The sequence below is a fragment of the Formosa sejongensis genome (assembly GCF_033447105.1).
Taxonomy (GTDB): domain Bacteria; phylum Bacteroidota; class Bacteroidia; order Flavobacteriales; family Flavobacteriaceae; genus Formosa.
This window is the reverse complement of record NZ_JAWQUN010000017.1, coordinates 1-57,671: the sequence shown is the minus strand read 5'-3', so window position 1 is coordinate 57,671 and position 57,671 is coordinate 1. Positions and strand designations below refer to the sequence as shown.

General features: G+C 32.7%; 48 protein-coding genes and 1 pseudogene (1 of these 49 running past the window's edge). 24 read left to right on the top strand and 25 right to left on the bottom strand.

What is annotated here, in order from left to right:
• The 7 genes from R6X41_RS14645 to R6X41_RS14615 form a co-directional block, all read right to left on the bottom strand.
• A protein-coding gene (locus R6X41_RS14645; RefSeq protein WP_318501091.1) for a hypothetical protein crosses the window boundary here: on the bottom strand, positions 1–1,437 show its 5' portion. It extends 1,056 nt beyond the left edge of the window; only the first 1,437 of its 2,493 coding nucleotides appear in the window; its start codon is at positions 1,435–1,437; its stop codon lies beyond the left edge, outside the window.
• A gap of 128 nt (positions 1,438–1,565) precedes the next feature.
• Positions 1,566–4,922: a preprotein translocase subunit SecA gene (gene secA / locus R6X41_RS14640; protein ID WP_318501090.1), complete on the bottom strand. Its 3,357-nt coding sequence runs from the start codon at positions 4,920–4,922 to the stop codon at positions 1,566–1,568.
• Positions 4,923–5,094: 172 nt separating this feature from the next.
• Entirely contained in the window at positions 5,095–5,316 is a 222-nt protein-coding gene (locus R6X41_RS14635) for a DUF2795 domain-containing protein (RefSeq protein WP_318501089.1), read from the bottom strand.
• A 150-nt stretch (positions 5,317–5,466) separates the two neighbouring features.
• Positions 5,467–6,039 carry a cob(I)yrinic acid a,c-diamide adenosyltransferase gene (locus R6X41_RS14630; protein WP_318501088.1) on the bottom strand — a complete coding sequence of 191 codons (573 nt, stop codon included), beginning with the start codon at positions 6,037–6,039 and terminating at the stop codon, positions 5,467–5,469.
• Between the two features lie 95 nt (positions 6,040–6,134).
• Positions 6,135–6,848 (bottom strand): ABC transporter ATP-binding protein, encoded by a 714-nt coding sequence (locus tag R6X41_RS14625; RefSeq protein WP_318501087.1) that lies wholly within the window; start codon positions 6,846–6,848, stop codon positions 6,135–6,137.
• A 120-nt stretch (positions 6,849–6,968) separates the two neighbouring features.
• Positions 6,969–7,742: an O-methyltransferase gene (locus R6X41_RS14620; protein WP_318501086.1), complete on the bottom strand. Its 774-nt coding sequence runs from the start codon at positions 7,740–7,742 to the stop codon at positions 6,969–6,971.
• Positions 7,743–7,766: 24 nt separating this feature from the next.
• The gene (locus R6X41_RS14615) at positions 7,767–9,623 is read right to left on the bottom strand and encodes an ABC-F family ATP-binding cassette domain-containing protein (protein WP_318501085.1); all 1,857 of its coding nucleotides are present in this window, start codon (positions 9,621–9,623) and stop codon (positions 7,767–7,769) included.
• Between the two features lie 108 nt (positions 9,624–9,731).
• Between R6X41_RS14615 and R6X41_RS14610 the strand changes: the two genes are divergently transcribed.
• From R6X41_RS14610 to R6X41_RS14595, 4 genes are all read left to right on the top strand, one after another.
• A complete protein-coding gene (locus tag R6X41_RS14610; protein WP_318501084.1) occupies positions 9,732–10,526 on the top strand; it encodes a polysaccharide biosynthesis/export family protein in 795 nt (264 codons plus the stop codon).
• A gap of 3 nt (positions 10,527–10,529) precedes the next feature.
• Positions 10,530–13,013, top strand: a complete 2,484-nt coding sequence (locus tag R6X41_RS14605) for a polysaccharide biosynthesis tyrosine autokinase (RefSeq protein WP_318501083.1) — start codon at positions 10,530–10,532, stop codon at positions 13,011–13,013.
• Between the two features lie 102 nt (positions 13,014–13,115).
• The gene (locus R6X41_RS14600; protein ID WP_318501082.1) at positions 13,116–14,408 is read left to right on the top strand and encodes a nucleotide sugar dehydrogenase; all 1,293 of its coding nucleotides are present in this window, start codon (positions 13,116–13,118) and stop codon (positions 14,406–14,408) included.
• A 16-nt stretch (positions 14,409–14,424) separates the two neighbouring features.
• On the top strand, positions 14,425–15,402 hold the full coding sequence (locus R6X41_RS14595) for an SDR family oxidoreductase (RefSeq protein WP_318501081.1): 978 nt from the start codon (positions 14,425–14,427) through the stop codon (positions 15,400–15,402).
• A 4-nt stretch (positions 15,403–15,406) separates the two neighbouring features.
• Here the strand turns inward: R6X41_RS14595 and R6X41_RS14590 are convergent, their stop codons facing one another.
• From R6X41_RS14590 to R6X41_RS14550, 9 genes are all read right to left on the bottom strand, one after another.
• Complete coding sequence (locus R6X41_RS14590; protein WP_318501130.1) at positions 15,407–16,777, bottom strand: exonuclease domain-containing protein; 1,371 nt, start codon at positions 16,775–16,777, stop codon at positions 15,407–15,409.
• On the bottom strand, positions 16,774–17,541 hold the full coding sequence (locus tag R6X41_RS14585) for an XRE family transcriptional regulator (RefSeq protein WP_318501080.1): 768 nt from the start codon (positions 17,539–17,541) through the stop codon (positions 16,774–16,776). The genes R6X41_RS14590 and R6X41_RS14585 overlap by 4 nt, the downstream gene beginning before the upstream one ends.
• 260 nt (positions 17,542–17,801) lie before the next feature.
• Positions 17,802–18,236 (bottom strand): sensor of ECF-type sigma factor, encoded by a 435-nt coding sequence (locus R6X41_RS14580; protein ID WP_318501079.1) that lies wholly within the window; start codon positions 18,234–18,236, stop codon positions 17,802–17,804.
• Between the two features lie 10 nt (positions 18,237–18,246).
• On the bottom strand, positions 18,247–18,744 hold the full coding sequence (locus tag R6X41_RS14575) for a hypothetical protein (RefSeq protein ID WP_318501078.1): 498 nt from the start codon (positions 18,742–18,744) through the stop codon (positions 18,247–18,249).
• A 33-nt stretch (positions 18,745–18,777) separates the two neighbouring features.
• Complete coding sequence (locus R6X41_RS14570) at positions 18,778–19,320, bottom strand: RNA polymerase sigma factor (protein ID WP_318501077.1); 543 nt, start codon at positions 19,318–19,320, stop codon at positions 18,778–18,780.
• Positions 19,321–19,467: 147 nt separating this feature from the next.
• Entirely contained in the window at positions 19,468–21,291 is a 1,824-nt protein-coding gene (locus R6X41_RS14565; RefSeq protein WP_318501076.1) for an ABC transporter ATP-binding protein, read from the bottom strand.
• Complete coding sequence (locus tag R6X41_RS14560; RefSeq protein WP_318501075.1) at positions 21,291–23,018, bottom strand: phospho-sugar mutase; 1,728 nt, start codon at positions 23,016–23,018, stop codon at positions 21,291–21,293. Before R6X41_RS14560 ends, R6X41_RS14565 begins: the two co-directional genes overlap by 1 nt.
• Positions 23,019–23,065: 47 nt before the next feature.
• The gene (locus R6X41_RS14555; protein ID WP_318501074.1) at positions 23,066–24,025 is read right to left on the bottom strand and encodes a glycosyltransferase family 2 protein; all 960 of its coding nucleotides are present in this window, start codon (positions 24,023–24,025) and stop codon (positions 23,066–23,068) included.
• 41 nt (positions 24,026–24,066) lie between these two features.
• Entirely contained in the window at positions 24,067–24,597 is a 531-nt protein-coding gene (locus R6X41_RS14550) for a DUF4199 domain-containing protein (protein WP_318501073.1), read from the bottom strand.
• A 161-nt stretch (positions 24,598–24,758) separates the two neighbouring features.
• Here R6X41_RS14550 and R6X41_RS14545 point away from each other — a divergent pair, with 161 nt between their 5' ends.
• Both R6X41_RS14545 and R6X41_RS14540 read left to right on the top strand, forming a co-directional pair.
• Positions 24,759–25,010, top strand: a complete 252-nt coding sequence (locus tag R6X41_RS14545) for a type B 50S ribosomal protein L31 (RefSeq protein WP_318501072.1) — start codon at positions 24,759–24,761, stop codon at positions 25,008–25,010.
• Between the two features lie 74 nt (positions 25,011–25,084).
• Entirely contained in the window at positions 25,085–26,260 is a 1,176-nt protein-coding gene (locus R6X41_RS14540) for a GlmU family protein (RefSeq protein WP_318501071.1), read from the top strand.
• On the opposite strand, the gene R6X41_RS14535 is transcribed toward R6X41_RS14540, so the two are convergent.
• Positions 26,257–27,888: an ABC transporter substrate-binding protein gene (locus R6X41_RS14535; RefSeq protein ID WP_318501070.1), complete on the bottom strand. Its 1,632-nt coding sequence runs from the start codon at positions 27,886–27,888 to the stop codon at positions 26,257–26,259. The genes R6X41_RS14540 and R6X41_RS14535 overlap by 4 nt on opposite strands.
• Before the next feature lie 214 nt (positions 27,889–28,102).
• On the opposite strand from R6X41_RS14535, the gene mtaB reads away from it, so the two are divergent.
• Positions 28,103–29,434, top strand: a complete 1,332-nt coding sequence (gene mtaB / locus R6X41_RS14530) for a tRNA (N(6)-L-threonylcarbamoyladenosine(37)-C(2))-methylthiotransferase MtaB (protein WP_318501069.1) — start codon at positions 28,103–28,105, stop codon at positions 29,432–29,434.
• A 40-nt stretch (positions 29,435–29,474) separates the two neighbouring features.
• On the opposite strand, the gene R6X41_RS14525 is transcribed toward mtaB, so the two are convergent.
• Positions 29,475–29,771, bottom strand: a complete 297-nt coding sequence (locus tag R6X41_RS14525; protein WP_318501068.1) for a GNAT family N-acetyltransferase — start codon at positions 29,769–29,771, stop codon at positions 29,475–29,477.
• A 128-nt stretch (positions 29,772–29,899) separates the two neighbouring features.
• On the opposite strand from R6X41_RS14525, the gene R6X41_RS14520 reads away from it, so the two are divergent.
• Together R6X41_RS14520 and R6X41_RS14515 are read left to right on the top strand one after the other, a co-directional pair.
• Positions 29,900–30,574, top strand: coding sequence for an alpha/beta hydrolase family protein (locus R6X41_RS14520; protein ID WP_318501067.1), 675 nt, complete (start codon positions 29,900–29,902; stop codon positions 30,572–30,574).
• Positions 30,575–30,616: 42 nt separating this feature from the next.
• Positions 30,617–31,540, top strand: a complete 924-nt coding sequence (locus R6X41_RS14515) for a lytic transglycosylase domain-containing protein (protein ID WP_318501066.1) — start codon at positions 30,617–30,619, stop codon at positions 31,538–31,540.
• A gap of 73 nt (positions 31,541–31,613) precedes the next feature.
• On the opposite strand, the gene R6X41_RS14510 is transcribed toward R6X41_RS14515, so the two are convergent.
• Together R6X41_RS14510 and R6X41_RS14505 are read right to left on the bottom strand one after the other, a co-directional pair.
• A complete protein-coding gene (locus R6X41_RS14510; RefSeq protein ID WP_318501065.1) occupies positions 31,614–32,183 on the bottom strand; it encodes a DUF2892 domain-containing protein in 570 nt (189 codons plus the stop codon).
• Between the two features lie 5 nt (positions 32,184–32,188).
• A complete protein-coding gene (locus R6X41_RS14505) occupies positions 32,189–33,055 on the bottom strand; it encodes a DUF6263 family protein (RefSeq protein WP_318501064.1) in 867 nt (288 codons plus the stop codon).
• Positions 33,056–33,223: 168 nt separating this feature from the next.
• On the opposite strand from R6X41_RS14505, the gene rpmH reads away from it, so the two are divergent.
• Entirely contained in the window at positions 33,224–33,385 is a 162-nt protein-coding gene (gene rpmH, locus R6X41_RS14500) for a 50S ribosomal protein L34 (protein WP_038527912.1), read from the top strand.
• Positions 33,386–33,482: 97 nt separating this feature from the next.
• Complete coding sequence (carB, locus tag R6X41_RS14495) at positions 33,483–36,335, top strand: carbamoyl-phosphate synthase large subunit (RefSeq protein ID WP_318501063.1); 2,853 nt, start codon at positions 33,483–33,485, stop codon at positions 36,333–36,335.
• 72 nt (positions 36,336–36,407) lie between these two features.
• Here the strand turns inward: carB and R6X41_RS14490 are convergent, their stop codons facing one another.
• Entirely contained in the window at positions 36,408–37,043 is a 636-nt protein-coding gene (locus tag R6X41_RS14490; protein ID WP_318501062.1) for a hypothetical protein, read from the bottom strand.
• 351 nt (positions 37,044–37,394) lie between these two features.
• On the bottom strand, positions 37,395–38,630 hold the full coding sequence (gene pepT, locus R6X41_RS14485; RefSeq protein WP_318501061.1) for a peptidase T: 1,236 nt from the start codon (positions 38,628–38,630) through the stop codon (positions 37,395–37,397).
• A gap of 101 nt (positions 38,631–38,731) precedes the next feature.
• Here pepT and R6X41_RS14480 point away from each other — a divergent pair, with 101 nt between their 5' ends.
• The 7 genes from R6X41_RS14480 to R6X41_RS14450 all read left to right on the top strand — a co-directional run bounded on the left by R6X41_RS14480 (position 38,732) and on the right by R6X41_RS14450 (position 46,032).
• Positions 38,732–39,766 carry a quinone-dependent dihydroorotate dehydrogenase gene (locus R6X41_RS14480; RefSeq protein WP_318501060.1) on the top strand — a complete coding sequence of 345 codons (1,035 nt, stop codon included), beginning with the start codon at positions 38,732–38,734 and terminating at the stop codon, positions 39,764–39,766.
• 4 nt (positions 39,767–39,770) lie between these two features.
• Positions 39,771–40,397: a LysE family translocator gene (locus R6X41_RS14475; protein ID WP_318501059.1), complete on the top strand. Its 627-nt coding sequence runs from the start codon at positions 39,771–39,773 to the stop codon at positions 40,395–40,397.
• 32 nt (positions 40,398–40,429) lie between these two features.
• Entirely contained in the window at positions 40,430–41,293 is an 864-nt protein-coding gene (locus R6X41_RS14470) for a hydroxymethylglutaryl-CoA lyase (RefSeq protein WP_318501058.1), read from the top strand.
• Between the two features lie 210 nt (positions 41,294–41,503).
• Complete coding sequence (locus R6X41_RS14465; protein WP_318501057.1) at positions 41,504–42,874, top strand: HTTM domain-containing protein; 1,371 nt, start codon at positions 41,504–41,506, stop codon at positions 42,872–42,874.
• A 135-nt stretch (positions 42,875–43,009) separates the two neighbouring features.
• Positions 43,010–43,402, top strand: coding sequence for a hypothetical protein (locus R6X41_RS14460; protein WP_318501056.1), 393 nt, complete (start codon positions 43,010–43,012; stop codon positions 43,400–43,402).
• A gap of 355 nt (positions 43,403–43,757) precedes the next feature.
• On the top strand, positions 43,758–45,230 hold the full coding sequence (gene guaB, locus R6X41_RS14455) for an IMP dehydrogenase (RefSeq protein WP_318501129.1): 1,473 nt from the start codon (positions 43,758–43,760) through the stop codon (positions 45,228–45,230).
• Positions 45,231–45,396: 166 nt separating this feature from the next.
• Entirely contained in the window at positions 45,397–46,032 is a 636-nt protein-coding gene (locus tag R6X41_RS14450; protein ID WP_318501055.1) for a sterol desaturase family protein, read from the top strand.
• Here the strand turns inward: R6X41_RS14450 and R6X41_RS14445 are convergent.
• Both R6X41_RS14445 and R6X41_RS14440 read right to left on the bottom strand, forming a co-directional pair.
• Positions 46,029–47,063: an AI-2E family transporter gene (locus R6X41_RS14445; protein ID WP_318501054.1), complete on the bottom strand. Its 1,035-nt coding sequence runs from the start codon at positions 47,061–47,063 to the stop codon at positions 46,029–46,031. The two genes, R6X41_RS14450 and R6X41_RS14445, sit on opposite strands and share 4 nt — an antisense overlap.
• Before the next feature lie 91 nt (positions 47,064–47,154).
• Positions 47,155–47,397, bottom strand: coding sequence for a hypothetical protein (locus tag R6X41_RS14440; protein ID WP_318501053.1), 243 nt, complete (start codon positions 47,395–47,397; stop codon positions 47,155–47,157).
• 278 nt (positions 47,398–47,675) lie between these two features.
• Here R6X41_RS14440 and R6X41_RS14435 point away from each other — a divergent pair, with 278 nt between their 5' ends.
• From R6X41_RS14435 to R6X41_RS14420, 4 genes are read left to right on the top strand one after another with little or no spacing between them, the layout of a single operon-like run.
• Positions 47,676–49,631, top strand: a complete 1,956-nt coding sequence (locus R6X41_RS14435; RefSeq protein WP_318501052.1) for a peptidylprolyl isomerase — start codon at positions 47,676–47,678, stop codon at positions 49,629–49,631.
• Entirely contained in the window at positions 49,632–50,483 is an 852-nt protein-coding gene (locus R6X41_RS14430; RefSeq protein WP_318501051.1) for a peptidyl-prolyl cis-trans isomerase, read from the top strand. It abuts the gene before it with no gap.
• On the top strand, positions 50,467–51,912 hold the full coding sequence (locus tag R6X41_RS14425; RefSeq protein WP_318501050.1) for a peptidylprolyl isomerase: 1,446 nt from the start codon (positions 50,467–50,469) through the stop codon (positions 51,910–51,912). The genes R6X41_RS14430 and R6X41_RS14425 overlap by 17 nt, the downstream gene beginning before the upstream one ends.
• A 2-nt stretch (positions 51,913–51,914) precedes the next feature.
• Complete coding sequence (locus R6X41_RS14420; protein ID WP_318501049.1) at positions 51,915–52,868, top strand: AAA family ATPase; 954 nt, start codon at positions 51,915–51,917, stop codon at positions 52,866–52,868.
• Positions 52,869–52,899: 31 nt separating this feature from the next.
• Here R6X41_RS14420 and R6X41_RS14415 read toward each other — a convergent pair whose 3' ends face one another.
• Positions 52,900–53,802 carry a DUF8201 family protein gene (locus R6X41_RS14415; protein ID WP_412176271.1) on the bottom strand — a complete coding sequence of 301 codons (903 nt, stop codon included), beginning with the start codon at positions 53,800–53,802 and terminating at the stop codon, positions 52,900–52,902.
• Positions 53,803–53,858: 56 nt separating this feature from the next.
• Here R6X41_RS14415 and R6X41_RS14410 point away from each other — a divergent pair.
• Both R6X41_RS14410 and R6X41_RS14405 read left to right on the top strand, forming a co-directional pair.
• A pseudogene (locus R6X41_RS14410) lies at positions 53,859–53,966 on the top strand (AAA family ATPase); the annotation flags it as partial.
• A 695-nt stretch (positions 53,967–54,661) separates the two neighbouring features.
• A complete protein-coding gene (locus tag R6X41_RS14405; RefSeq protein WP_318501047.1) occupies positions 54,662–57,439 on the top strand; it encodes a bifunctional aconitate hydratase 2/2-methylisocitrate dehydratase in 2,778 nt (925 codons plus the stop codon).
• The last annotated feature ends 232 nt before the right edge of the window (positions 57,440–57,671 follow it).

Sequence of the window (57,671 nt, the reverse complement as noted above, 5' to 3'; positions counted from 1 at the left end):
AATTACAACTTTACACGACTCAGTTAATGGTGTATTAACCGCACCTTTTATGCTTATCCCATGCTCTTTTTTGAAAATAGGATTTATAAGTGTGTTCATTTTGGTTGGTTGCATTTGCGTTTGCAATAACAGATCTAATTCTGTTTTAGATAGCTCGGAAAGGGCAGGGGTTTTCGTTTTAATATAGGGAGTTATTAAAAAGTGGTCTGTAATGGTTTGGTGTTCTTCATTCAGTTTTGTGTCTGTAGGAAGTACAGAAATACTTAAATTGGTGAACTTAGAATTGTTTTCTATTCTAAAATCTATAAGCATAGAATCTTTAATTTCCATTGCAAGTCTTGTTTCTAGTTGTATGGGGGTTTTCGTTTCAACAAAAAAGTGGCGCTCTGCTATGGGTTTGTTTTTAGAGTTAAAAACAGTAAGTGAGTTTATACCATTAAATAGGTTTTGTTTTTCAATTTTTAAACTGTAATTCACAAAGTTTTGGTCTATTTTAAAAGGTTTTACAGTATGTATTTTTTGGTTCCGATGAATGGTTGCAAATAGGGTTTCACCATGATTGTTTTTTGCGAGTTCTTCACTTATTTTTATTACAAAATATTCGTAATTATCGGTTTCATCTTTTTCAGGTTTATGTACTATTACTCCTGTGTTTAAAGCTGTAGGTAGTTTAAAATCGTAAGTTTTGTTTTTATAGGTAAAAGTTAAGGCATACTCGCTATTTGGTTCGTAAAACAAATCGAATTTACCATGTCCATAACTATTTGTGTTTGTGTCTACGCGTTCTTTTTGATGCGTCATATTTACAATCTTCACATCCTGATTGGGTATAAATTCATTGTTATTTTTAATGGTGAAATATATGGCATTTTTAGTATTCTTTAGTAAAACGCCACTTTCTGGGAAAAATGAAACTTGAAGTTCACCTTGTGTAAAATTGTGAAGACTATCTTCTAGCGAAGATGTACTCGCTTCAGTATCCGTTAATACTGTATTACTTTCTGTTTCTATATTAACAACGTTGATTGCAACGCTATATTTGGAATCGAAATTTCTATTCCATTGTGTGTCTAATGAAATATAATAGGTTCCGGAGATTAATGTTTTAGGTAAATCGAGTTCGCCATGAGATGTGCCATCTTTACAATGAAATAATTGATGAGAAATAAGTTGTTTTTCTGAGTCGTAAAAATTGACATACAAATTGGCAGTGCTTATTAGGGGTTTATCATTTGCATCATTTACAATATATGCTTTCCACCAAATTTGCTCTCCAGTAAAGTAGGTTGTTTTATTGGTATGCAAAAAGAATTTTTCTTCTTGAAAGGAGTGAAAATAATCTGTGTTTTCTGATAATGCGGTTACGTCTGTATTGTTTTTTTGGGAGAAAACAACATTCGAGATTAACAGAAAAATTAGAAGTATAAGTCGCTGCATATTAAGGGCTTTTGTTAAATTTAATAAATAAAGCAAGAAAATCCCCGCTTTAAAATGAAAAACACAAAAAAAAAAGGTCTGCCAAATATTGGCAGACCTTTTATAACGTTATTTTAATTACGGTTTACTTATTCAGTAATTACCCAATCACCTTTCGCTAAAAGCGGTTCGGCTTGCTTATATTTTACAGTTTTACTTTCTCCGTTCATAACATTTTTTATTGTCACTTTATCGTTTCTACCAATTTTTGGGCTGTCGCGAACAATAGTTTCTACAACTTCTGGCTGACGTTGTGTTTGACCAGCAGCTCTGCTTTGAGAAGCACGTTCGTCTAAATTAGGAATTTCTTCTTTAGACGTTTCTATGTTTTGCTTTTTAGGAGCAACTTGTTTTGCTTCGCTAATCGCATTTTGGTCTTCGCTAGGTAATTCTCCTTTAAATAAGAATGAAATAACATCTTTATTTACTTGAGTAATCATTTCCTTAAACAATTCGAAAGCTTCAAACTTATAGATTAATAATGGATCTTTTTGTTCGTGAACAGCTAATTGTACAGATTGTTTTAATTCATCCATTTTACGTAAATGCGATTTCCATGCATCGTCGATAATAGCTAAAGTAATGTTCTTTTCGAAATCTGTAATTAATTGCTTTCCTTGAGTTTCGTAAGCTTGTTGTAAATCTGTAACAACTTGTAATGTTTTTACACCATCTGTAAATGGCACTACAATGCGTTTAAATTTATCGCTTTGTGTTTCGTATACATTCTTGATAATCGGAAATGCAAGTTCTGCATTTTTAGCCATTTTAGCTTTGTAATGTTCGAAAGCAGCTTTGTAAACTTTAGCAGCAATATCTTGAACAGATAATTTGTTGAATTCTTGCTCGTCTATAGGATTAGCCATTGAGAAATAACGAATCAATTCAAATCCGAAATTTTTATAATCGTTAGCATCTTTATTTATTTCAGCAATATTTTCAGCAGTATCGAAAATCATATTTGCTAAATCTACACGAAGACGTTCTCCAAATAAGGCATGGTGACGACGTTTGTAAACAACTTCACGTTGCGCATTCATAACATCATCATATTCTAATAAACGTTTACGAACACCGAAGTTATTTTCTTCAACTTTTTTCTGAGCACGCTCGATAGATTTTGAAATCATAGAATGCTGAATCACTTCACCTTCTTCTAATCCCATTTTATCCATCATCTTAGCAATACGCTCAGAACCGAATAATCGCATTAAGTTATCTTCTAATGACACATAGAATTGAGAACTTCCTGGATCTCCTTGACGACCAGCACGACCACGTAACTGACGGTCTACACGACGCGAATCGTGACGTTCTGTACCTACAATTGCTAAACCACCAACTTTTTTAACAGCTTCTATTAACTTAATATCGGTACCACGACCTGCCATGTTTGTCGCAATTGTTACTTGTCCTGGCTGCCCAGCTTCTGCAACAATATCGGCTTCTTTTTTATGCAATTTCGCGTTCAATACATTATGTGGTACTTTACGGATGCTAAGCATTTTTCCTAAAAGCTCACTAATCTCAACGTTAGTTGTACCAATTAATATCGGACGACCAGCTTGAGATAATTTGGTAACTTCTTCGATTACCGCATTGTATTTTTCACGCTTTGTTTTATAAACTAAATCTTCTCTATCGTGTCTAGCAATAGGTCGGTTTGTTGGAATTTCTACAACATCTAATTTGTATATTTCCCATAATTCTCCAGCTTCAGTAATCGCTGTACCCGTCATACCAGAAAGTTTGCGGTACATTCTAAAGAAATTTTGAAGTGTTACCGTAGCAAATGTTTGTGTGGCAGCTTCAATTTTTACATTTTCTTTAGCTTCAATAGCTTGATGTAATCCGTCGCTATAACGACGACCATCCATAATACGACCGGTTTGTTCGTCTACAATCATTACTTTGTTTTCCATCACCACATATTGATTGTCTTTTTCAAACAGGGCGTAGGCTTTAAGTAATTGATTTAAAGTATGGATACGTTCAGATTTTATTCCGAAGTCTCTAAATAAATCTTCTTTTTCTTTCGCTTCTTCTTCAGCAGATAATCCTTTTGCTTCAATTTTAGCCATATCAATACCAATTTCTGGCATTACGAAAAAGTCAGGATTGTCTTTACCAGAAAGGTATTCAACTCCTTTATCTGATAATTCAATCTGATTATTTTTTTCATCAATAACGTAATACAACTCTTCGTCTACCTTAGGCATCTCACGGTTGTTATCTTGCATATAATGATTTTCAGTTTTCTGAAGTAATTGTCTCACTCCATCTTCACTTAAAAATTTAATCAAGGCTTTGTTTTTAGGCATTCCACGGAATACTCGTAACAATTGGAAACCACCTTCTTTAGTGTCTCCTTCATTAATTAATTTCTTAGCTTCTGCAAAAACACCTGTTAAATATTTACGTTGAACCGAAACGATATCATCTACTTTAGGTTTTAAAGCATCAAATTCATGTATTTCTCCTTTCGGAATAGGTCCTGAGATTATTAATGGCGTACGTGCATCATCAACTAATACAGAATCAACTTCATCGACAATGGCATAGTGGTGCGGACGTTGAACCAAATCGTTTGGAGAATGCGCCATGTTATCACGTAAATAATCGAAACCAAATTCGTTATTTGTTCCGTAAGTAATATCTGCATTGTATGCTTTTTTACGAGCATCAGAATTAGGTTGGTGGTAATCGATACAATCGATAGTTAAACCGTGAAATTGGAAAATTGGTGCCATCCAAGCACTATCACGTTTTGCTAAGTAGTCGTTTACTGTTACAAGGTGAACACCTTTACCCGCCAATGCATTTAAGTACATAGGTAGAGTTGCTACTAACGTTTTACCTTCCCCAGTATGCATCTCTGCAATTTTACCTTGGTGCATAGCGATACCACCAATAAGTTGCACATCGTAATGTACCATATCCCAAGTAATGGCTTTACCAGCTGCATCCCAAGAGTTGGCCCAAATCGCTTTATCGTCTTCTAAAACCACGTAATCTTTAGTTCCAGAAATTTCTCTATCAAAAGTATTTGCTGTTACAGCGATACTAGTGTTGTTTTTAAAGCGTTTTGCAGTTTCTTTAACAACACCGAAAGCTTCAGGAAGGATGTCGTTTAAAACCTCTTCTGTAGCAGTATAAGAATCGTCTTTTAACTTATCAATTTCTTGATAAATATCTTCACGTCTGTCAATATCTTCGGTATTATTAGCTTCTTCTAAAAGCGCGGAAATCTGATCTTCGAAAGGCTTTCGTCCTTCAGCAATTTTAGCTTTAAAGAAAGCTGTTTTTGCTCTAAGCTCGTCATGTGATAAAGCTTCTAGAGCCTTCTCAAAAGTTTTAATTTTATTTACTAAAGGCATGATGGCTTTTACATCTTGTTTGGATTTATCTCCAACAAAAACCTTCAGTACAGAATTTAAAAAATTCATGCGTATATGTGTTTATGGTTGCATTAAGTCTTGCGACTTAATAGATACAGTTAAGTACTTTAAATGCTATTAAATAATAGCACTCAAATATACGTTTTGTTGTTATGGTACATAAAGATTAGCACAAAAAAAAGCCTCGACATGAGACTTTTTAACTTTTCTTTATATAATATTAATATTCATCCTCGTTCCAGAGATAATCTTCATCCGTAGGATAGTCAGACCAAATCTCGTCAATGGAGTCGTACGAATCGCCTTCATCTTCAATGGATTGTAAATTTTCAACAACTTCTAGAGGTGCTCCAGTTCTAATTGCATAATCAATCAGCTCATCTTTAGTAGCTGGCCAAGGTGCATCACTTAAATATGATGCTAATTCTAATGTCCAATACATTTGTAATTCGTTTTTATTTTTTGCAAAAATAATTTTTTAGTTTAAATAGTCAAGAAAAAAATGAATTATTTCATCATTAAATTAAAGAACGCTTTATTTTTTCAAACATTTTGATTTAAAGTGAGTTATAATTTTCTTGAAATTGATGCTTTAATGCTTTTCAGGAATCCACTTTACTTCATCTGCTTGTAGGTCATGAGACAACTTTCGTGCCAACACAAAAAGATAGTCAGAAAGGCGGTTTAAATAAGTTAATGTTTGCGGATCTAGAGGTTCAATATCGTTTAGTTCTGACGCTAAACGTTCGGCTCTACGGCATACACAGCGTGCTATGTGACAAAATGACACGGTTTGATGACCGCCTGGTAACACAAAATGTGTCATTGGTGGCAATTCTGTATTCATAGTATCCATTTCTGTTTCTAGAAGGGTGATATTACTATCGTCGATTTTAGGAATATTCAAGCGTTCTTTCCCATTTTTTAAAATAGCTTTATCTGGAGGAGTTGCTAACATAGCTCCAACCGTAAATAACCGGTCTTGAATACTAATTAAAATATTTTTATATGCTGGGTTTATGTCTTGGTCACGAATAAGCCCAATGTATGAGTTTAATTCGTCTACAGTTCCATAACTTTCAATACGGATGTGATGTTTGGGTACACGCGTACCACCAAATAAGGCCGTTGTGCCTTTGTCGCCTGTTTTAGTATAAATTTTCATGTATGAATGCTTAAATTAAAATTGAGCCAGTAGTTGGCATATTTCAAAGTTACATGGAAAATTTAGGCTTTAAAAATGAATTAAGATTTGATTAATTAAATTGATTCTACAGCAACTGTTTTTTTATCGGTTCTGGTATCACTTTCAATAATACCATCGCGTAAACGAATAATTCTATGCGCATGTTCGGCAATTTCTTCTTCGTGAGTTACCAAAATAACAGTATTTCCTTGCTGATGTATGGTATTGAAAAGTCCCATGATTTCTATAGAAGTTTTAGAATCTAAATTTCCTGTAGGCTCATCGGCTAAAATAATTGATGGTTTATTAACCAAAGCACGACCAACAGCCACACGTTGTCTTTGTCCACCTGAAAGCTGATTCGGTTTATGGTCCATTCTATCTGCTAAACCAACCTCGGTTAACACTTCTTGAGCTCGTTTAGTACGGTCTGCTTTAGAATATCCTGCATAAACCATTGGTAAAGCAACATTGTCTAGAGCTGTTGTTCTTGGTAGTAAGTTGAATGTTTGAAAAACGAAACCAATTTCGGTATTTCTAATGTCGGCTAAATCGTCATCTGTCATTTTACTAACATCTTTCCCATTTAAAATATAAGTTCCCGAAGTAGGAGTGTCTAAACATCCAAGAAGATTCATGAGCGTAGATTTCCCCGAACCTGATGGTCCCATTATGGCAATATAATCGCCACGTTTAATGGTTAAATCTATGCCTTTTAAAACGTGAACGGTTTCTTGTCCGAGTTTAAAATCGCGAATAATGTTGGTGATTTCTATAACGTTACTCATAAAATTGATGCTAATGTTGATTGCTGCAAGATACAGGAATTTTTATAAGAAGTAAGACGCAAGACTTTATGAAATGTTACAGATTTAATTAATAAAGGCATCCATAGACGTTGAAATAATTTATAATCGGATGGTAAAATGTTCTTTAATTTGCTCTGTTCTAAAAAACACAAATCCATATTGAAACGTATCTACGGTGACTTTTACTTTAGGGTGTTGTTTAATAAGTTCCCAAGCTTCTGTCATGTCTTTAGACCAATAAATATCGTCAAAAATAAAAAGCGTGTTGTTGTGAATTTTTGGAAGCAATAGTTCGAAATACTCTAAAGTTGCCTTTTTATTATGATTACCGTCGAACAAAATAAAATCGAAAGTGTTTTGATTTAATTCGGGAATCACTTTGCTAAAATCTCCGATCAAAATTTCGACATTTGTAATGTTTTGATCGGTTAGATTTTGTGTTGTAAATTTTGCTATTTCTGGACAGCCTTCAATAGACGTTACTTTGTTGTCTTTATGTCCTAAAGCGATTGCATGCGTAGATATTCCAAGAGAGGTTCCTAATTCTAAACTGGTTGTAAACTGAAAATAGTCCGCTAAGCGATATAATAATTTAGCGTGTTTTAAAGCTGCTCCAGAATGTTTTGCAATACTGTTTATATGGCGAATATTACTTTTAGTATAAACAGAGCCAGAACCTAAATCGGTTATTTTAATAGTCTCTTTATTGTTTAAAAGCGCATTTTTATAGCTTGATATTAACGCATAGTCAGCATGCTTTTTTTTATCGTAAAGGCATTTGGTTACTAAATTGTAAACAAAAGGGGAGTGCACCCCATGCTGATTAGTCGAGCGTTTTAAAAACTTTAAATATTCTTTAATTTGATGAAGCACTAGGTCTAAATTCGTAATTAAAATTTATTCTTCCAATTTTGCTGCAAGTTCAAACCAACGTTCTTCTTTGTCTGCCATATCTTGTATTAATTTTTCTAATTTCTCAGATAACGCATTTATTTTATCTTGCGAAAGGTCTGGATTAGTAAATTTTGCCTCTAATTCTGTTTTATCGAAAGCTAAAGACTTTAGTTTGCTTTCAATATTGTTATATTCTTTTTGCTCGTTATAAGACAATTTTGTGCTAGAATCTTGTTTCCAACTTTTCTTTTCTTTTTTGTCTTCTGTAGGAGATACTTCAGGACTGTCTTCGTAAGATCTAAAATCGCTATAGTTCCCTGGAAAATCTTCAATAACACCTTCGCCTCTAAATACGAATAAATGGTCTACAATTTTATCCATAAAATAACGGTCGTGGGTCACAACCAAAAGACATCCGGGGAAATCTAAAAGAAAATCCTCAAGGACATTTAAGGTTACAATATCTAGATCGTTTGTTGGTTCATCTAAAATTAAAAAGTTAGGATTTTGGATAAGCACTGTACATAAATATAGACGCTTACGTTCACCTCCACTTAGTTTTGCAACAAAATCGTATTGCTTTTTCCTGTCGAATAAAAAGCGTTCTAATAGTTGTTGTGCGCTAATTTGTTTTCCTTTTTTAAGCGGAATATAATCACCAAAATCACGAACTACATCAATCACTTTTTGGTCAGGCTTTACTTCAATCCCAGCTTGGGTGTAATACCCGAATTTCACAGTTTCACCTAAAGTGATTGTTCCGCTATCAGGCTCTCCCAATCCGGTTAAAATATTTAGAAAAGTCGATTTTCCTGTTCCGTTTTTACCAATAATTCCTATACGTTCGCCACGTTGGAAATTATAAGTAAATCCGTCTAAAATGGTTTTGTCATCGAACGCTTTTTTAACATTGTGTAATTCTACTATCTTGTTTCCTAAGCGTTCCATATTAAGTTCTAACTCAACTTTATGGTCTTTTCTGCGTTTACCAGCACGTTCTTTTATATCGTGAAAATCGTCTATTCTAGATTTCGATTTTGTAGTACGCGCTTTAGGTTGGCGTCGCATCCAATCTAATTCTTTCTTAAATACTTGTTTAGCTTTTCCAACTTCTACAGCTTCCTGTGCGATTCTAGCTTCCTTTTTTTCTAAGTAATACGAGTAGTTTCCTTTATAGCTAAACATCTCACCTTGATCTAATTCTATGATTTCATTACACACACGTTCTAAGAAGAAACGGTCGTGAGTTACCATAAATAAGGTCATGTTTTCTTTAGCAAAAAACAATTCTAACCACTCAATCATTTCTAAATCTAAATGGTTGGTAGGCTCATCTAATATTAATAAATCGGGTTTATTAATTAGGGCATTCGCTAAAGCCAAACGTTTTTTTTGTCCTCCGGATAAGGTGCTTACTTTCTGTGAAAAGTTGTCTAGTTTTAATTTCGATAGGATTTGTTTGTATTGCGTTTCAAAATCCCAAGCATTATAACGATCCATTTGTTCGAATGCTTTCTGATAAGCATCTGCATCTTCTGTATTATGTAATGCCGCTTCGTAATTACTAATTACTTTTAGAATATCATGATCACCATCAAAAATGGTAGCTTCTACCGTTAAATTAGGATCTAAAACAGGCTCTTGAGGTAAAAAAGAAACGGTAATATCTTTTCTGAAGATTATTTGTCCAGTATCTGGCTGATCAAGTCCTGAGAGAATGTTTAGAATCGATGTTTTTCCTGTTCCGTTTTTAGCTACAAAAGCTACCTTTTGGTCTTTATGTATACTAAATGACAGGTTTTCGAATAACGTAAGTTCTCCGTAAGATTTAGCTATATTTTCTACTGTTAAATAATTCAAGTGCGTCTTTGTTTTATAATTGTTGTGCAAATATCCAAAAAGTAAACGATTAGTTTTGATATTCAGGGCGAAAACTTATATTTGTCGATAAATCACTGTCCGCTATTCATGACCAAATTTTTATTTCTTACTTGTATTGTATTATGTCTTTCAATTTCTGGATGTATTTCTCATAAAGAATTAGTTTACTTGCAGCCACCAGAAACGGGAACCGATTCTATACCTAAAGTTCTGGCAGGACAGTCTCCATATCGCATTCAAATTTATGATATTTTAAATATTAGAGTAAAAGCTCTCGATCAAGATGCCGTTCAGATTTTTAATCCCATGGGAGAAGATTTGTTAAGTGCAAATAGTGTCGAGCGTGCTTATTTTGATGGGTTTACTGTTGATTTACATGGAGAAATTAGAATTCCTGCCTTAGGAAGAGTTAATGTTTTAGGATATACTACAGAAGAGATTGAAAAGATTTTAGAATTAAAATTACTAGAAAAACAATTTAAAGAAACCGCTAATATTTTTGTAACAGTAAAACTTACAGGATTACGTTATACGGTTAATGGAGAAGTTGGGTCTCCAGGAACAAATACTTTATTTCAAGATCGTGTAAATATTTTTGAAGCTATAGCCAATGCTGGCGAAATTCCTATTACTGGAGATAGAAAGGATATTATGATTATTAGGCAATATCCGCAAGGACAAAAAATTCATCATATCGATATTACTCGTGAAGATGCAATGGATTCTCCATATTATTATATTCAAACTAACGATGTGATTTATGTAAAACCACTCCGTCAGAAATCTTGGGGAACAGGGGAGACAGGGATGCAAACTTTAGCATCTATAGCTTCTCTACTTGCTATAGTTACAACAACAATATTATTAATAGATCGACTTTAAGGTATGGCACAATACGAATATGACGATCAGGACCAAATGGAATCCGGAGGGATGACCTTCGATTTTAGAGGGTATTTGTTTAAGGTTCTTAATCTATGGAAATTGGTTTTACTATGTGTTGGTGCTGCTTTATTAATAGCGTACTTAATAAATGTTAGAAAGCAAAATATTTATAAGTTAGACTCTTTAATTTCTATTGAAAACGACCAAAATCCTTTTTTTACTGCTAATACAAGTATTTCTTTTAACTGGGGAGGAGTTTCAGGAAAAGTTGGTAAAGTTATTACTTCACTAGAAACAAGAACACACAATGAAAAAGTTGTTGATTCGTTAGAGTTTTATATTGATTATTTGAAGGAAGGGAAATATAGAAAGGAAGATATCTATAAAGATGCTCCATTTTACATTGAAATTGATAAGCAGCAAGGGCAGCTTTTAAATCATCCTATAGGTATTCGATTTATTAACGAGAAGCAGTTTGAAATTTTTACAGAATTTGAAAATGATGGAGGCTTGGTTCAATTTTACGGTGATAAACATACAGATCGTGTTGGTTTGCCTACCGGTTTATTCAATAAGACTTTTTCTATAGGAGAACCAGTCAGTTTACCATTTGTTCATTTTACTTTATTAACGAAACCGGAACAAACGTTTTCTAATAATTCAGAGTATTTTATCAAATTTTTAAATTTTGATCAAGTTGTAAATAGTTATAAAAACACAATAAAGGCAGCTCCACTATCTCAGGCGTCTTCTTCTGTGTTACGCTTATCATTGTCAGGTCATAACAAAGCCAAAATTGTAGATTATTTAAATGCGACATCTGCTATTTTAAGTAGGACAGAGTTGCAACGTAAGAATCTTTATGCGACAAATACAATTAAATTTATTGATAGTAGTTTAGCAAGTGTGAACAACAGTTTGAAAGATTTTTCAGATGAAATGAACACGTTTAGAAAACAAAATAAAGTGTTTGATGTTGGTGCCGAAATGACAGAGGTTTCTTCCCGTTTACGAGAATACGAGATGGCAAAGGAGACTGGGGAAACAAAGTTGAATTATTTAAATGCTCTAGAAGACTACTTACGTACTAAAACGAGCTACATTAATATTGCTGCGCCTTCTTCTGTCGGGATTGAAGAGTCTAATATTCAGCAAAGTGTCGGAAAAATAACAGCTTTATCTATAGAGCGTCAGAATTTGGAATATAGTATGAAGGAAGGATCTGAGTTGTTTAAAGATCTTGACCGTAGGATAAATTCTGAAAAGCAAGTATTGTTAGAAACGATAAATGCAACTAAAAGTACTATAAGATCTCAGTTAAATAGTATTCAGCGTCAAGCAACAGCTTTAGAATCTAAATTAAGTAATTTACCAGAAGATCAACAGGAATATTTGAAAATTCAACGTAAGCTGGATATTAGTCAAGAAGCTTATAATGTATATATGGCTAAACGAAGTGAAGCAGCCATTGTAAAAGCTGCGAATATTTCAGATATCACGTCTATTGATGAAGCTAAAGATATTGGTGGTGGATTTATTGGTCCAAACAAATCGCTTAATTATATGATGGGTTTAATGATTGGTTTTTTTCTACCCATGTTATTCATCTTCATTATATACTTATTAGATAATACGATTCATGGATCTGATGAGGTTGAACGTCTGTCTCGTATTCCTATTTTAGGATTGATTGGGAAGTATAAATATCATAATAATTTAGTGGTTTTTGAGAAACCAAAATCGGCAGTAGCAGAGTCCTTTAGATCGATTAGATCTAGTTTACAGTTCATCTTTAAAAAGCAAGAAGGAGATCAGAAATTAGGAAAAACAATTATGGTAACTTCTTCTGTTAGTGGAGAAGGAAAGACCTTCACATCTATTAATATGGCTACTGTCTATGCTTTATCTGGTAAGAAAACAATATTATTAGGATTAGATTTACGTAAACCAAAAATATTTGGAGACTTCGGAATTACCAATGATTTGGGGATGGTAAATTATTTAATTGGAGAACATTCTTTAGCACAAGTAACCAGTCACACGACTGTTGAAAATTTAGATGTGATTCCTTCAGGTCCTGTACCTCCGAATCCTTCAGAATTGCTTATGAGTGATGTTATGACCGATTTAATTACTCAACTTCGTCAGGAATATGACATGATTATTTTGGACACTCCACCGTTAGGTTTAGTTACAGATGCGTTACAATTAACCCAGTTTGCAGATGCTACTATTTTTATGGTGCGTTTAGATTATACCAAGAAAGGTATGTTGTCACTAATTAATGCAAAACACCGTATGGGTGAAGTAAAGAATATAAGTTTTGTGCTTAACTTTTATAAGCATAAAACTAATCATAATTACGGTTATGGCTATGGTTACGGTTATGGCTATGGTTATGGCGTTTACGGAAATGCATATCATGAAAGTGATAAGAATAAAGGTATCGTAGGACAATTAAAACGTTTTATAAAACGAATTTAATTGGTGGTTATCTTTTAACTTGCTTTATTTAAACTAATTAATAGTTTTACTGTTTTAGTTGTAATTTAATATAAAAAATGAGTAGCCAACTTAGATAACACCATGCAGAAGAAAGATAAGATTACCATTATTGGTTTAGGGTACGTAGGTTTGCCTTTAGCTGTTGAATTTGCTAAAAAATATTCAGTTGTAGGATTTGATGTAAATCAAAATCGAGTGTCCGAATTACAGTCCGGAAAAGACAGAACTTTAGAAGTTACAACTCCAGAACTTCAGGCCGTTTTAACTACGGATACCGACGCAGAAACGGGGTTGTTAATTTCTTGTCAGCCGGAATCAATGGCGGACTCTAATATTTTTATTGTCACTGTTCCAACACCTACAGATGTTTTAAACAAACCTATTTTTACCCCTTTAGTTAAAGCAAGTGAAACTATAGGGAAAATTTTAAAAGAAGGAGATATTGTTATTTATGAATCTACTGTTTACCCTGGTGTTACAGAAGATATTTGTGTACCAATTTTAGAAAAGGTTTCAGGATTAAAATTCAATACAAATTTCTTTGCTGGTTATTCTCCAGAACGAATTAATCCAGGTGATAAAACACATACCGTCACTAAAATTTTAAAAGTAACTTCAGGTTCTACACCAGAAATAGCAATACGTGTAGATCAATTATATAAAACGGTTATAACTGCAGGAACACATATGGCGCCTTCAATTAAGGTTGCAGAGGCTGCAAAAGTTATAGAGAATTCACAGCGTGATATAAATATTGCTTTTGTTAACGAATTGTCTAAAATTTTTAGATTATTAGATATTGATACAAAAGCTGTTTTAGAAGCAGCAGGAACCAAATGGAATTTTATTAAATTTTCTCCAGGTTTAGTTGGAGGGCATTGTATTGGTGTCGATCCATATTATTTAGCACAAAAAGCAATCGAGTCTGGATATAATCCGGAAATAATTCTTGCTGGACGAAAAATGAACGATAGTATGGGCGCTTATGTAGCGACCGAAACTGTAAAGTTAATGATTAAAAAAGGGGCTAAGATTAAAGGCTCTAATGTTTTAGTTTTAGGGATTACATTTAAGGAAAATTGTCCAGATATAAGAAATTCTCGTGTTATTGATATTATTAAAGAATTAAAAACATACGATGTGAATGTTGATGTTTTAGATCCTTGGGCTTCAGCAGAAGAAGTAAAACATGAATATAATTTAGATTTATTGGGTAAAGCTTCCCAACTTCAAAAAGATTACGATGCTGTTATTTTGGCAGTATCTCATAATGAATTCTTAGAATTAGATATCACAGGATTAAAATCGGAAACAGGAGTATTATTCGACGTAAAGTCATTATTACCAAAAGACTCTGTAGACGCTAGATTATAATATCAAATACAAAACTATGTACAATACAAAATACCATTCAGCAGATTTATCAAACATTAGTATTTTAGTAACTGGAGGTGCTGGTTTTATCGGTTCTAATTTAGTTGAGTACCTTTTAAAATATGGAACTAAGAAAGTTCGTGTGCTTGATAATTTTTCAAACGGATATCGTGAAAATTTAGCTGCATTTAGTTCAAATCCAGCATTCGAACTTATTGAAGGTGATATTACAGATTTAGAAACTTGTAAACGAGCTGTTGCAGGTATGGATTATGTTAGTCATCAAGCAGCTTTAGGTTCTGTTCCGCGTTCTATAGAAGATCCTATAGCAACAAATAATGCTAATATTAATGGGTTTTTAAACATGTTAGTGGCGGTGAAAGATAGCGATTCTGTAAAGCGTATGGTATATGCGGCGTCAAGTTCTACATATGGAGATAGTCAAAATCTGCCAAAAGTAGAAGATATTATTGGGAATCCATTATCTCCGTATGCTGTTACAAAATATGTGAATGAATTGTATGTTAATGTGTTTGGTAAAACTTACGGAACCGATGTTATAGGGTTTAGATATTTTAATGTGTTTGGACCTAGACAAAGTCCAAATGGCGCCTATGCTGCGGTAATTCCTCTGTTTATGCAAGCTTTAAAAGATAACAATCCGGCAAAAATTAATGGTGATGGTGGACAAACGCGTGATTTTACTTTTGTAGATAATGCGGTTCAAGCTAATGTTCGTGGTTTTTTTGCACCAAAAGAGGCTGCAAACGAAGTTTTTAATGTGGCTTGTGGTGAACGAATTAGTGTAAACCAATTATGGAATGATTTAAAATTGGCAGCTGATTCTGATTTAAAACCTATTTATGGTCCAAATAGACAAGGTGATGTTAGAGATTCTCTAGCCGATATTTCTAAAGCTGAACGTTTATTAGGATACAAGCCTCAGTTTACTGTTGCCGAAGGTTTAAAAATCACATGGGATTGGTTTAATTAATTTTTTAAATAGCTACAGAATTAGTTTGAACTAGCGTATTTGTTTTCAGAATAACACTTTGTAATATCTTTTGTGTATGCATAGTGTCATTCTGTGGAATTAAAAAACGTTCTAAATCATCGGTATGCATAATTTGTTCTGTTGTATCCATAAATCCATAACCTTTATAATAGCCATCTTTAATCAAAATAAAAGCGGATTCTTCGTTATGTCTTCCCGTTTGTTTTAAAACCATCTCTTGGTTGCTACTTTTAATAGTTTCAATGGCTTCGTTTACTCTCAAATTATAATCATCAATAGATTCTAATTGCTTGCAAATACCGTTACAATTATTAATGAGATAATGCGAACACTCAGAAACGCCTTCTTGTAAATGACAATACTTCGGACATAAATTAAAAGCCTTGCAATATAACTCTAATTGCTGTCTGCAATCTGTAATAGAATAATATATTTGAAGTGGATTTGGTGCCGATTTTAAGGTGTTATATGCCAAATGCTTGATGCCATCACGATCTTCGTAACTAAAAATAGCGAAGGCTTTTGGATTGCGCTTTGCTGCTTGATTAAACTCTGGATAATGTTCTTTAATAGCTGCATCTTCCATAAGTAAAGCAATTAATTCGCTTCCCGATAAATCAAAAGAAATATCGGCTGTTTCTCTACAAAGATTCATTTCTTTCTCTGTTTTGTTATAGAAATGACTCAATACACGTTTTTTTAAATCTTTAGCTTTCCCGACATAAATAATTGTGCCTTTTTTATTTTTGAAATAATATATTCCAGGTGTATTTGGTATAGCATTAAAAACTGTACTTGGTAAGTTTGGAGGTAAAGTAGCTTCTTTTGAAGTTGGTTTTAAAAAGTTTTTAAAAACGATTTCTGCTTGGTCTTGAGCTAACAACATCTCAAATAAAATAACAGTAGCTTCAGCATCACCTTTGGCGCGATGTCTATCAAATACTTCAATGTTTAAGGTTGTACATAATTTTCCAAGACTATAGGATTGATGACCAGGAAGCAGTTTTCTGGATAATCGTATGGTACATAATTTTTTTCTTTTAAATTCGATACCAAGTTCTTTAAATGAATTACGAATAATATTATAATCGAAATTTACATTATGAGCTACAAAAATAGTGTCTGTTGTAATATCTATAACTTGCTGTGCAATTTCAGAAAATGTTGGAGCATCGGCAACCATACTGTTGTCAATTCCTGTTAAAGCTGTAATATAATCGGGAATATGAGCTTCAGGATTTACTAAAGATGTAAACTCCTCTATAATTTGTGTTCCATCATGTTTTAAAATAGCAATTTCAGTAATTTTATTTCCACTGCCAGTCGTTTCAATATCTATTATAGTATACATTATTGCATCATTTTTTCTAAAGCTTTTAATTCTATTCCAAGCTCGTTAAACATTCTTATTATGCTACTTAATTGTAGTTCGTGTTCTTCATATTCCTGAGTATTTATACAGCAAGCAAATTCCCATAATTCTAAGACATCGTGAATTGAAACAAAATAAGGATCGTAAGTTTTGTTATCAGAGACTAAAAGCAAACCATTATTGTCTTTAATCTGATTATAGACACGTTTGTAAACCATACCTTGAGTGTTTGTTAAAATCACATATGTACGTCCGTTTTGTATGTCGTTTTTATTTTCGATAAATCGACCAACAACGTAAGATCCGTTCTTTAATGGTAGCATAGAATCACCTTTTATAGGAAATGCTCTGTGCTTTCCCGTTGGTAAAAATGGTAACTTTATTTTTTGTAATTGATCGATATATTCTGGGTCGTCGTAACCATTTAAATATCCAGCGGAGGCTTTTACTGGCACGACTTCTATTAACTCGTCGTCATCAATATCTACAACCATTGGAAAAAGTATGCGCCCTTCACCAATTTCAAGAAACGAACCATCTTTGGTTTTAGTTAAATCTGTTCGTATTAGTATATCTGCTGGAAGCTTAAAATAATCTGAAAATACCATTAACATTTCTATCGAAGGTTCAGAACGACCCTCTTCGTACGATCCAATTCTAGATCTTGTAATATTAAGTGCTTTTGCAAGTGCTTCTTGCGAAAGTTTTTTAAGAGACCTTAAATGTCGAATATTTGAACCAATCATTTCAGAAAATATTAAGCGTAATAAATCAGTTGATTTATATGTAAGCAGTTGTTGATTGTAAATGTAGCGAAATATTTTTTACGAAAAAGAATAAACTGTAATCAAACCAAATAATTTTATACTCTAATGGTTTTTAAAATGAATGAATCTAATTTTAAATGATTTAACTGTCTTAAAGTTAGTGTTTATGGTGTGTCGAAATCGGTATTGTTCTCAGTTTGAAGCATAAAAAAAGAGCCTCTTGGGCTCTTTTAAAATTGCTATTTGTTATCACTTCTATGTCTTTTTTTATATTCATCGAATATTTTACGCTTAAATTCATCTTCGGTTTTCTTAAGAATGATTATTTTTTTAGCAGGTAAAGCATTTTGTAATTCTTTAATATATAAATTGAATAAGAGCTCTCTTTCATCATTTGATCTTATCATATTAGTCAAAAGTATTTTAGCCTCAGCTTCAGTTAACGTTTGAATATCTATATTTCTTCTTTGGGCTTTCATTTCTTCTCGAATGGCATCGTTTTGCTCATTGTAATCATTATAAATGGGCCAAAATTTTTGCGCTTCACTTTTAGAAAGATCTAACTTTTCAGTGAAATAGGCTATTTTTAAATTCTCTATTTTTTCGTCCTTAGTTTGTGAAAATACATTTACTGTACATAAGGTGAGTAGTAAAATGATATATTGTTTTTTCATAAAATAAATTTTAATTGTCTAAAAGATCTTCAAGTTCAATTTCACTTTCAATATAATTATTTATAGATGCATCACTAATTGCACTATCCAAAATGTCGCTTCCAAATACATCTGAATCTGTAACTAATGTTGCCATTTCCGAAGTGTTTAAATCTTCATTTAAAATAAAAGATTCAAGCGATTCATTGTTTATAGAGCTTATAGAATTAGATTGATTATTTGAAAACGTAAGTGTAAACATTAGCATTAAACAGGCAGCAATACTGGCGGCATATACCCAAGGTTGTATATGTAACCTTCTAACTTTAGACGTGTTTTTAGCCGTAGCTTTATTATAAATGGTGTCTTCTAAATTTTCGAAATAATGATCTGGTACTTTAAAACCATGACTAGGAATTTTAGCTTGCATTTTGGCTTCATTTAAAATTGTGTCCTCCAGATTATTAAAATAATCTTTCGGAATTTTAAATCCTGCGGTGTTATTGTTATGTAAGTCTTTGAGTTTCATCTTAGTATTTAGACTGTTTTTTTATGCAAAGGTTTAATCATGTGTTAAATAGTCTTCAATTTTTTTTACAGCTAGGTGATAAGAGGCTTTTAAAGCACCTTCACTAGTTTCTAATATCTCAGACATATCCTTATATTTTATGTCTTCAAAATAGCGCATATTAAATACCAGTTGCTGTTTTTGGGGCAGCCTAGCGATAGCTTGTTGTAATTTAAATTGAATCTCGTCGCCTTCAAAATACACATCAGATTTTAATTGATCTAATGCTAATTGTTGTGTGTCTTCATTTGTAATTTGTAATAATTTTGCTCTTTTATTTATAAATGAAATGGATTCGTTAGTTGCGATTCTATACATCCACGAGTATAATTTACTGTCTCCGTGAAATGAATTTATATTTCTAAATATTTTTATGAATGTATTTTGTAACACATCATCGGCGTCTTCGTGAGATTTTACAATGTTACGGATATGCCAATACAGACGTTCCTTATAAAGACGAATTAATTCTTTAAAAGCTAAATCTCTGGTTGCATCAGATTTTAGTTGCTCTAAAAGCTGTGACTCGTTAATCATTCATAGGTTTTGTACTTAGACTGTATAAGGTATTAAAAGTTTAATTTGAAACGGATATTAATTGAAATAAACTTTAAAATTACACGTAAAAAAAGGATAAACATTTTAAATCTGCTTATCCTTTTATTAATGAGTTTTATTAATCTTTTACTCGAAACTTTGCATGTTTACTAATTTCTTGTAAACGTTATTTTTCTGAAGTAATTCGTCATGAGTTCCTTGCTCTACAATTTCACCTTTTTGCATCACTACAATAGTATCTGCACTTTGAATGGTTGATAAACGGTGAGCGATTACAATAGAGGTTCTGTTTTTCATCATATTCTCTAAGGCATTCTGCACTAAACGTTCACTTTCTGTATCTAATGCAGAAGTCGCTTCATCCAGAATCATAATTGGAGGATTTTTTAAAACGGCACGTGCAATACTTAATCGCTGCTTTTGTCCGCCAGATAATTTGTTTCCAGAATCTCCAATATTAGTTTCTATACCAAGAGGTAAATCTTTTACAAATTCCCAAGCATTTGCAATTTTTAGTGCTTCGATAATTTCATCGTCTGTAGCATTTTCTTTTCCTAAAAGAATATTTTCTTTAATGGTGTCGTTAAACAATATGGAATCTTGAGTTACTAAGCCCATTAAACTACGTAGTGAATGTTTTGTTAAGTCTCGAATATCATCACCATCTATAGTAATACTACCTTCGTTAACGTCGTAAAAACGTGTCACAAGATTGGCAATCGTACTTTTTCCACTACCAGATTGTCCAACTAGCGCAACACTTTTTCCTTTAGGCACTTTTAGTGAAAACTGTTTCAAAACTAAATCATCTTCATATTTAAACGAAATGTTGTTTAGTGAAATGTCGTTATTAAAATCTGCTTTAACTTTAGCATTAGGTTTGTCTTCTAAAGGCGATTCTGTATTTAAAATTTCTAAAACACGTTCTGCTGCAGCATTTCCTTTTTTAACACCATAACTCGCTTTACTAATCGCTTTTGCAGGTGTTAAAATGTTATATGCAAGACCAATATAAACGATGAATAAACCAGCATCTAAGCTGTTTTCGTTTAAAACCATTCGTCCGCCATACCAAAGTAATACGGAAATAACCGTAATTCCTAAAACTTCACTTGTAGGTGATGCTAAGTTCTGACGATTTAATAAAGTGTTGGAAAAGTTGTAATATCTTAAAGTTGAATCTCTAAATCTATTACTAAAAATAGTTTCAGAAGTAAAGCCTTTTATCACTTTTAGTCCGCCTAGAGTTTCTTCTACAACAGATAAAAAAATACCTTGTTCTTTCTGAACCTTATCCGATTTCTTCTTTAAAGATTTTCCTATTAATGAGATTAGAAATCCACTAACGGGAATAAACACGAAGACAAAAATGGTTAGTTCAACACTAATCATAAACATGGCTATGATAGTAAAAATAATCATTAAGGGTTCGCGAACTATAAGTTCTAAAATAGATAAAAAAGAGGTTTGAATTTCTTGAACATCACTAGAAATTCTAGCAATACTATCTCCTTTTCGTTTTTCAGAGAAGAAGGATAGTGGTAAATTTAAGTATTTGTCGTACAGTGTATCTCGAAGATCTTTTAGTACGCCATTCCTTAAATAGGTGATAAAATACATGGCTAGATAGTTGAAGAAGTTTTTTAATAAAAACATGCTTACAACCAAAGCAACCATAAAAAATAACACTTGATCGCTACCTTCGTTTGCTTTTTGAGTAACAAAGAAATTTAAATAATTTTCGGCATAATCCTTTATCCCAGAAAAGCCTTCCCATACAGGTTTTGCATTTATTTGTTTCGTTTTATCGAATAATACGTTAAGCATTGGGAATAACGAAACCATGGCTAAAGTGCCAAAAAGGGCGTAAAATATATTACAAATGATATTTAGAATCGCATAAACTTTATAAGGTTTAGCGAATCTAAATATCTGTTTAAAATAGTTCATTAACTAAGTTTCATATCTTTAATAATAGCATCAATTTTAGCTTCAAGTTTTGCTTCTGTCGCTTTAAAATTGTCTGTGCTGTCTAACGGTGTATTGGCGCTAATATAGAATTTAATTTTAGGCTCTGTTCCACTAGGTCTTAATGCAACTTTACTACCATCTTCTGTGTAATAAATAATAACATTAGATTTAGGAATATCTATAGTTTCTTCTTTTCCAGTTGCTAAATATTTAACTGTTGCAGTTTGGTAATCTTCTACACTTACAACTTTAGAACCGTTAATTGTTGAAACTGGGTTTTCGCGAGCATCAATCATCATTTGAGTGATTTCTTGAGCACCTTCAATTCCTTTTTTAGTTAATGAAATTAAACGTTCTTTATATAAATCGTGTTCAACATAAAGATCTAATAAACTTTGGTACATAGAACTTCCGTTTGCTTTTGCATCAGCAGCAATTTCACAAGCCAATAGGGTAGAGGTTACGGCATCTTTATCGCGAACAAAATCGCCCACTAAATAACCAAAACTTTCTTCACCACCACCAACATAAGTTTGTTCTGGGAAATCTTGAATCATTTTAGCAATCCATTTAAATCCTGTAAGTCCAACTTTATAATCTACATCGTAAGCTTTTGCTAATTGATGCATCATTGGAGTCGATACTATTGTTGAAGCGATAAATTCGTTTCCTTTAAGTTTGCCTTTAGCTTTCCATTGTTTAAGAAGGAAATCTGTCATTAATAACATGGTTTGATTTCCATTTAATAAAATCATTTTACCATCTAAATCGCGAACTGCAACTCCTAAACGGTCACAATCAGGGTCTGTACCTATAACGATATCAGATCCTGTTTCATCGGCTAAATCTAAAGCCATTTTTAAAGCTTCAGGTTCTTCTGGATTTGGAGATTTTACAGTTGGGAAATCACCATTTGGTACTTCTTGTTCTTTTACAATATGAACGTGATTGTAACCAGCTTGTTTTAAAGTTTGAGGAACAGACGTTACAGACGTTCCGTGAAGTGGAGTAAAAACAACTTTTAATTGTTCTCTAGCTTCATCTGTTGTGTAGCTTCCGTTTTCTATAGATGCTTCAATAAAAGCATTGTCTACATCTTCTCCAATATAATGAATAAGTTCAGCGTTTTCTTCAAATTTAATTTCAGAATAATCTAAACCGTCAATTAACTTTACAATTAAATCGTCGTGTGGCGGAACCAATTGTCCTCCATCTTGCCAATATACTTTATAACCGTTATATTCTGGTGGATTGTGAGACGCTGTTAAAACGATACCACAATGGCAGTTTAAGTGTCTTACTGCGAAAGATAATTCTGGTGTTGGACGTAAATCTTCGAAAAGATAAACCTCAATATTATTTGCTGAAAAGACATCGGCAACAACTTTTGCTAATGATTTACTATTATGTCTACAATCGTAAGCAATGGCTACTTTTACAGTTTCGTTAGGGAAACTTGTATGTAAATAATTGCTTAAACCTTGAGTGTTTTTTCCTAATGTATATTTATTAATACGGTTGGTGCCAACTCCCATTATACCTCGCATACCTCCAGTTCCAAATTCTAAGTCTTTATAAAAGCTTTCTTTTAAATCTGTTGGATTGTTAGCAATTAAATCTTTAATGTTAGTTTGTGTGTCTTCATCAAAGGCAGGTGTTAACCATGTGTTTACGCGTTCTAATAATTCAGGTTCAATGTGAGTCATAATATTTTAATTATATAATAAACAATAATAAGTAATTAGTTGAGTGGTTATAATGTCTGTTCTAAATTTAATTCATTTTTAATTCTATATCTAACTCTGTTAGGTTTTGATCTTAAAACAAGTTCTCCTAAAAAGCCAGCAACAAAAAATTGTGTTCCAATAATCATTGTAGTTAATGCAATAAAAAATTGTGGACGTTCGGTAATAAGTCTGCCATATGGATTTAGAAAAATTTTATCAATTCCTAAATATACAGAAAATCCAAATCCAATCGCTAACATTAATCCACCTAATGCACCAAAAAGATGCATTGGTCGTTTGCCAAAGCGCGAAAGAAACCAAATGGTAATTAAGTCTAAAAATCCGTGAATAAAGCGCTCCATACCAAATTTTGTTTCGCCATACTTTCTAGCTTGATGCTGAACTATTTTTTCTCCAATATTAGAGAATCCAGCATTTTTAGCCAAAAGCGGAATATAACGATGCATTTCACCATTAACATCAATGTTTTTTACAACATCGTTTTTATATGATTTTAGTCCGCAATTAAAATCATGAAGTTTAACTCCTGATGTTTTTCTTGCCGCCCAATTAAATAATTTTGAAGGTAAATTTTTTGAAATTATAGAGTCGTAACGTTTCTTTTTCCAGCCCGAAACCATGTCAAAATGGTCATTCACAATCATGTTGTAAAGCTCTGGGATCTCTTCGGGGTTGTCTTGTAAATCGGCATCCATGGTAATAATTACATCGCCATTTGCTCTTGCAAAGCCAGCATGTAAGGCTTGCGATTTACCATGATTTCTTAAAAATTGAATGCCTTTAACTTCGGGATGGGCTTTGGATAGTTCTGAAATAATATTCCAAGAATTATCTGTACTGCCGTCATCTATAAAAATAACTTCGTATGAAAAACGATTGGATAGCATAACTCGTGCAATCCAATCGTATAATTCATTTAAAGATTCGTGTTCGTTAAGTAGCGGTATGACTACTGATATATTCATCTATGCGTTTTAAACTTTTAAAAGCTTCAAAAATACTATAATTAAATTGCTTCTGGGTCAGTTTTTTTCATTGCAAATGCAATTATTAAACCAATTATACAATAAAAAACAATTTGCATTGCTAGAGATTGGATTTGATTTCCTAATTCAAACTGATTTTGATTTTCCATTTCTGCAACGGCAATGTCTATTGCTTCTTGTGGCGTACCAAAACTTTGCATCATAGCTGTAGATTTCTCAATAACTTGTAGTTTTAATGCTTCAGCAGCATCTGGGTCTATGTAATTAAAAAGAATTACACTTACAATAGAACTAATTATAACACCAATTACTACCGTAGTAAAATACGCTGTAAATGCATCTTTAAAACTAATAAATCCATTTTGTAAACTTTTTGCTTTTGCAGTCGAGATTATCCCGAATATTATAATAACTATAAATAAAGCCACGCCAACCCATACACTGGTAAGGTATTCAAGATTTATAACGTAAGCAAAAACGGTGACAGCCGATAATAAGATGGCTAAATAAATACCGTAAGTGGCAGCCATAGATTTAAAAGAATTTTCCATAATTTTGTGATTGATTAACAGGTTTAAAAAAAGTTAGTAAACAAAGATACTAAAACGTTACAAAAAGAAACTTAAATAAAAATTACAGAAAAAGATTGCGTGAGAATAAAATTTAATTAAATTTGCAGTCTCAAAAATTGATAAGATTAAAACGTTTAGTGATGAAAAAAGATATCCATCCAGGAAATTATAGAGTAGTAGCATTTAAAGATATGTCGAATGAGGATGTATTTTTAACAAAATCTACTGCTAACACAAGTGAAACATTAGAAGTAGAAGGTGTTGAGTATCCTTTAATTAAAATGGAGATTTCAAGAACATCTCACCCGTTCTATACAGGTAAATCTAAATTAATTGATACGGCAGGTCGTATTGATAAATTCAAAAACAAATACGCTAAATTCAAAAAATAATTTAGTACAAAAATATTTTAAAAAAGCCTTTCAGATTCTGAAAGGCTTTTTTATTTTTACTTAAAAAATTAATTATGAATTATATTCTCTTTGATGGTCCTTCACGCAACAGCTTGTTACCTTTTACTTTTACAAGACCTGTAGCCGATATTAGAATTGGAATTTTAACCATTCGAGAAAAATGGGAACATCATCTGGGAAGCACAACCACAACGATTACCGAAGATTATCTTGCAGATAAATATCCGATGGTCGAAATGGAGGAGAATGTAATGATTAATGCATCGTTTCTTCCTAACTATGAATTGGTAGAATTGGTAAAAGGTTTGGAACTTAATCAAGCCATTTTTAAAGGAGAAGATGTAATTGCTTTTTTTACAACAGATAGTCAAGAAGATATCGATTTTGATACTTATGAAGCTATCGAGTATAATGAAGAGTCTCTTAAAGTAGAATATACTTGGGATATCTTTTCTAAAAATGGAGATGCTATTCAGGAGGATTTCGAACTGTTAACAGACGGAAGGACATCTCAGCCTATTCCTGCTACTGTAAATACAATTGCTTCAGAAAATATATTTATTGAAGAAGGTGCAGAACTTAACTTCGTAACTTTAAATGCATCTACTGGTCCTATTTATATAGGTAAGGATGCTGTAATTCTAGAAGGTTGTTTAATTCGCGGACCTTTTGCTTTGTGTGAAAAAGCTGCAGTTAAAATGGGAGCAAAGATTTACGGACCAACAACCATTGGACCGTATTGTAAAGTTGGTGGAGAAATAAATAACTCCGTATTGTTTGCAAATTCGAATAAAGGCCATGATGGTTATTTAGGAAATTCTGTGCTAGGAGAATGGTGTAATTTAGGTGCAGACACCAATAATTCTAACCTGAAAAATAATTATGCCGAAGTGAGATTGTGGAGTTACGAAACTGAGAATTTTGCAAAAACAGGGCTTCAATTTTGTGGGTTAATGATGGGGGATCATAGTAAATGTGGTATCAACACTATGTTTAATACAGGAACTGTAGTTGGTGTTAATGCCAATATATTTGGTACTGGATTTCCGCGTAATTTTGTACCTAGTTTTAGTTGGGGTGGAAGTAGTGGGTTTACAACATATGCTACAAATAAAGCTTTTGAAGTTGCCGAAGTTGTAATGAAGCGTAGAAATCTTGAATTTTCTGAAATCGACAAAGCTATTTTAGAGCACGTTTTTGAAGACACTAAAAAGTTTAGAAGAGACTAATCGTGTTTCTTAACTTGTTTTAATTCTAACAGATTTGTCGGATTTATACCTAAACCGTGAACGTTTTTTCTTGTAAAACGAACCACTTCATCGTAAAATAATGGCACTACAGGAGCTTCTGCAATAACTAAAGAATCAATTTTAGCGTAAAGTATTTCTCGTGCAGCTGTATTTGTTTCAGTAAAAGATTGTTCATACCAGGTGTCAAACATATCATTTTTAAAATGTGAATAATTTGGGCCATTTGGGGCGAAATTTTTGCTATAAAATAGCGATAAATAATTTTCTGCATCTGGATAATCGGCAACCCAACTGGCTCTAAATATATCTAATTTTCCATTTGCTTTGGCATCTTTTAATGCTGAAGGTGGAACCACATTAATATTTACAATTAATCCTGTTTTCTGAATTTCACGCTGAATATATTCGCAAAAGCTTAAATAGTTACTCGTTGTTGTTATGGTTATCTCCGGGTTTAGAATGCCTGTTTGTGTTTTAAACTTTTCGAGATAAGCTTTAGCTTTTTCAGGCTGATAATCAAATCCGATTGTCGCATTATAACCTGGCAATCCTTTAGGAATGAATCCGCCATGCGCAGGAATACCGATACCGTTTCTTAGGTAAGTCATCATTTTTTCACGGTCGAATCCGTAATTAATACTTTTTCGAAGCCATTCCGATTGAATTTCTGTCAATTCAGAATCCATATAAAACGATAAATATTCAGTGTTCAAATACGGGCCACGAATCATATTTACTTCAGTCGTATAGCGATCTCTTAAATGTCCGTTGGCTGTTAAAATTTCATCCTTATATGAGGCGTCTAGTCCCGAAATAAAATCGATATTACCTTGTGCAAATTGTAAAAACTCACTTTGTTTGTCTGGTAAAAAGGTGATGGATACAGCTTCTAAATACGGTAACTGCTGTCCTTCTGCATCTTTTTCAAAATACGAAGTGTTTTTTCTAAATACGAGTTTTACATTTTCTTCCCAACGTTTAAAGTAAAACGGACCCGTGCCAATAGGATGTGATCTAAATTCCGAGCCATAATGGTTAACTATTTCTTCAGGAACAACAGCGCAGTATTTCATGGTTAATAATCCAAGAAAGGCCGGAAAAGGTTGTTTTAGCTGTATTTGGAATGTGCTATCGTTAACAGATTTGAACGTTTCCACTTTATTTAAAACCCATCTTCCAGGTGATCCAACTTCCGGATCGAGTAAACGATTTAGACTGTATGAAAAATCTTTAGCAGTTACAGTGCGTGTAGAATCTTTTCCAAATAAAGGGTGTTGGTGATAATAAACATCGTCCCGTAATGCAAAAGTATATGTTAATCCGTCATCAGAAATAGTCCAAGATTTGGCAATTGCAGGTTCTACTTGCATGCTATCATTCATTTGTACTAATCCATTAAAAAGCTGATTTGTCGCCCAAATATCAGCAATGTCCTTTGAGAATGCTGGATCCAAAGAGCCAATGTTTTTATGCTCGTTATATTTAAAGACAAGATTGTTATTGTTTTCTTTTTTCTTGGGAGAACAGTTTATCAGGATCAAACTTCCAAAACATAAAAATAGGATGTTTTTAAAATAGGCAGTAGAAATTTTTAAAACTGAAGTCATAAACTATAAAAGGAAATTATACTTAAAGCGTTAGAATTTCAAAAGTAAGGGTATTATAACACAAAAGGAGTAGGCTTTTTAAATTAATTCATTTTTCTAAGCTTATACCAATTCACATCATCCATCTAATTATTTAATGACTAGGTATTAAGTGGGTTTTAACCTAAACACCATAGATTTTTTGTAAATTTGTAGCATTTTAGAATATCAAATTATGACTCGACAAAAAGTTGCTTTTTATACTTTAGGCTGCAAACTAAATTTTTCGGAAACCTCTACTATTGCTAGAAATTTTGAAAATGAAGGATTTGACCGTGTAGACTTTTCAGACCCTGCAGATATTTATGTAATTAATACATGTTCGGTAACCGAAAATGCAGACAAGCGTTTTAAAACGATTGTAAAACAGGCACAAAAAGTGAATCCGAAAGCATTTGTTGCAGCGGTTGGTTGTTATGCCCAATTAAAACCACAGGAATTAGCCGATGTAGATGGTGTAGATTTGGTTTTAGGAGCAACGGAGAAATTTAAAATTACAGATTATTTAAACGATTTATCTAAAAACGATTTTGGCGAAATACATTCCTGCGAAATTGAAGATGCCGATTTTTATGTTGGGAGTTATTCTATTGGAGACAGAACGCGTGCTTTTTTAAAAGTACAAGATGGTTGCGATTATAAATGTACGTATTGTACAATTCCGTTAGCACGAGGTATTTCTAGAAGTGATGCTTTAGAAAATGTACTTAAAAATGCTAAAGAAATTTCAGAAAAAAATATTAAAGAAATAGTTTTAACCGGTGTGAATATTGGGGATTACGGAAAAGGGGAGTTCGGGAATAAAAAACACGAGCATACGTTTTATGAATTGGTTCAAGGTTTAGATACGGTTGAAGGGATAGAACGTCTTCGAATTTCATCTATCGAGCCTAATTTACTTAAAAATGAAACGATAGATTTTGTGTCTAAAAGTAGAATATTTGTCCCTCATTTTCATATTCCGCTACAAAGTGGAAGCAACGAGATTCTTAAGTTAATGAAGCGTCGTTACATGAAAGAATTATATGTTGATCGCGTAAATAAGATTAAAACAGTCATGCCGGATGCTTGTATTGGTGTCGATGTTATTGTTGGGTTTCCAGGAGAAACAGATGAGTTGTTTCTTGAAACATATCATTTTTTAAATGAATTAAATATTTCGTACTTACACGTATTTATGTATTCTGAGCGCGATAATACAGAAGCTGTAAATATGGAAGGGGAAGTACCTAAAAGTGTACGAAGCAAGCGTAGTAAAATGCTTCGTGGCTTATCGGTTAAAAAACGAAGAGCATTTTACGAAAGCCAAATAGGAAGTACACGTACTGTTCTTTTTGAAGATGAAAATAAAGAAGGCTACATTCAGGGATTTACCGAAAACTATGTAAAAGTTAAAGCACCTTGGAATCCAGAAATGGTAAACACATTGCAAGAGGTTACCTTAACAAAAATAGACGAAGATGGCTTAGTCAGGTTTGAATTTGTAAAAGCCATTGCTACAGCATAAAACTAAAAAAGCCACTTTTAAAGTGGCTTTTTTATAATATTTAGATTCTTACACCTATAGGTAACATACTTTTGTATTCTCTGTGTTTTCTTACGAATTTAGCTATAGTGGGGCACGTTGGCATTACACTTAGATTTCGTTCTTGTATGTTTTTTAGAACTAGAGTTATAAATTCGTCTCTAAATGTTTCATTATCATGTTCTTCTGAAACAATTAGTTTGGTTAAAAAAATCTTTCGTTCTTGGAGCGAATATTCAATGATTGCTAAATCATTGTCAATTTTGTATTCAAACTGACGTAAAAAATCGTTGTCTGTTACTTCTGCTGTTTCTGTCATGGTCATGTTTTTTAACGAACGTAGTGATGTGAGAAAAATAGAATTCACTATTTTTGGTTTCTCTTAAAACCGTTGCAAATTTACGGAAATTTATTGTAAAATTAAAGAGTTTAACAGTTTAATACCTTATGAATCAAGATATAATACATGTGTATTTTATGCCAGGAATGGCCGCTAATTCTTCAATATTTGAATACATACATTTACCGAAGGATAGATTTAAGATACATTTGTTAGAATGGATTATTCCTGAACGAAAAGAGAGTTTATCTGCATATGCTAAACGTATATGTAAGGATATAGTTGAAGAGAACCCTGTTCTTGTAGGGGTTTCTTTTGGAGGGATTCTAGTGCAGGAAATGAGTAAACATATAAAAGCTAGAAAAATTATAGTTATCTCTAGTGTATTGACAAAATACGAGCTGCCAAAGCGAATGAAATTGGCAAAAGCTACTAAAATGTATAAGTTTCTCCCAACACATTTAGTTAGGGATTTTGAATCTTATGCAAAATATGCCTTTGGAGATTCTATTACTAAGCGCGTAAACTTATATAAAAAATATTTATCAGTTAGAGATAAGAATTATTTAGATTGGGCGATTGAGCAAGTCGTATGCTGGGACCAGGAGATCCCGCAGCCTAATACAATTCATATTCATGGTGATAAAGACGCTGTATTTCCATTTCAAAATATGCAAGATTGTATTATTGTAAATGGCGGTACGCATATTATGATTATAAATAAATATAAATGGTTTAATGAGAATCTTCCGAAATTAATTTTAGCCGATAATGTGGCTTAGATTTTGATGATATTCGTTACTTTAAAAACAAAACCGATTACTATGAAGCGTATCCAAAAAGGATTAATGTTTTTAGGATTATTAAGTGTAGTTGCATTGTCTATACATGCAGTTCAAGATCCTGAAACCGATGAGAATTTTGAAAAAAAACAATTAAACGATTATAGCATTTATGCCTTGCCAATGCCAGAAAAATTGGATTTTGCAGGCGAAGCTTTACCGTTAGACGATCCCGATATTCAAGAACGTATGGATCGTGAATTATTAGTAAACACGTATTGGCAGTCTAACGCATTGTTATTGTTTAAACGTGCCAATAAATACTTTCCTGTAATTGAACCGATTTTAAAGAAAAACGGTATACCAGACGATTTTAAATATTTGGCCGTCATAGAAAGCGGATTAACAAATGCAGTCTCTCCAGCAGGAGCACGTGGCTTTTGGCAAATTATGAAAGGAACGGGAAAAGATTTCGGTTTAGAAATAAATGATAATGTAGACGAGCGTTATAATCTTGAAAAATCAACAGAAGTCGCTTGTGAGTACTTAAAAAAATCTAAAGAACAGTTAGGAAGTTGGACCTTGGCAGCTGCAGCTTATAATGCAGGGAATAGAGGTGTGTCTTCGCGTTTAGATGATCAGCTTGTTGGTGAATACTACGATTTATTACTTGGAGAAGAAACAGGGCGTTACGTGTTTAGAATTGTCGCTTTAAAAGAGATTATGAGTAATCCTTTACAATATGGTTTCAATTTTAGAGAAAAAGATTTATATAATTTAGTCCCAACCTATACCGTAGAAGTTGATACCCCAGTTACTGATTTTGCCAGTTTTGCGAAAGGATTCGATATTAATTATAAGATTTTAAAAATCCATAATCCATGGTTGCGAGAATCATTCTTAAATAATAGTTCAGGGAAATTATACGAGATAGAAATTCCAGCGAAAGGAATTTATAAAGATTAAGAGTATATATAAAAAGTAAAAGGGCGTTGAATTAGTTAATTCAACGCCCTTTTTTATGTTTTAAAATGAAAAACTATCGTCTTCCACCTCTTGGTTGCTTATGTCCGCCAAAATGTTGATTAGGAGCTTGTGCACGCTTCATGTTTTCTTTCATCATTTTAATTTGATCAGTTAACATGCCTTGTTTATCTAATTTTTGAGCTTCAGATAATAATTTGCTAGCTTCTTGTTTTCTGCGTTTAGATAACGCAATACCTGCTAAGCTTAATTTTGCCATGGCTAAATCATGATCCATGTTTAAACCTAAGTCAACTGCTTTTTTTAAATATTTTTCAGACTCGTTCATGTTAGTCTGAGATATCATAATACCATGTAAGTAGTTGTAATACCCTTGTTGTTTAGCTACTAAAGCCGATTCTGGATTTTTAATTTTGATTAACCATTTGGTAGCGCCTTCAAAATCTTGCTTACGTAATTTCATGAAAGCAAGCAGAATAAATTCATTTTTAAAGTATAAAAAGATAAAAATGGCCGATAATAAGATTAACATAATACCGTTTCCAATGTTTCCTTCGATAAACTGATAAACAGCGTATGCAATAATTAAACCGGCGATAACTAATTTTATGTTCTTGTTGTACATGTGTTTTATTTAATTTTATAAGTTGTTATTGATGTTATTTTTGTTGGGTTTCTTGAGTTGGTAATGTTGCTAGCTTCAGCATTTACAATCATTTCATCAATAAAGCCTGTTTTTTTATCAGCCTTAACTTCTATGATTTGTTTGCCTTTTAATAATAGGTTAGTATGTTCGTCTTTAATAATCATACTTAAAGTAGATTCTGCATTTAAAAAGATAGAATCTGTTATTTTTTGAAGTTTCCATGTGTTCTTAGAATTAAATTCTCCTGTAAATTCATTAGTCCACGTGTCTCCAATGTCTACTTTCTGTTTCGGATAAATGTGCGTGAATTGCTCAAAACTTTTAGATAAAGATTCACTTCCAAATTCAGCCTTCATCGATTCTATCATTAACTGTTTCGTGAATTCATCTTTTATTCCGGCTAAGTTAATCATGTTGTTAATCATATTATCTGTACCATAAACCTGAATAATTTTACCGGTATTAGACATCTCTATTTGTAACTTAGAAAGTGTTAGTCCATCAAATATTTTACCTTCTGTATCACCTTCGGCAACGGGTTTGTCTGTGTCTACATCTACTAAAACACCAAATTTATTAGAAGTAGTTTTAAGTTTAAATTGATTAAAGCGAAACGATAATGTATAAGTACTGTCTGTTTTAGAAGACACTTTAAACGTGTAATTCTCTTCCAAATTATTTAATATAGTATGTTCAACACCCTGTTCGTTCCTAACAATATTCTGAGTAGCTTCTTGAAGAATAGTTATGCTATCTCCAATATTTAAGCGATATTGCAGTAAGGATTGGGCAGATACGGTATGTGTACCTATAACGGAAACTACTAATATCTTTAGAAAAAATCGAATCATTTGTACTATGTTATTTGGGAGTACAAAGAAACTAAAAATTTTACTAAAAAATATTTTTAAAATAAGGTTTGTGTAATAAAAAAGTCTTTGTATATTTGCCCGCAGTTTTGACGAAACCATCAAGACTTCATTTAGATAGAATATTGAAGATTTTAAAGATACAAGACAATGAGTAAAAGAACGTTTCAACCATCAAAAAGAAAGAGAAGAAACAAGCACGGTTTTAGAGAGAGAATGGCTTCTGCCAATGGTAGAAAAGTCTTAGCACGTAGACGTGCTAAAGGAAGAAAAAAACTGTCTGTATCTTCTGAGTCAAGACATAAAAAATAATGATATCAATGTGTTGATATATAAAGGTGTTACTATTCGTAGCGCCTTTTTTTATATCTAGTTTATAATTACTTTAGCAACATCTTAATATAATACAATGCCAAAAAATCCACAGCTAAAATCTATTCTTATTATAGGGTCTGGACCAATTGTAATTGGGCAAGCCTGCGAATTCGATTATTCAGGAACTCAAGCCTTAAGATCGCTTCGTGAAGATGGAATAGAAACCGTTTTAATCAATTCGAATCCAGCAACTATCATGACCGACCCTTCAATGGCCGATCACGTATACTTGTTGCCTCTAACTACAAAATCTATTGTAAAAATCCTTGAGGAGCATCCACAAATTGATGCCGTTTTACCTACCATGGGTGGGCAAACAGCACTTAATTTATGTATTGAGGCCGACGAGAAAGGAATTTGGAAAGATTTTGGAGTAGATATTATTGGTGTTAATATTGATGCTATTAATATTACAGAAGATAGAGAGCAATTTAGAGAGTTGATGCTTAAAATTGGTATTCCAATGGCACCACAAGCAACAGCTACATCTTACTTAAAAGGTAAAGAAATCGCTCAAGAATTTGGTTTCCCCTTAATTATTAGAGCATCTTACACCTTAGGTGGAGCAGGAGCTTCTTTTGTATATAGAGAAGAAGACTTCGATGAATTATTAACGCGTGGTTTGGAAATCTCTCCTATACACGAAGTAATGATTGATAAAGCACTTATTGGTTGGAAAGAATACGAATTAGAATTGCTTAGAGATGCAAATGATAATGTTGTTATTATTTGTTCTATTGAAAATATGGATCCTATTGGAATCCATACAGGAGATTCTATTACAGTAGCGCCAGCAATGACATTGAGTGATAAAACGTATCAAAAGATGCGTGATATGTCTATTCATATGATGCGTAATATTGGTGATTTTTCAGGAGGTTGTAACGTGCAATTTGCAGTGTCTCCAGATGAGAATGAGGATATTATTGCAATCGAGATTAACCCTCGTGTATCGCGTTCGTCTGCATTAGCAAGTAAAGCAACTGGTTACCCTATTGCAAAAATTGCTGCTAAATTAGCGATAGGTTATCATTTAGATGAGTTACAAAATCAAATTACAAAATCTACTTCGGCTTTATTCGAACCGACTTTAGATTATGTAATTGTAAAAATACCACGTTGGAATTTTGATAAATTCGAAGGTTCAGACAGAACTTTAGGACTTCAAATGAAATCTGTTGGAGAAGTGATGGGTATTGGACGTTCGTTCCAAGAAGCACTTCACAAAGCAACGCAGTCTCTAGAAATTAAACGTAACGGTTTAGGTGCAGACGGTAAAGAGAATAAAAATTACGATCAAATTATCGAGAAGTTAACTCACGCGTCTTGGGATCGTGTCTTTATTATTTACGATGCGATTGAAATGGGAATTCCGTTAAGTCGAATCCATGAAATCACAAAAATAGATATGTGGTTTTTAAAGCAATATGAAGAATTACATGTGCTTAAAAATGAAATTTCTACTTTTAAAATAGATAACATTCAGAAAGATTTACTTTTAGAAGCTAAACAAAAAGGATATGGAGATCGCCAAATAGCACATATGTTGGGCTGTCTAGAGAGTCAAGTATATAATAAGCGTGAAGAACTTGGTGTAAATCGTGTTTACAAATTAGTAGATACATGTGCTGCCGAATTCCAAGCGAAAACACCATATTACTATTCTACTTTCGAAAGTGATGTAGAAACTGCCGATGGTAATCGTTATGCAGATAACGAAAGTGTTGTTACAGATAAAAAGAAAGTGATTGTTTTAGGTTCTGGGCCAAACCGTATCGGACAAGGAATCGAGTTCGATTACTGTTGTGTTCACGGTGTACTTGCAGCTGCAGAATGTGGTTACGAAACCATCATGATTAACTGTAACCCAGAAACGGTATCTACAGATTTCGATACAGCCGATAAGTTATACTTCGAACCTGTGTTCTGGGAGCATATTTACGACATTATTAAACATGAAAAGCCGGAAGGTGTAATCGTTCAGTTAGGTGGTCAAACGGCCTTAAAACTTGCTGAAAAATTAACCAAGTATGGCGTTAAGATATTAGGAACTAGTTTTGAAGCTTTAGATTTAGCTGAAGATCGTGGATTGTTTTCTAATATGTTGAAAGAAAATAATATTCCTTACCCAGAGTTTGATATTGCAACTACAGCAGATGAAGCTTCTGAAATTGCAGACAAACTAGATTTTCCAATATTAGTACGTCCATCGTACGTTCTTGGAGGACAAGGAATGAAGATTGTGATTAATAAAGAAGAACTAGAAAAACACGTTGTTGATTTATTAAGCAGAATGCCAGGAAATAAATTGCTTTTAGACCACTATTTAGATGGTGCAATCGAAGCTGAAGCCGATGCAATTTGCGATGGTGAAAATGTTTACATCATTGGTATAATGGAGCATATCGAACCTTGTGGAATTCACTCGGGAGACAGTAATGCCCTACTACCACCTTTCACTTTAGGAGATTTGGTTATGGAACAAATTAAAGACCATACTAAGAAAATTGCTCTAGCATTAAATACTGTTGGATTAATAAACATACAGTTTGCTGTAAAAGACGACTTGGTGTATATAATCGAAGCCAATCCAAGAGCATCACGTACTGTTCCTTTTATCGCGAAAGCTTACGGAGAACCTTACGTTAACTATGCAACAAAAGTAATGTTAGGAGAGAAGAAGGTAACCGATTTTGATTTCAAACCGGAATTAAAAGGATATGCGATTAAGCAACCCGTTTTCTCTTTCAATAAATTCCATAATGTAAACAAGAAACTTGGTCCAGAAATGAAAAGTACTGGAGAGAGTATCTTATTTATTGATAGCTTAAAAGACGATGAGTTTTACAACATCTATTCTCGTCGAAGAATGTACTTAAATAAATAGACATACTATTTTATACTAAAAAAACCTTCTAATATATTGGAAGGTTTTTTTATGTTGTTTTTTTTGTAAAATTTAAAATGCTATACCACTTTTAATTACAAAATAAGCCAAAGGAATTGTAATGGCCAGAGAAATTAATATAGGCTTAGCCCAATCTCGTCTTTTATATTCAAAAGTTTTACCAATAAATTTATTCCAAAAATATTCCGTTAAAATAAAGCCTCCAATAACATTTGCAAAAATAGAAAGGTTGTTATCTAAATTAAACACTGTAATAAGAATCACAGGTAAAAAGAGATAAAGTAAAGAGAATATAAGTACTTGAGTTCGTCCTTTGCTTTGTCCTATTTTCTTCAAATTAGCCATTAATAAAATACTACCAAAAAGGGTTGAAAATAAAATGGATATAATTAAAATTAATAATTTCGAGTATAATTCTGGTAAAGCTTCTGCTTTAGATTTTGCGTTTGGAGGAAGAGATTCGGTAGCGTCTTTCAATTCTACAACAATTTCTTTAGTAGCGAGGCTTTCAGCCATTAAACTATCATGAGCAGCAATAACAGCTTCAGTATTAATATCTCTACTTTTTAGAATATCCAAAGCTGTTAAACGCGCTTCGTCTGTGTAAACATCTTCATTAAAACTAATGGCTTCAAGTTCTTCATTAGTCATTTTTCCAAATCGGTATAAAAATATATTATCGGTCATTTCTTAGTTTAAAGTGTTGTTTGTTCAGTCCGCAAAATATTTGCCAAACTATGCTTGTTAACAATTTTTACATCTGGCATTTAAGCAAATATTTGTCTTATTAAAGGCAAATTTTAATGCGAGAAATAATTCTGTTAAAGATACCACTAATTTTTTCGGAATATAAAAACATCAATCTCTTTATAGGTGATTGATAAATATAGAAGTGTTAAAATAAAATGTCTGATGAGTTTTTAAGTTCATCAGACATTTTTTATGGGCGTTACCCAAAGGGTCGCGCTTTTCGTTATATCTTTTTTAGCCATTTATGAAAGCTAAAAAAGGATGCCATTACAATCGCTAACGCAGTTGTTATTGTTTAGCTGTAAGTTCAGCAATTTTACAAATCACTTCTGTGGCTTTAATCATACTTTCTACGGGTACATATTCGTAACGGCCATGAAAATTATGTCCGCCAGCAAAAATATTAGGGCATGGTAAACCCATATAACTTAACTGAGAGCCATCTGTACCACCACGAATGGCTTTAATATTTGGAGTAATTCCAACTTGTTTCATCGCTTCTTCAGCAAGATCTACAATATGCATTACTGGTTCTACTTTTTCTTTCATATTGAAATATTGATCTTTTATATCAATAGTTACCACTTCGCGGCCATATTGCGTATTTAACTCGTTGGTTAATTTTTGCATCATTTCTTTACGTGCTTCAAAATGTCCTTTATCGTGATCGCGAATAATATACTTTAAAGTCGTACTGTCTACTTCCCCATTAATATCTGTTAAATGAAAAAAGCCTTGATAGCCTTCTGTATGTTCTGGTGTTTCTAAACGTGGTAAGGAGTTAATAAATTCTGTAGCGATATACATGGAATTAATCATTTTACCTTTTGCATAACCAGGGTGTACAATTTTACCTTCAACAGTTACTACAGCTCCGGCGGCATTAAAATTCTCATATTCTAATTCTCCAATTTCACTACCATCCATAGTGTAAGCCCATTCTGCACCGAATTTTTCAACGTCAAATTTATGAGCGCCACGACCAATTTCTTCATCTGGTGTAAACCCAACGCGAATTTTACCGTGTTTAATTTCAGGATGTTGAATTAAATATTCCATTGCAGTAACAATTTCTGTAATTCCAGCTTTGTCATCTGCACCTAAAAGGGTAGTGCCATCGGTTGTAATTAAAGTTTGTCCTTTATATAAAAGTAAGTCATCAAAATAATCTGGCGATAATATAATGTCTAGCTCTTTGTTTAAAATGATATCTTTTCCGTCGTAATTTTCAATAAATTGAGGTTTAACATTTGCACCAGAAAAATCTGGAGAGGTATCGAAATGAGAAATAAAACCTATTGTTGGGACATCGTGGTCTACATTACTTGGCAACGTGGCCATAATGTATGCGTTCTCGTCTATAGAAACATCATCTAAACCAATAGCTTTTAATTCTTCGGCAAGCGCATTAGCAAGATTCCATTGTTTTTTTGTACTTGGGGTGGTGTTACTTTCTGGATCCGATTCAGTGTCTACAGTTACGTAACTTACAAATCGGTTTATAAGGTGTTGTTTATTTATCATGAGGGGTAATATTTTACACAAAAATACTATTATTAATTATTTATGCTTTTTGAATTGTAGGATTTTTTAATTAAAAGTATTTTTGCATAAATAAAACAATAATGTATAAATTATTAATTCGTCCTTTATTCTTTAGTTTCGACCCTGAAGAGGTTCACCACTTTACATTTTCTATGGTGCGATTTCTTTCTAAAATCCCTTTAGTATCCAGTTTATTTAGAGCATTGTTTGTTGTCGAAGACCAGAAACTAGAACGTGAAGTATTCGGATTAAAATTTAAAAATCCAGTAGGTTTAGCAGCTGGATTTGATAAGAATGCCGTGTTGTTTAATGAATTGGCAAACTTCGGATTTGGATTTATCGAAATAGGAACCGTAACTCCAATCCCTCAAGTTGGAAATCCTAAAAAACGTATTTTTAGACTTATTGAAGACCAAGGTTTAATTAACCGTATGGGTTTTAATAATGAAGGTGTTGAAACTGCAATTACTCAGCTTAAAAAGAATAAAGGAAAAATTCTTATCGGTGGAAATATTGGTAAAAACACCCAAACCACACCTGAAAATTATACCACAGATTACGTAACCTGCTTTAATGCTTTACATCCTTATGTAGATTATTTTGTGCTTAACGTGAGTTGTCCAAACGTAGGTAGCCATGCGAAATTAAACGATAAAGATTATCTGCTAGAATTAATAAATACTGTAAAAAAGGCAAACAAAACCTTTGGTAAAGAAAAACCAATCTTACTTAAAATTGCTCCTGATTTAAATGATGCACAGTTAGATGAAATTATAGATTTAGTTAGCGAAACCCAACTTGATGGTGTGATTGCGTCTAATACTTCTGTAGATAGAAGCAATTTAAAAGCCACAACATCTAATCTTGAAACTATTGGTAATGGTGGGGTAAGCGGACAACCGGTAAAAGACAAAAGCACAAAAGTTATAAAGTACTTGAGTGAAAAAAGTAATAAAGCATTTCCAATTATTGGAGTAGGAGGGATTCATTCTGCAGAAGATGCTCTAGAAAAATTAGATGCAGGTGCAACGCTTGTTCAAATTTACACTGGATTTATTTATGAAGGGCCATCGCTTATTAAAAAAATTAACAAGGCTATTTTAAAACGTAGGTAGCCTTGTGAATGTCGATATACTAATATCATTTGCTTTTGCAACGTCTATTCTGGCTATTGCTCCGGGTCCGGATAATATTTATGTTTTAATGCAAAGTATAACCAACGGAAAATCGTTTGGTTTAGCGACTGTTTTTGGCTTGATTTCAGGCTGTTTAGTACACACCACTTTGGTTGCTTTTGGTGTTTCTGCTATAATAAAAGCATCAGATTCTATTTTCTTTTTTATAAAATTATTAGGGGCATCGTACTTACTGTATTTAGCATATAAGGTTTTTAAAAGTGATGCAGAAGTTTTATTAACGAACGACAATGTTCCAGATAAAACTTGGGGTCAGTTATTTAAACAAGGGTTTATTATGAATGTTTTAAATCCGAAAGTGTCTATTTTCTTTCTCGCTTTCTTTCCGGGTTTTTTATTTAGTGACAGCTTGAGTACGCTTCAGCAATTCTATATACTAGGCTTCATTTTTATGGGAATCTCATTCTTTATTTTTTCAGCTATAGCTGTTTTAGCAGGGTCAATATCAGAATATATAAAACAACACAAAGGGGTTGGTGGACTTTTAAAATGGATGCAAATCATTGTGTTTACGGGGATTGCGATTTTCATCTTGTTTTCAGAAAAATAATAGTATTTTTAGAGTCTAAACGCTAACAATTAATGGCAAACGGTGTAAAAGTAATAGAGTGTCCGCGCGATGCGATGCAAGGCATAAAAGCCTTTATTCCTACAGAGCGCAAAGTACAATACATTCAATCCCTTTTGCGTGTGGGTTACGATACTATCGATTTTGGGAGTTTTGTTTCGCCTAAAGCCATCCCGCAAATGGTCGATACTGCCGAAGTACTTTCAAAATTAGACTTATCTAAAACCACAAGTAAATTACTGGCTATTATTGCGAATACCCGAGGAGCGCAAGATGCTTCTGTCCATAAAGAAATCGATTATTTAGGCTATCCGTTTTCTATTTCAGAAAACTTTCAAATGCGTAATACGCATAAAACTATTACTGAATCTGTTGTGACTTTACAAGAGATTTTGAATATTGCAGACCAACATAATAAAGAAGTTGTGGTATATATTTCTATGGGATTTGGAAATCCATATGGGGACCCTTGGAATGTAGATGTGGTTGCCGATTGGACAGAACGATTGAGTAAAATGGGTGTGAAGATTTTATCGTTAAGCGATACTGTTGGTACATCTAACCCTGAAAATATTCAGTATTTATTCTCGAATTTAATTCCTAAATATCCTGATATTGAATTTGGTGCGCACTTACACACTACACCAAATACATGGTTTGAAAAAGTTGATGCCGCTTACAATGCAGGCTGCCGACGATTTGATGGTGCTATTCAAGGATTTGGAGGCTGTCCTATGGCAAAAGACGAATTAACAGGAAATATGCCAACCGAAAAATTACTTTCTTATTTTACAACAAAAAAAGTAAACCAATTAAATGCCCTAAGTTTTGAAAGTGCTTATAATGAGGCTACTAAAATGTTTGCGATTTATCATTAAATTTTTTTTAGAATAATTTCGTATTTATTCTTCATTTTCCTTATCTATCCAATTAATATTTAGAAATTTGTGTTTATGTGCGTTTTTTTTTTAAAATTTAGATGAGATAAGAATAGATCTGAAGTGTTTTTTAAAAATAGTACCAAAATAAGTTTTCATTTTATTAATGATTAAAGTAAAATGAACGCTAAAAATTAAGTTTAAAATATTATGTTGAATGTGAATACTTACTTACATAAAACTACGAGTCCAGCACCTTTAGTAGTGTTTAGAGTCTGTTTTGGTTTGTTAATGTTTGCGAGTTTAATAAGTTTTTGGCAAAAAGGGTGGATAGAATCTTTGTATTTAGAACCTAAAATTCATTTCACATTTTATGCTTTCGAATGGGTAAAACCATTTGGTATATACACTTACGCTTTGTTTGCTTTGTGTGCCTTATCTTCTGTGTTTGTAGCTTTTGGTTTTAAATATAGGATTGCAATAGTGGCCTTCTTTTTAAGTTTTACATATATTCAATTCTTGGATAAAACGATGTATCAATCGGCTTCTTATTTTATAATGATATTAAGTTTTTTAATGATATTTCTGCCAGCAAATGTTGCTTTTTCATTAGATTCTTTACGTTCTAGGCGCTCGTATCGTACCATTCCAAAATGGTGTGTAGATAGTGTGAAATTCATGTTTTTTATTGTGTTCTTTTATTCTGGGTTGGCAAAGTTAAATTCCGATTGGTTATTAAGAGCAATGCCATTAGAGTTATGGTTAACTTCAAATAAAAATATTCCGTTTATAGGGGAATCTTTATTACAATCGAGTTGGTTTCACTATGCTTTAAGTTGGAGTTTTATGCTTTTAGATTTAGCACTACCGTTTTTGTTACTTAGTAAACGCACGCGATTATTAGCTTTTATTTTGCTAATTGCTTATCAATTGTTATCGCAAACGCTATTCCCAATGGGGATGTTTCCTTTAATACTAATTATTAGTGCGCCTATTTTTTTCTCAGCCGAATGGCATCAAAAGGCACTCTTAATCTTACGCGCATTTTTATCGCCAATTCAGCATGTATTGAACCTGTCTTCAGCATTAAAAATGTCTAAAAATTTTCAATATAGAACAGTGTTACCAATATGGATTGTAGGACTATTTTTTGTTTTTCAACTGTTGTTTCCGTTGCGCTATGTGTTATACGAAGGAGAGTTGTTTTGGACAGGCGAGGGGTATTTGTTTTCATGGCGGACTTCACTCATAGAGAAATCTGGAACAACCACATTTAAAGTGATTGATTCCGAAACGGGAGAGGAGTTTCTAATTGATAATTCCGATTTTTTAACGTCAAGACAAGAAAATCAAATGAGCTATCAACCCGATTTTATTCTTGAATACGCGCATTATTTAGGACGACATTTTATATCTGAAGGACATAATCAAATTGAAGTTTACGCAGAAGGAACGGTGTCGCTCAACGGTAGACAAAGTGAGCCTTATTTAAATTCTGAAGTTGATTTATTTCAGCAAAAAGAATCTTTTAAACATAAAACATGGATATTGCCTTTTCATGATAAAATAAAAGGGTTTTAATACTGAATTTCTATCTTAAATTATTTAAAAAATCTCTAAAACTACTAAGGAAACCACTTTCATTATGTGGAGGCAATATTTGTAAAAATATTAAACTTATAGCTACCAACTAATTATCATTACTAAATAATAAAAATGAATACAAAATTATTAATGACCGCAAGTGCATTATTCTTGGGAATTATTGGAATCCTTCTTTCTTTTTTACCAGATGAAATAGCGAACTATCTAAATGTTGAACCAAATATTATTACAATACTCTTTTTGAAAATATTGAGTGCATTATATTTGGGTTTTGCAATATTAAATGGGATGGCAAAAGGAACTCTAATTGGAGGAATATATAATAGACCCATTGCAATTGGAAATCTTATGCATTTTGGAGTTGGGGCAATTGCATTAGTTAAAATTTTCACGAATATAAAAACACATACAGAGATTATTATTTCACTCACAGTAATATATGTGATTTTTACGATACTTTTTGCTTATGTATTTAGAACTAATCCTACTAAAATAGAACAGTAGAGATAAAAAACTATCGTCAAACCTTGTATAAAAAAATGAAACAGCTGAAGTTTTTGGTTTAGATCTGTTTCACAGCGAAGAGTTAGCATGGCAAGAATCTGTGTACAAAAAAACGGATGTTAAAAGTTTAAATTAGATTTGTTAAATATCTAAAGGAAAAGGTGTCTACAGATGGTTTGTTAAGAGGGTGCTAAAATTTTCGGTCAATTTATAAAAAAACAAGATGACAAATATTATTATGCTGTAAAGGCACATTTTCAGTATTTAAAAACGTCCGATTAAAAATACGTGAATTCACTTCCGTTTATACTATTAAAAATAGTATATTTGCATGCAATTACATCTTAATTGCACCATGACAGCACACGAAAACAAAATTATAGGCGAAGGACTAACCTACGACGACGTTTTATTAGTTCCAGCATTCTCCGAAATTTTACCAAGAGAGGTAAATATTCAAACAAAATTTACACGAAACATTACTATTAATGTACCTATTATTTCTGCAGCCATGGATACGGTTACAGAAAGCGCTATGGCAATTGCTATTGCTAGAGAAGGTGGTATTGGTGTGTTGCATAAAAACATGACGATTACGCAACAAGCTCAAGAAGTGCGTAAAGTTAAACGTGCAGAAAGCGGTATGATTATCGATCCTGTAACTTTGCCTTTAACCGCTAAAGTTATAGATGCTAAAAATAGTATGCGTGAGCATAGTATTGGTGGAATTCCTATTGTAGATGAAAATGGAATATTAAAAGGTATTGTTACCAATAGAGATTTACGTTTCGAACATGAAAATGATCGTCCGATTGTTGAAATCATGACTACAAAAAATTTAGTAACTGCAGCAGAAGGGACTTCCTTAAAAGATGCTGAAGTTATCTTACAAGAAAAGAAAATTGAAAAATTACCAGTAGTAGATGCCGATTATAAATTAATTGGACTAATTACTTTTAGAGATATTACAAAACTTACCCAAAAACCTATTGCGAATAAAGATACTTACGGACGTTTACGTGTAGCTGCTGCTATTGGAGTAACTGCCGATGCTGTAGACCGTGCCGAAGCATTATACAATGCGGGTATCGATGCTATTATTATAGATACAGCTCATGGACATACAAAAGGTGTGGTAAATGTATTAAAAGCGGTAAAAGCGAAATTTCCAGATTTAGATGTCGTTGTAGGAAATATTGCAACAGCCGAAGCTGCTAAATATTTGGTTGCAGCTGGTGCAGATGCTGTTAAAGTAGGTATTGGACCTGGATCTATTTGTACAACTCGTATCGTAGCAGGAGTTGGTTTTCCTCAGTTCTCTGCAGTATTAGAAGTGGCTGCAGCCATAAAAGGTTCTGGTGTCCCTGTTATTGCAGATGGTGGAATTCGTTATACAGGAGATATTCCTAAAGCTATTGCAGCAGGTGCAGACACTGTAATGTTAGGGTCGTTATTAGCAGGTACTAAAGAATCGCCTGGTGATACTATTATTTACGAAGGAAGAAAATTTAAATCGTATCGCGGAATGGGTTCTGTTGAAGCTATGAAAGAAGGTAGTAAAGACCGTTATTTCCAAGATATAGAAGACGATATTAAAAAATTAGTACCAGAAGGTATTGTAGGACGTGTAGATTATAAAGGTGATTTATACGAAAGTATTCATCAGTTTGTTGGTGGTTTACGTGCAGGTATGGGGTATTGTGGTGCAAAAGATATTGCGACGTTAAAAGAAACAGGACGTTTTGTAAAAATAACAGCTAGTGGGATTAATGAAAGTCATCCGCATGATGTTACCATTACAAATGAATCTCCAAACTATTCAAGATAGAAGGTTTTTAAGGAAGTAATTAAAGCTTTCATTATCATAATAAAAAACTCCAATTAGAACACTTTTAAGTTTTAATTGGAGTTTTTTATGTTATTTTTTATGGGTTTTAATTATTTGGTTTTTAAAATTCCGGATATTTTGTATTTTTATTGCAAAAATAAAGATAATGGAACCACAACTTTCTAAAAAGTATGAACATGGCCAGGCTCAGATATTTAAGAATCCATTTCTAGAGTCCTTAACAAAAACCAACCCTGTTTCAAATATTATAATATACGGATTAGCTATTACGCTAATGGTATACTGGGCAATTTCAGTTCAAGGAATCTCGATATTAAATTTTATAGGACTGTATGTGTTTGGAATGTGTTTCTGGACTCTTGCCGAATATATTTTACATCGTTATGTTTTTCATTGGGTTACCGATGCCGAATGGTCTAAACGTTTTCATTTTGTAATGCACGGCTCTCATCATGAATTTCCAAGAGACAAAGACCGTTTATTAATGCCTCCAGTTCCTGGTTTAATCTTAGCGAGTTTTCTGTTCGGAATATTCTTTGTCGTGTTTTGGTTACTAGGAATTACCACTTTGGTTTATGGTTTCTTCCCTGGTTTCTTTAGTGGGTATTTAATGTATTCATTTGTACATCGCGCTACTCATGTTAATAGACCACCAAAACGATTTAAGAAGTTATGGTTGCATCACAGTTTACATCATTATAAATATCCTAATAAAGCATTTGGTGTTTCAAACCGGTTTTGGGATAGAGTATTTGGAACCATGCCTCCAGAACGGCATTAACCTTTAGATAGAATACTGGCAATAAGTTTTGTGCTAGGAAACTGTTCTAAAATAATTTTCACGAAAACCGTTATAGGTATTGCCATAATTAAACCTGGGATGCCCCAGATAAATCCCCATAACATAAGCATTACAAGTACCGTAATGATGTTTATTGAAAAAGATTTTCCCATAAATACAGGTTCTAAGATCGTTCCAAACATAACTTGAACTCCTGTAATACTCATTATAAAAAAGAATAAGGTACTGCTTACTTCTATTTCTACAAAAGCGAAGATAGACAGTAATATTACAGTTATAAAAGAGCCCACCATTTGTATAAAGTTGATGATAAATGCAAATAACCCCCAGAATATAGGAAAACTAACATCGAAAGCATAACATGCTAATCCCGTGAAAATCCCTGTCATTAGACTTACAAAAACCTTTACTTTAATAAATTTTATAAGATCTTTTTCGATTTTCATAAAGGTTTTGACCGAGGTATGTTTTTGTTTTAAAATAGTGCGATTTAATAAGTTATGAACGTTTATGGATTCTGCTAGCCATAATACAACGAAGAACGCTGTCATTAAGACCATAGTTATCGTAGAGCGCAGGAAATTTATTGTTGGCCCCAAATTACTAACAAGCGTGTCCTTATCTAATAATTGTTCAGAAATACTAATGTTATCTTTAATAAAATCGGTACCAAAGAAATCTTCTATATTAAAAATTAAATACTTAAGTTTCTGTTCAGCTTTAAATATAAATGCATCACTAGTAGATAAAATTTCTCTACTAGATAACTGTATTAGAAAGCTAGCTAACTTAAAAAAGACTAATATGATTAGCACAATAACAATTATGCTTACAGCTTTAGGTAAATTCCGTTTTGTTAACCATCTCATTATTGGTAAGAAAAGTAACGCAATAAACATAGAGAAAATAAGGGGTACAAAAATAAATGAAAGTATTTTTAGTAAATAAAATACTAACGGAATTACAATAATAAATAATAATAAATTAGTTGTTCGTCTATCGTTTAACATAGTAAAGGGCACTTGAAAATTTCAATGTGCAAATGTAGTTTAAAACCATATAGAATAGGCGTGAAAATATCATAAATATTAATGTGGTTTTCTACGATTCTGATAAGTATACTTGTCCGCGATGTGGTTTTAAACGATCTCGTAAAGGTTTCATTTCCGACTCGTTAACCACCATAAACGCAATGGCATGCATATCGGTTATAGCAGAAAAGCCGGTTATAGAAATATCTAATTTTTCACGTTCTATATATTCTTTTAAATGGATTTCATGATGCTCTGCGGTTTTTAAAGCGTGAGGTCCTCGAAAATCCCAAATTAATTTTAGTTGTCGCATGTGTTAAAGTTTTAACAAAAATACGAATTCCTTTTTCAGGTTTTGTCTTCTCGCAGTATATTGTGCCTTGTTTTTAAAGTATAATTTAAACCAGTGTTTAGTAGTGTTATACATAATAAGTACAGAGTTAAATTCATTTTTAGTGATCCAAACCTTATAATCTAATCTTTAAAAGCCTCTAGCTATTAAAAATACTAAAGTTTACTTAACTACGTTTGTTAAAGCAACTTGCTTTATATGTTTATATTGCTATTTTTGTTCACATTAAATTATTAATAATGAAATTGAAATCCGTTTTATGTTTGCTTTTGCTTGCCGTTTCTTTTATTGGTACTGCACAAATTACTACAGATGATGTTCTTTTTAAGGTGGATGAAACACCTGTATATGCATCAGAATTTGTTAGAGTTTACAACAAGAATTTAGATTTAGTTAAAGACGAATCTCAAAAAGATGTAGATGCTTACCTGCAATTATTCATTAATTATAAATTAAAATTAGCTGAGGCGAATTCATTAAAATTTAATGAAAAGATATCTTATAAAAAAGAATTACAATCCTACAGAAATCAATTAGCTCAAAATTATTTAACCGATAATACGGTTACCGAAGAATTGGTAGAAGAGGCTTATTTGCGATTAAAAACAGATGTACAAGCCCGCCATATTTTAGTGAAAGTAGATCCAAATGCATCTCCACAAGATACTTTGTTCGCTTATATGGAAATTGTGAAATTGAGAAAACGTTTAATCGATGAAGGCTTCGATGATGTTAAAAAAGAAGTTCATAATGGTGAAAGTGTTTATGTTGAAGATTTAGGATATTTCTCGGCTTTTAAAATGGTTTATAGTTTTGAAAATGCAGCGTATAATACACAAGTAGGAGATGTTTCTCAACCATTCAGAACCCGTTTTGGGTATCATGTTGTGCAAGTTACAGACAAACGACCAGCACTTGGTACTGTTAAGGTGTCGCATATAATGGTAGCGAATAATAAAGTAGGGGATACTATTTCAGATCCTGAAGCTAGAATTAGTGAAATCTATAAGAAATTAAATCAAGGGGAAAGTTTTGAAACCTTGGCAAAACAGTTTTCAGATGATAAGTCTTCTGCAGATAAAGGAGGCGAGTTATCTCCTTTTTCTTCGGGACAATTATCGTCTAAAGAGTTTGAAGAACAAGCCTTTAGTTTAGTGCTTATAGGAAACGTTTCAGAACCTTTTAAAACGGATTTCGGCTGGCATATTGTGAAATTATTAGAAAAAAAACCTGTGCCTTCATTTGATGAAACGAAAGCAGAACTTGAAGAAAAGGTGAAACAAGATAGCCGTTCTGAGCGAATTAACGAGACTCGTATTCAAGATTTAAAAATTAATTATAAGATTGCAGATGTGCAACCCGCTTTGCCTTATTTTATTAAGATTTTAAATAAAAATTATTATAAAAATACTTGGGAATTGCCTTCAAATTTTAAAGGAGAGAATACGTTATTTACTCTAGGTGTGAAAACCTTTAGTTATTACGATTTTGGATTATTTATGCAACAACGTCAATCTCTGTTTACTGATAAAACACCTTATAGTAAAATTGTAGATGTAAATTATGAGGCGTTTTTAGATCGGGAATTAAAAGCGTATCAAGAAGCTAATTTAGAACTAGAAAATCCTGAGTTTGCCAATATTGTTGGTGAATATAGAGACGGTTTATTATTGTTCGACTTAATGGATTCCGAAATCTGGAATTCTGGAAATTCAGATACTATAGCCGTGCAAGCCTATTACAATATTCATAAAAACGATTACAATTGGGAGCCCCGTGTAGATGCAATTGTAGGGGCTTCAGTTAGTAAAAAGGATATTAAGAAGGTTGCCAAATTATTAAAAAAGAATGTACCTTTAGAAGACATTAAATCAAAATTAAATGTATCCGACGAAATTCATGTCATATTTACGACAGGAATTTTTGAACTAAATAATCAGAGCCTTCCAGAAAATTTTGAATTTAAATCAGGGATTTCAGAAATATACGAATTTAACGAGGGGTATATTGTAGCAAAAGTGAATAAAGTACTTCCAAAAACACCCAAATCTTACGAAGACGCCAGAGGTACTGTAATTAGTGATTTTCAAACAGAAAAAGAAGACCTATGGATGCAAGAATTATATACTAAATATACAATTACAATTAACGAAAGTGTATTAACTAAAGTAAGAAATCAAATTAATAACCAATAATTGAACGGAAAAATTTTAATAGTATTCGCATTACTAAGTTTAACGTCATGTCAACTTTTTAAAAACGAAGATACGCGTATTCCAGTCGCTCGTGTTAACGATTCTTTTTTGTATCTAGAAGATATAAAGGAGTTGGTTGATGAAGGCACTCCTAAGGAAGATAGTACGCTTTTGGTTCAGAATTTTATTACACGTTGGGCGACTCAAGAACTGCTAGTAGATGGTGCTAAACGGAATTTAAATGAAACAAAACTAGACAACTTTCAACGTTTAGTCAATCAGTATAAAAGAGACCTATATTCCAAAGCCTATTTAGAAGCTTTGGTGCAACGCAGTATAGATACAGCGGTGTCTATATCTGAAGCCGAAAAGTATTACAAAGCAAATATAGAAGCATTTAAATTAAATGAAGATTTAATCAAGTTTCGTTATATAAATGTAGACGAAAATAGGTTGGATTTTAAAGATCTTCAGACCAAATTTAAACGATTTAATACTGAAGATAAAAAGGAATTAGACTCTATCTCAATTCAATTTAAATCCTATGCAATAAACGACTCTATTTGGATAAAGGTAAGTCAAGTTTTAAGTAAGATTCCAGTGGTTTCAGCCGAAAATAGAGAGCAACTGTTAAAAAAATCTAATTTTATACAACTCAAAGATTCATTAGGAGTATATTTGATGCATGTTAACGACGTTTTATTACGTGGTAGCACGGCACCATTGGAATACGTGAAACCTACCATTGATCAAATCGTGATTAATAAAAGAAAATTAGAACTCATTAGAGATTTAGAAAAAGATATTACAAAAGATGCAATTAAGAACAAACAATTTGAAATCTATAATTAACCTAAAACAGGCTTTATTTTTAAGCTTTATCCTTTCTGTAAATAGCATATTTGCACAAGAAATTATCCCAGACGAAGTTCCAGAAACAAAAGCAGTAGTTGAGCCAAAAAAGGTAAAAGACTCTGTAGTTAGTGCAGGAGCTGTAAAAATTGATGGTGTTGCAGCTGTAGTTGGAGATTATATTGTTTTGGATTCAGATGTCGATAAAACAATTCTACAATATCAAGCTCAGGGTATAGATACTGAATCTATTACAAGTTGTGAATTATTCGGAACGCTTCTAGAACAAAAATTATATGCACATCAAGCAATACAAGATAGTATTGTGGTAGCTGATCTTGAGATTTACCAGATTGTAGATCAAACAATTCAACAATTTTTGCAACAAACCAATGGGTCTATGGATGCCTTATTAAAGGTGTATGATAAGGAAAATGAACAAAGTCTGAGAGATGAAATATTTGAAATTAATAAGACTCAGAAACTTGCTCAATTAATGCAAATGAAGATTATAGAAGATGTTGAAATTACTCCTGAAGAAGTTCGTGAGTTTTTTAATGCTATACCTGAAGATGAACGCCCTGTGTTTGGAACTGAATTAAGAGTGGCACAAATTGTAGTTGAACCAGAAGTTACTGAAGCTGAAAAAGAAAAAGTAATAGTACGTTTAAAAGAAATGAAAGCAGATGTTTTAGAAAATGGAGCTAGTTTCCGTTCTAAAGTGGTGTTGTATACAGACGATAAAGCCTCTGTTGGAAACGGTGGTTTATATACGCTAAACCGTAAGCAGCCTAAAATGGTTAAGGAATTTAGACAGGTTGCATTTTCATTAAAAGAAGGTGAGATTTCTGAACCTTTTGCTACAGAATACGGGTATCATATTATTTATTTAGAAAAAATTAGAGGTCAAGAATACGATGTGCGTCATGTATTATTAATTCCTGAAGTGTCTAATGAACAAATTACAGGTGCTAAAGAAAAAATAGATAGTGTAAGAGTCGAAATTGTAAATGAAGAAATTACGTTTTCTGATGCTGCTAAAAAATATAGTGAAGAAACAGAAACCAAGTACGACGGTGGACAATTAATAAATCCACAGACCCAAGATTATAATTTTGAATTAACGAAAATGGATACTGAATTGTATGGCCAAATTCAAAGTTTAGAAGACAACGAAATCAGTTTAGTATTAAAGGATCAAGATCGAACAGGAAAAATTTCTTTTAAAATTCTTACTGTAACCGAACGTGTAGACGAACATGTTGCAAACTATGCTCAAGATTATCTTAAAATTAAAGAGTTAGCCTTAGATGAAAAGCGTTTAAAAGCGATTGAAAAATGGCAAGATGAAACGATTTCTGAGACTTATATAAAAATAAGTGGTGGTTATCGAGATTGTGATTTTGCAAGTAACTGGTTAAAAAAATAAGGATGTCAGACGTTGCTGCTGTAGAACAATTTGTTAAGAAATTTGGCGCTTTAAAAACCGAAATATCTAAGATTATTATTGGTCAAGATCAGGTAGTAGAGCAGATATTAATTTCGATTTTCTCTGGTGGTCATGCCTTATTAATTGGTGTTCCTGGATTAGCTAAAACCTTAATGGTGAACACCATTTCTCAAGCTTTAGGATTAGATTTTAAACGTATTCAGTTTACGCCAGATTTAATGCCTAGTGATATTTTAGGAAGTGAAATTTTAGACGAAAGCAGAAATTTTAAGTTTATAAAAGGCCCTATTTTTGCGAATATTATTTTAGCAGACGAAATTAACAGAACGCCTCCAAAAACACAAGCAGCCTTATTAGAAGCGATGCAAGAACGCTCTGTAACTGTAGCAGGACAACATTACAAATTAAATCTTCCTTATTTTGTTTTAGCTACTCAAAACCCGATAGAGCAGGAGGGAACGTACCCGTTGCCAGAAGCCCAATTAGACCGTTTTATGTTTGCGATTCATTTAGATTATCCATCGTTTCAAGAAGAAGTAGATGTGGTAAAAGCAACCACGACAGATAAAGTTGTTACGGTAAACCCATTATTTAGTGCAGACGAGATTGTTAATTTTCAAAAACTTATACGTCGTGTGCCAGTAGCCGATAATGTTATTGAGTATGCGGTAAAAATGGTAGGCAAGACAAGACCAAATTCTGAAACTGCTCCAGAAATAGTTAAAAATTATCTCGATTGGGGTGCCGGTCCAAGAGCATCTCAAAATCTTATATTAGCAGCCAAAACACATGCTGTTGTACGTGGCAAATTCTCACCAGACATAGAAGATGTTCAAGCCGTAGCTTTCGGTATTTTAAGACATCGTATCATTAAAAATTATAAGGCAGAAGCCGAAGGTGTTTCCGAAAGTAATATTATAAAAAGCTTGTTTTAATAATGTCAGTAAAGATTGACAAGGTTATTTTTCAATTCAACTTTTTAGATCTAAAACCATCATTTAGTTTTTTGGAACGTAATTCAGGAATATATTTATAGTATTTATGAAAGTATTCTATTTGTTTTTTATTAACGCAGGGTAGGTTTCCATCGCCTGTAATCCAAAAATATATATCTTCATTTGGCGAGTAAAATTCGAAACCATCAATAGTCTCTTTTGTGAAATCTGTAAGTGTTTTAGTATTCTTTTCCGGAGTAAAAATATTTTTCAGTTTAAAAGTATCTAATGTCATAGCAAAATGATTACTAGTAAAGCTATTTAAATTAATAGATATAAAGACAGGTATGGCCGTAATAATCGATGCGAAAACCACCAAATACACTTTTAAGTTCTTATTTTTTAATATAAAAGATAACTCCTGAATTGCCAAAAATGCTATAAAAACAAAAAAGAATCGATATTGAGGAGATGTGTGCCACAATGGTATGAATTGTAAAATAGCTAATAAGTATATAATTAATAGTGGTGTTTTATTTTTTAATTTATAGATAATCAAAGGAAAGGTTATTATTAAAATAAGATACATTTTGTTAAACAACCCGTCAAGTTTAGGTAAAAACAGCCAAAATTTAAATTTTTCCGAAAAATTATTAAATGTAATATTAGTATTATTCATACCTTCAAGGTAGGTTTCAGTTTTATAAAATTCGATAATGTTGCTTGGTACTTTCCAATCTAAATCTATTGAACCAAACTGTTGGATAGGGTATAATGGATAGCCTGAAATGATGATGTTTTTACTAATAAACAAAACAAAGGTTATCATGCTTAATATTAAATATGAACCAGTTTGTTTCTTTAAAATATTGAAATGTTTAATTAAAAGGATTAAAGGTAAAATTAATAAAGAAGCAATTGTTAGTAACTTCAATTAATAATTGCAAAATACAATTTAAAAACTTTGGATTAATTTTACCAGACATATAAGATATTCTAGCCGGAGCTTTCGGTGTTTTAAGACATCGTAGCATTAAAAATTATAAGGCAGAAGCCGAAGGTGTTTCCGAAAGTCATATTATTAAAAGTTTGTTTTAATTCAGTAAGTTTTTTACTGAATTTTGGAGGAGATTAAGCTATAGTATTTGGTTTACGTCCACCATGCCAAGTGCTGTTATTTTTCAATAGGTCCTATTTATTTATAACCATTTTTAGTTTTTTTCTTCTTTTTCCCCTTCATATGGTAAACATTTATTGAAATGCCTATAATTGTATTAAGATATTCTAAATTTGTGATTATTTTTTTAAAATAATTTAAAGAATTCGTAATAATTGTATTAAAAATAAAGGTTAATCGCAATGATGTTTAATTTTTATGGTACTATAAAAATTTAGTATCATTTATGAGTGTATTACAGGCTTTCTTTTTAAAACTTTGCCTTAAATTTTTTATGTTTGCAAAGTTTTAAAAAGAAGTTGTCTAGTATTTGATATCTATAGGGTTAAAGAGTAATCTCAATAAGGACGTTATGTGTGGGTAGTGTGCAAGAAATTGTAGAAAATCCTAAATACAATCTGAAAAAAAATTACAATTCTAGGGACAAAAGCCAACAAATGAATTTACATGAAGAAAATTTTATATCGATTTCGCTCCTGTAAGTTTGGCCTGTCAAGATACAAATACAGAGATAGTTATTTTGCGATTTAAGCAAATAGGAAAAACGGAATTTATTTACAAATTACAGTTTTATAAACTTACACTAATCTAATATTGATAAAAAAAAATATTATTTATGACTACTTATAAAGATTACATTAAGGAGATCGAAGAACGAAAAGGTCAGGGACTTCATCCAAAGCCAATTGATGGTGCTGAATTACTAAGCGAAATCATTGCTCAAATTAAAGATTTAGATAATGAGTATAGAGCAGATTCTCTTAACTTTTTTATCTATAATGTTTTACCTGGTACTACAAGTGCTGCTAGTGTAAAAGCTAAGTTTTTAAAGGAGATTATTCTTGGTGAATCTGTAGTCGAAGAAATTACACCTGCTTTTGCTTTAGAGCAATTGTCACACATGAAAGGAGGATCTTCAATAGAGGTCTTGTTGGATTTTGCCTTAGGTGAAGATGTTGAAAGAGCAAAAGAAGCTGCAGCTGTTTTAAAGACTCAAGTGTTCCTTTATGAGGCAGATACAGACCGTTTAAAAGAGGCTTTCCAAAGTGGTAATGTAATTGCTAAAGAAATTATAGAAAGCTACGCTAAAGCTGAGTTTTTTACTAAACTTCCAGAAATTGATGAAGAAATTAAGATCGTTACATTTGTAGCAGGTATCGGAGATATATCTACAGACTTATTGTCTCCAGGTGGAGATGCACACTCACGTTCTGATAGAGAGTTACATGGTCAATGTTTATTCGAACATAACAAAGCCCAACAAAACGAATTAAAAGCAGTACAAAAAGCACACCCAGATAAGCGTGTGATGCTTATTGCAGAAAAAGGTACAATGGGAGTTGGGTCATCAAGAATGTCTGGTGTAAACAACGTAGCATTATGGACAGGTATAAAAGCAAGCCCATATGTTCCATTTATAAATATCGCTCCAATTATAGCGGGTACTAACGGAATTTCTCCAATTTTCTTAACAACTGTTGGTGTAACCGGAGGTATCGGGATCGATCTTAAAAACTGGGTTAAAAAGCAAGATGCTGAAGGTAATACGGTAAGAGACGAAAGTGGTGACCCTATTCTTGAAGAAACTTATTCTGTTGCTACAGGAACTGTGCTTACAGTGAATACTAAAAAGAAAAAATTATATAATGGTGATCAGGAATTAATGGATATTTCTGCATCATTAACACCTCAAAAAGTTGAGTTTATAAAAGCTGGAGGATCTTATGCTGTTGTATTTGGTAAAAAACTTCAAACATTTGCTTCTAAAGTATTAGGTGTTGATGTTGTGCCAGTATATGCAACGTCAAAAGAAATTACAATTGAAGGACAAGGTCTTACTGCAGTAGAAAAAATATTTAATAAAAATGCCGTTGGTGTAACTCCAGGCGCAATATTACATGCGGGTTCTGATGTTCGTGTAGAGGTAAATATTGTAGGTTCGCAAGATACTACAGGTTTAATGACATCGCAAGAGTTAGAGATGATGGCTGCTACAATTATATCACCAATTGTAGACGGTGCTTACCAATCAGGTTGTCATACAGCTTCTGTATGGGATAATAAATCTAAAGCAAACATTCCTAGATTGATGAAATTTATGAATGATTTCGGATTGATTACTGCAAGAGATCCTGAAAACAAATATAAAGCAATGACCGATGTGATTCACAAGGTTCTTAACGACATTACTATCGATGATTGGGCAATAATCATTGGTGGGGATTCCCATACAAGAATGTCTAAAGGTGTTGCTTTTGGTGCAGATTCAGGAACAGTTGCTTTAGCACTTGCTACTGGTGAAGCATCTATGCCTATTCCAGAATCTGTAAAAGTGACGTTTAAAGGGGAAATGAAAAGCTATATGGATTTTCGTGATGTTGTTCATGCAACGCAACAACAAATGCTTTCTCAATTTGGAGGAGATAACGTATTCCAAGGTAGAATTATCGAGGTTCATTTAGGAACACTTACTGCCGATCAAGCCTTTACATTTACCGATTGGACTGCCGAGATGAAAGCAAAAGCATCTATCTGTATTTCTGAAGATGATACTTTAATTGAATCTTTAGAGATTGCTAAAAGTAGAATCCAAATCATGATTGATAAAGGAATGGACAATAAGTTACATGTTCTTCAAGGTTTAATCAATAAAGCAAACAAAAGAATCGAAGAGATTAAAACAGGTGATAAACCAGCATTAACTCCAGATTCTAATGCAAAATACTTCGCCGAGGTTGTTGTAGATTTAGATCAAATCGTTGAGCCAATGATTGCCGATCCAGATGTAAATAACGCTGATGTTTCTAAACGTTATACGCATGATACCATTAGACCATTATCTTTTTATGGTGGTACTAAAAAAGTAGACTTAGGATTTATCGGGTCTTGTATGGTGCATAAAGGGGATATGAAAATTTTAGCTCAAATGTTAAAGAACATTGAGGCACAACAAGGGAAAGTTGAGTTTAATGCTCCTCTTGTGGTTGCTCCTCCGACTTACAACATTGTAGATGAGTTAAAAGCAGAAGGCGATTGGGAAGTATTGCAAAAATACTCTGGTTTTGAGTTTGACGACAATGATCCAAAAGCTTCAGCACGTACTAAATACGAAAACATGTTGTACTTAGAGCGTCCAGGTTGTAACCTTTGTATGGGTAACCAAGAAAAAGCAGAACCAGGCGATACTGTAATGGCGACGTCTACGCGTTTATTCCAAGGAAGAGTTGTAAAAGATTCTGGTGAGAAAAAAGGAGAATCTTTATTATCATCAACTCCTGTAGTGGTTTTATCTACAATGTTAGGTAGAACACCTAATTTAGCTGAATATCAAGCTGCAGTAGAAGGAATTAACTTAACAAAGTTCAAACCTTCAAGTAAATTATTAGTAATGTAATTTTCAGATTACTTAATCATATTTAAAAAGCCCGATTCTTAAGAATCGGGCTTTTTTGTGTTTTTATGAATTGTTTTGGCTGTGTGAGTTCAATCAATTTAGGTAAAAGTTAAGACCGTTGCAAGGTCAAATCAATTGAATCTATTATTATATTGAATAACTGTTTGTAAATTAAGTTCTCAAGTCTTATTTTTAGGTTATGAAATTACAGAAAGCCCCAACCTTAGCGGAC

Excerpts from the sequence above, each read along its gene's own strand:
- R6X41_RS14605 (WP_318501083.1), top strand. The coding sequence starts at position 10,530 with ATGGCACAATACGAATATGACGATCAGGACCAAATGGAATCCGGAGGG.
- R6X41_RS14635 (WP_318501089.1), bottom strand. The coding sequence starts at position 5,316 with ATGTATTGGACATTAGAATTAGCATCATATTTAAGTGATGCACCTTGG.
- carB (WP_318501063.1), top strand. The coding sequence starts at position 33,483 with ATGCCAAAAAATCCACAGCTAAAATCTATTCTTATTATAGGGTCTGGA.
- guaB (WP_318501129.1), top strand. The coding sequence starts at position 43,758 with ATGACAGCACACGAAAACAAAATTATAGGCGAAGGACTAACCTACGAC.
- R6X41_RS14505 (WP_318501064.1), bottom strand. The coding sequence starts at position 33,055 with ATGATTCGATTTTTTCTAAAGATATTAGTAGTTTCCGTTATAGGTACA.
- R6X41_RS14525 (WP_318501068.1), bottom strand. The coding sequence starts at position 29,771 with ATGACAGAAACAGCAGAAGTAACAGACAACGATTTTTTACGTCAGTTT.
- R6X41_RS14550 (WP_318501073.1), bottom strand. The coding sequence starts at position 24,597 with ATGGAAAATTCTTTTAAATCTATGGCTGCCACTTACGGTATTTATTTA.
- R6X41_RS14445 (WP_318501054.1), bottom strand. The coding sequence starts at position 47,063 with ATGTTAAACGATAGACGAACAACTAATTTATTATTATTTATTATTGTA.
- R6X41_RS14510 (WP_318501065.1), bottom strand. The coding sequence starts at position 32,183 with ATGTACAACAAGAACATAAAATTAGTTATCGCCGGTTTAATTATTGCA.
- R6X41_RS14480 (WP_318501060.1), top strand. The coding sequence starts at position 38,732 with ATGTATAAATTATTAATTCGTCCTTTATTCTTTAGTTTCGACCCTGAA.
- R6X41_RS14540 (WP_318501071.1), top strand. The coding sequence starts at position 25,085 with ATGAATTATATTCTCTTTGATGGTCCTTCACGCAACAGCTTGTTACCT.
- secA (WP_318501090.1), bottom strand. The coding sequence starts at position 4,922 with ATGAATTTTTTAAATTCTGTACTGAAGGTTTTTGTTGGAGATAAATCC.
- R6X41_RS14545 (WP_318501072.1), top strand. The coding sequence starts at position 24,759 with ATGAAAAAAGATATCCATCCAGGAAATTATAGAGTAGTAGCATTTAAA.
- R6X41_RS14630 (WP_318501088.1), bottom strand. The coding sequence starts at position 6,039 with ATGAAAATTTATACTAAAACAGGCGACAAAGGCACAACGGCCTTATTT.
- R6X41_RS14515 (WP_318501066.1), top strand. The coding sequence starts at position 30,617 with ATGAAGCGTATCCAAAAAGGATTAATGTTTTTAGGATTATTAAGTGTA.
- R6X41_RS14565 (WP_318501076.1), bottom strand. The coding sequence starts at position 21,291 with ATGAACTATTTTAAACAGATATTTAGATTCGCTAAACCTTATAAAGTT.
- R6X41_RS14585 (WP_318501080.1), bottom strand. The coding sequence starts at position 17,541 with ATGATTGGTTCAAATATTCGACATTTAAGGTCTCTTAAAAAACTTTCG.
- R6X41_RS14470 (WP_318501058.1), top strand. The coding sequence starts at position 40,430 with ATGGCAAACGGTGTAAAAGTAATAGAGTGTCCGCGCGATGCGATGCAA.
- R6X41_RS14450 (WP_318501055.1), top strand. The coding sequence starts at position 45,397 with ATGGAACCACAACTTTCTAAAAAGTATGAACATGGCCAGGCTCAGATA.
- R6X41_RS14575 (WP_318501078.1), bottom strand. The coding sequence starts at position 18,744 with ATGAAACTCAAAGACTTACATAACAATAACACCGCAGGATTTAAAATT.
- R6X41_RS14420 (WP_318501049.1), top strand. The coding sequence starts at position 51,915 with ATGTCAGACGTTGCTGCTGTAGAACAATTTGTTAAGAAATTTGGCGCT.
- R6X41_RS14435 (WP_318501052.1), top strand. The coding sequence starts at position 47,676 with ATGAAATTGAAATCCGTTTTATGTTTGCTTTTGCTTGCCGTTTCTTTT.
- R6X41_RS14580 (WP_318501079.1), bottom strand. The coding sequence starts at position 18,236 with ATGAAAAAACAATATATCATTTTACTACTCACCTTATGTACAGTAAAT.
- pepT (WP_318501061.1), bottom strand. The coding sequence starts at position 38,630 with ATGATAAATAAACAACACCTTATAAACCGATTTGTAAGTTACGTAACT.
- R6X41_RS14625 (WP_318501087.1), bottom strand. The coding sequence starts at position 6,848 with ATGAGTAACGTTATAGAAATCACCAACATTATTCGCGATTTTAAACTC.
- R6X41_RS14460 (WP_318501056.1), top strand. The coding sequence starts at position 43,010 with ATGAATACAAAATTATTAATGACCGCAAGTGCATTATTCTTGGGAATT.
- R6X41_RS14570 (WP_318501077.1), bottom strand. The coding sequence starts at position 19,320 with ATGATTAACGAGTCACAGCTTTTAGAGCAACTAAAATCTGATGCAACC.
- mtaB (WP_318501069.1), top strand. The coding sequence starts at position 28,103 with ATGACTCGACAAAAAGTTGCTTTTTATACTTTAGGCTGCAAACTAAAT.
- R6X41_RS14610 (WP_318501084.1), top strand. The coding sequence starts at position 9,732 with ATGACCAAATTTTTATTTCTTACTTGTATTGTATTATGTCTTTCAATT.
- rpmH (WP_038527912.1), top strand. The coding sequence starts at position 33,224 with ATGAGTAAAAGAACGTTTCAACCATCAAAAAGAAAGAGAAGAAACAAG.
- R6X41_RS14560 (WP_318501075.1), bottom strand. The coding sequence starts at position 23,018 with ATGACTCACATTGAACCTGAATTATTAGAACGCGTAAACACATGGTTA.
- R6X41_RS14595 (WP_318501081.1), top strand. The coding sequence starts at position 14,425 with ATGTACAATACAAAATACCATTCAGCAGATTTATCAAACATTAGTATT.
- R6X41_RS14405 (WP_318501047.1), top strand. The coding sequence starts at position 54,662 with ATGACTACTTATAAAGATTACATTAAGGAGATCGAAGAACGAAAAGGT.
- R6X41_RS14440 (WP_318501053.1), bottom strand. The coding sequence starts at position 47,397 with ATGCGACAACTAAAATTAATTTGGGATTTTCGAGGACCTCACGCTTTA.
- R6X41_RS14520 (WP_318501067.1), top strand. The coding sequence starts at position 29,900 with ATGAATCAAGATATAATACATGTGTATTTTATGCCAGGAATGGCCGCT.
- R6X41_RS14600 (WP_318501082.1), top strand. The coding sequence starts at position 13,116 with ATGCAGAAGAAAGATAAGATTACCATTATTGGTTTAGGGTACGTAGGT.
- R6X41_RS14490 (WP_318501062.1), bottom strand. The coding sequence starts at position 37,043 with ATGACCGATAATATATTTTTATACCGATTTGGAAAAATGACTAATGAA.
- R6X41_RS14535 (WP_318501070.1), bottom strand. The coding sequence starts at position 27,888 with ATGACTTCAGTTTTAAAAATTTCTACTGCCTATTTTAAAAACATCCTA.
- R6X41_RS14465 (WP_318501057.1), top strand. The coding sequence starts at position 41,504 with ATGTTGAATGTGAATACTTACTTACATAAAACTACGAGTCCAGCACCT.
- R6X41_RS14555 (WP_318501074.1), bottom strand. The coding sequence starts at position 24,025 with ATGAATATATCAGTAGTCATACCGCTACTTAACGAACACGAATCTTTA.